The following is a 42,959-nucleotide window of genomic DNA, read 5'->3' on the forward strand; positions in this document are numbered from 1 at the left end:
GAACTCCACGACGCGTTCGTCTCCCTCGCCTGCAGTCTCATCTGCTGGAGACGCCTCAAGAAACACGATTCATGATCGTGTTACGAGCTCTTAGGGTCATGGGCATGATCACGATGCATCAGTTCAGTGACGCGTTCCTCCTGGAGGCGGAACGGCATGCGGCCTGGGGCGCCGCCCAACTGCAGGCGCTGACCGACTACATGCCCGAAGGGCCCTGGACCGCGGACCTCGAGGCCTGTCTCTACCAGCAGGGCGGTCTTGAGCTGCGGGTCGCCGTGCTGGGCACGTACGACGTCCAGGACCGGTCCTGGATGTGGGGCTGGGCCAATCCCGGGCTGCGCGGCACCGAGGTGGTGGCGCTGACCGGTGCGATCGAGCGCTACGGAAGGAAGCAGGGGATCGCTGAGTTCACCGAGGAGACCCTCGACCTGTCCGGTTTCGAGGATCCCCGGCGGGCCGCGGAGACGCTGGCCTTCGCGGGGATGGGTGTGGCCGAGGCGCCCGGGTACCTCGGCCTCCCGGCGGGACCCGACAGCCTCGTCTACTTCCTGCCGGACGACCCGCAGGTTCCGCGGGCCGGCCTCGACACGGTCGCGATGCCGCGCGAACTCCTGACCGGGGCGGGTCTGATCGGCCGTTCGGCCCGACGGGTGGTCACCGGCTACCTGGAGTACCACGGCCTGCCCGCGCGGGAGGACGGCGACCGGATCCTCGCCGATCTGCCCGGTGGCAGTGCGGCGGAGATCGAGTTCGACCACGCGGACCGCATCGCCGCCGTGCGCCTGACCGCCGTCTGACAACAGCCCGGAGCCGGGAGCGGGGAGGGCTTCACGGGTCGTCGCTGATCGGATGAGCGCCTGTGGCGGGCCTAATCGGTGGCCCCGTGGGACGTACGGGGGCGGAGGCGGGCGGCGAGGACGGCGACGTCGTCTTCGGCGTGCTGCGCGTCGAGTCCGCCGCAGACCGCGTCCACCACGTCCGAGACCCCCGCTCCGGCGGTCATGCGGAGTGCGGCGAGCCGGGCCAGAGAGGTGTCGATGTCCTCGCCGCGGCGCTCCACCAGGCCGTCCGTGTAGAGAACGATCGTCTGCTCGGCGGTGATGGGCAGGGCGACGGCCTCGTATCCGCCGACGCCCGTGCCCAGCGGAGGGCCGACGGGAACGTTCAGCAGCTCGCCCGGGCCGTCACCGCTGAAGACGGCGGGCGGCAGATGTCCGGCGCTCGCGTACACGGCGATGCCGCGGGCCGGATCGACGCGGACGAGGAGGCAGGTCGCGGGCCGGCGGCTGTCGTCCGCGGCGGACAGTGCGTCCAGCTGGCGCAGGACGCGGTGCGGGGCGAGATCCGTGGAGGCGACGTCGCGCAGCAGCGAGCGGTAGGCGTTCATGTCGACGGCGGCTTCCAGGCCGTGACCCATGACGTCTCCGACCACCAGCAGCGTCCGGCCGAAGTGCAGCCGCACGGTCTCGAACCAGTCGCCGCCGACGAGGGCGCGGGCTCCGAGCGGCAGGTAGCGGCTGGCGACCTCCAGGTTCGGGTGCGGCCGGCCCGGTTCGGCCACCAGGGCGCGCTGGAGATCGAGCGCGATCCTCTCGGTCGTCGCCTGGCGCCGCGCGTGCCCGATGTGCACGCACGCGAGCCGTGCCGCGATGTGCAGTGTGGCCGTCTCGTCGTCACTGAAACCGCCGTGGGCCCGGGCCGCGAGGAGCCGTCCGTAGAGCTCGCCCCGGCCGATCAGCGGCACGGAGACGAGGTGCACGGGCCCTTCCGCGCCCCGGCCGGTGTACGCGTGTACGGGATGTCCCTCGTCCAGTGCCCGGACCGCGGGGCTGATCTCGGTGGCGGGGCCGTCCAGGAGATCCGTGGCGCCGACCGCGGCCACGCGTTCGTTCCGGGCGCCACGGCCGACCAGTTCCACGGCGGCGGCGTCGCACAGGGTCCGGAACGCGAATCCCGCGAGCTCCCGCCAGGTCTCCCTCTCGACGAAGGACGTCCCGACCTGCTCGAGGGCCTCTTCCATCGCGCGCAGGCGTGCCTCCAAGCCATCCGATTCCGGCACGACGCCTCCATAACCCCTGGTCCGCCCCAGGGAGCCCGACGAGGAAGGCATTCCATCAGCCCCATTCGTTCCGGTGACGAATGCGGGGCCTGGCCTTGACCCGATCGAGGCCACACCAACCTGTCTGGGGGTGCCGACCCGCACCTCGGACGGAAGGAGTCCGCCCGAGGTGCGGCCGGAGTGGCGACGGCAAGCACGGAAAGCACGTCAAGGACGGCGTGGATCCGCGGCACGGTCACACCGCGTCAGGCGCGATCCTCCTCGCGACGACAGGAGCGGCCTGTGCCTGCGAACAGCTCCGGGCGCCGGGCCCGGCCGTCGGGGCGCACCGGTCGACGGTGCCGTCGGTTTCCGCCGCCGCCCGTGCACGCTGCCGCCGCACGTGGCGGGCGCGCAGGACGGCGTACAGAGCGGCGGTGGCGACGGCAGCGGCGCACCAGGCGCCGAGGATCACGGCAATCGTGGTGAGGACGGCCACGGGTACTCCTCGGGTGGGAGACGGCGGGGGCAGCGACAGCCGCTGGCGGAGGCACGGGTGAACTCGACCCGTCGCACCGTGCGTTCCTGCTGTCGCTGTGCGTATGCGCGCCGAGGAATGACGATACATCTGCGAGAGTCACCATGAACCGCCTTCGGGCAACGATCGTGAGCGGCGCCGCCGTTGTCACCGACGATGCCAAGCCCCGGGGAGCATCACCCGGCGGCGGACTGCCGAGCCGGGCCGGGCCGTGTGGTGCTCACCGTGAAGGACAAGTACCCCACGGGCGTGCACTTCACGCTGGCGAACCCCGACGGCCGCGGAGCGAGGGCGGGGCGGCACGGCTGTCACAGCGCCTCGTCGGCGGCCCTGTCCATGAAGGTCTGCAGCGCGGCCAGTTGCCGGTGCACGGCCTCCGCGAAGGCGGCGCCGGTCTTCTTCACGTCGACGTCTTCCGGCCCATGGGCGTACTCGGCGGTCGCCGACTCTCCTACGCGAGCGGAGCTGGTGTTGATCTCTTCCAGGTCGCGCCTGCCCTCCGGCGTCGTCACGAGGCGCACCGTCGTGAGGGCGTCGCGTCGCCTGCCTTGTTTTTCTTCTGGGTCATGCGGTATCGGTACCGCGGCCGGGAGGCCCGGCACCTGCAACCACCTGGCGGCACGCGTCGCGCCCCGCGCCGCCGAGGCGGTCTCAGCAGCACTGCCAGGTGAAGAGGGCCTCCTCGAAACGCCCCGCCGCCAGGTCGGCGGGGCGGATCAGCCAGTACAGGGTGCCCACGTCGCCCCACATCATGTCCGCCGCGTCGTCGGTGTCGATCTGCGCGAGAAGCACCCACTTGGCGGCCTCGTCGTTCAGCCGGGGGTCCTGCCTGGAGGCCCCGGAGCCGACCAGGGCGTGGGCGATCTCCCACTCCACCGCCCCCTGCACGGGCACGGCATGGCCGCCGAGCCGGTGCCGGGAGCCTCTGGGATCGGGATCGAGGGCTCCGAGGGCGTTGTCGAAGGGCCTGGCGTTGACCGGGTGGTGCCTCCAGTCGCGGGAGTCCGCGGCCTCGCCGAAGGCCGCTCGCACGCTCGGGGCGTCCGACGACGGTACGGTCAGCCCCGCCTGAGCGGTGAGCGGCACCTCGGGATACGGGGGCAGCCCGGCCGGGGCCGGGTGCGGGCGGGTGGCGGTGCCGGCGGGGACGTACACGACCCGGGCGCCCGGGCGGCTTTCGGGGTCATCGGGATGGACGAGCGGGTCGTCGCCGTCGAGGCGGTCGTCGAAGAGGAAGAAGAGGAGGGTGCCGGAGGCGGGCAGGGCGAGGCCGGCGTCGCCGGCCGCCGCGAGGGCCGCGCAGTCGAGGGACGCGATGTGCGAGAGCGGGCCGTGGCCCTCCCACACCGGCCACGGCGTGTCGGCGGGAAGCTCCGGCAGCCCGCCGAGACGTCCCGCCGCCGCTCCGTCACCGGCGTGGACCAGGCGCAGGCCGGGGGCGAGCATGCCGATCCAGCGTGCGGCATCTTCGGGGGAGAGGAGGCGGTGGGCGAGGTCGCGCAGGGCCTCGGCGGGAGCGTGCGTCATGGGTCGATCATGCCTGCCGGCACTGACAGCTAAGGCGGCGGCCCGGCGCTGCGCCGGCACCGGGCGCGGTCCCAGCGGAACCGTGTGCCCGTGTACGCCGGCGCAGCGCCCGCCCGGTTCAGCAGGTGCGCCCGGCGTACGAGGCGTTGCTCACCTTGCTGCGCGATCCGAGCCACGTCTTGCCGGGGCCCACGCACTTCTCGTAATTGGGCCCGAACACCTCGACCTCGATGATGACCCGGGAACCGTCGTTCGTGCAGTGGTTGTAGAACGAATCGGAGCCCGTGGCGAAGTACCCGCACGGATCGGCGGTGGCCGGCGTGGCGGTGACCAGCCCGCCCGCGAGCATCAGGCCGGCGGACAGCAGGGCGGTGGCGAGGCGACGAACAGGCACAGGAGCTCCTCGGAATCCGGATACTGACAACATTGCGATCACCCTAGGGACCACCCGCCTGGCCGAATCGATTCTCTGGTACGCCGACACACCGGCCGGGCCGAATCGGGGGAGGAATGGGATTCCGCCTGCGTCCACTCGGCGGTAGGCGCGCCGGTGAATCGGCGCCAAGGGGGCGTCGGCGTGGAACGATCTCCGCATGACAGAGAGCTCGAGCCCGTACATCGCCTCGCCGCGGGTCACGGTGGGGGCGGTGCAGCCCGGCGATCCGCCCTTCCGCATTGTGGAGATCGACGGGGAGATGGTCCGAATGGCGGAGTCCATGACCGATGTGATCCTGGCGGCGGCGGCCGAAGGGATCACCATTCACGACCTCGATGATCCGGACACGGTCCGTTGGGTGGGCGGCGGGAAATTCACCTGGCGCCTGCACTAGGGGTTCCGCCCCTGCCGGATGCCGGTTCAGGTGGCGCGCCCATAGCGGACCTCTGTGCTCCAGATCCGCTCCAGACGCACGAAGGTGCCGGGGCGTGGAGCATGCCAGATCCTGTCCTGGCCCGCGTAGATGCCGACGTGGGCCATGGTCGCGCCGCGGGGGAAGAAGACCAGGTCGCCGGTCTCGCGATCGGACTTGGGGATGTGGCGGGTGTGCTCGTACTGCTGCTCGGCCGTGCGTGGAAGACGTTTGCCGGCCTTCCTGAAGGCGTAGAGGGTCAGCCCTGAGCAGTCGAAGCGTTTGGGGCCGGTGGCGCCGTAGGCATACGGCGAGCCCTGTTTGGAGGCCGCCACCTCGAGGGCTCTGATGCCGTACGGTGCCGCCGCGTTGGCCGGGTCCGCGTGACCGGTGAGGGCGCCGGCCGTGAGGAGCAGTATGAAGAAGACGGAACGTGCTCTGGGGCAACAGCCCGTGAGGGGAAAGCCCTTGGGGGCCTTTCGGAAGTCGGTCCTGGGGCAGGACATCGTGACACCTCCGCAATCGGTTGGCAGTCGACAGTTCAGGTCAGTGGTCTGGTTCCGTTCTCGGTGGCATGTGTCGTGGCGCGGTTCTGACGGCGGACCAGTTTTCTCCGACGCCGCGCGGCCGACGGCATCGGACACGGCGTGATTTGTCTCGAATTTCCATTCGATTCGAGATAATAGTTATGCATGACTTCCTCGTATTCACGCCTGACGGCGGGAGTGGTAATGCGGAGAGGTTGGCGGTGAGCCCGGCCAAATCCGTTGGATATTCGGGGGATTTCGAAATATCCGAACTCCAATTGCTGCCGCCGATGTGCTGAACCGTGCCGCCGCGAGGCATTGCCGCGCCGCGGAGCGGGCACCCAGCACCGGTGACCTCGACCGAACTGATCCCGGCGCCGCCCCGCGCCGCCGCCCGCCGGGCCCTGCTCGCCGGTTCGGCCGGCAACCTCGTCGAGTGGTACGAGTTCGGCGTCTACGGCTGCTTCGCCACCGTCATCGCGGCCAACTTCTTCACCCCGCACACGGGCGCGGGAGCGGAGGCCGCGAGCGGCACCGAGGCGCTGATCGCCACGTACGCCTCGTTCGCGCTCGCCTTCTTCTTCCGTCCCGTCGGCGCCCTCCTCTTCGGGCGCCTCGGCGACCGTCTCGGCCGCCGTCCCACCCTCGTCCTCGTCATCGGCCTCATGACGCTCGCCACCACCCTGATCGGGCTCCTCCCCACCCGGGACGCCATCGGTGCGGCGGCCCCCTGGCTCCTGACGCTCCTGCGCGTACTCCAAGGGCTGTCCGCGGGCGGGGAGTTCGGTGGAGCCGTGTCCCTGATGACGGAGTACGCGCCGCCGGGCCGGCGCGGTCTCTACGGTGCGTGGCAGTCCTTCACCGTCGCCCTCGGCCTGCTGGCCGGCGCCGCAACGGCCGCTGCCCTGGCGGTGGTCCTGCCCGCCCAGGCCCTGTACGCGTGGGGGTGGCGGATCCCGTTCCTGCTGGCCCTGCCGCTCGGGATGGTCGCGCTGTGGCTGCGTACGGCGCTGGAAGAGCCGCCGGGCGCGCCTCCGGCCAAGGCCGGCCCCGGGGTCCGCGGCGGCGAAGGGCCGCCCGGCGGCGGGGTGCGGGCCCGTGCCGTCGTACTCGGCATCGGGCGGATCATGGGCTGGTCGGCGGCCGGGTACACGTTCCTCGTCGTGCTGCCGTCCCACCTCCAGTCCACGCTGGGAGCCTCCTTCCGGGACGCCCTGCTGGCCACCACGCTCGTCACCCTCGGGTTCGCCGCCTCGATCCTGCCCGCAGGGCTCCTCAGCGACCGGTACGGGCGGCGCCCGGTCATGCTCGGCGGCGCGCTCGGGATCGTCGCACTCGCCCACCCCCTCCTGCGCCTCCTCCAGTCCCCTGGAACGCCCCTGCAGGTGCGGGTCGTTGCCGTACTCGCCGCGGGCGCGCTCGTCGGCCTGCTGGCCGGGCCGGGGCCGGCCATGCTCGCCGAGATGTTCCCGCGGCGCGTGCGCTGCACCGGGCTCGGGCTGGCCTACTCCCTGGCCAACGCGGTGTTCTCCGGCTGCGCCGGACTCGTCATCACCGCATGGACCGCCAGGACGGGAGACACCGCCATCCCCGCTCACTACGCCGCCGGCGCCTGCGCCATCAGCTCACTCGCGCTGCTGACCCTGCGCGGGAACGACCACCGGGAGTCCCTGCGATGAGAGTGATCGGCCTGATGTCGGGGACCTCCTACGACGCCGTCGACGCCGCGGCCTGCGACCTCGAAGTCCTGGCCGGGGACGGCGTGTTGCACCTCACCCCGCTGGGCATGGTGAGCGAGCCGTACCCGGAGGGCCTGCGGCGCGCGCTCGCGGCGGCCCTGCCGCCCTCGGCCACCACGCTCGCCGAGGTGTGCCGCCTCGACACGCACATCGGGCAGGCCTTCGGACGGCTCGCCGCCCGGGCCGACCAGGAACTGTGCGACGGGCAGGCGGAGTTGATCGCCTCGCACGGGCAGACCGTCTACCACTGGGCGGCGGACGGCCGGGTCCACGGCACCCTCCAGCTCGGCGAGCCGGCCTGGATCGCCGAGGCCACCGGCCGCCCCGTCGTCTCCGGCTTCCGGCCGCGGGACGTCGCCGCCGGCGGCCAGGGCGCGCCCCTGGTGAGCCTGATCGACCTGATGCTCCTGCGCGGCCGGCCCGGTGTGCCCGCCGCCCTGAACATCGGCGGCATCTCCAACGTCACCGTGGTCCCGCACAGCGGCGACCCCGTCGCGTTCGACACCGGCCCGGGCAACGCGCTGATCGACGCCGCGGTGCGCGAACTGAGCGGCGGGCGGCTCGCGTACGACGAGGACGGCGCGCTCGCGGCGGCCGGACAGGTGCACCCGGCGCTGCTGGAACGGCTGCTCGCGGAGCCGTACTACCGGCTGCCCGCGCCGCGGACCACGGGCAAGGAGCTGTTCCACGAGGGCTATCTGCGCTCCCGGCTGACGGGTTTCGGCCCGCTCCGGCCGCAGGACCTGGTCGCCACGCTCACGCGCCTCACCGCCCGGACCGTCGCCGACGCGCTGCGGCCGCTGGGAGCCACCGAGGTCTTCGCGTCGGGCGGCGGCGTGCGCAACCCGACGCTGACGGGCATGCTCCGCGCCGAACTGGGCGGCGCCGCGGCGCTGCGCACCTCGGAGGAGCTCGGACTGCCGGCCGCGGCCAAGGAGGCGTACGCGTTCGCGGTGCTCGGATACCTCACCCTGCACGGCCTCCCCGGCAACGCTCCCGCGTGCACCGGAGCCGCCGGCCCCCGCGTCCTCGGTTCGATCACCCCGGGCAGCCGCCCGCTCCGGCTGCCCGCGGAGCCGGCCACCGTTCCACGCTCCCTGTCCGTACGGGCCCCGGTGCCGCGCTGACGCCTGCGGCTCGGGCTCAGCCGACGGGGGCGCCGAACCACTCGGGCAGCCGGCCGAGCAGATCCTGCTGGTCGTCGCCGACCCACACCACATGGCCGTCCGGCCGCAGCAGTACCGCGGGCACGTCCAGTTCCTCGTCGGCGCCGACGCCATCGACCACGTGGTCGACCCGGTCCGCCCAGCCCTTGACCGAGAGCCGGCCGGTCTGGTCGAGCAGCAGTCCACGGCCCTCGCGCATCAACGCGTAGAGCCGGCCCTGCTTCAGGCCCACGTCCCGCATCCGCCGGCCGAGCAGGTCGTGGCCCTCGCCGCAGTCGTAGCGGACGTCGACCGCGGTGATCACCCCGGTCACATACCGGTTCACCTCCTCAAAGTCCATCAGCCTCGACAACAGCGTGCGCAGCGCCGTCGCACCCGGATCGGTCCCCAACAGCGTGATCTGCGCGCGGGTGTTGTCCAGGACGGAGGCGCCCACCGGGTGCCGTTCGGCGTGATAGCTGTCCAACAGCCCGTCCGGCGCCCAGCCGTTGACTTCGGCCGCCAGTTTCCAGCCGAGGTTGAACGCGTCCTGCACACCGAGGCCCAGTCCCTGTCCGCCGGTCGGCGGGTGGATGTGCGCCGCGTCGCCGGCCAGCAGCACCCGGCCGGTCCGGTAGCGCTCGGCCTGCCGGGTGGCGTCGCCGAACCGGGACAGCCAGCGAGGCGAGTGGACGCCGAAGTCGGTGCCCGCGAAGGCCCGCAGCTGCTGCTTGAACTCGTCGAGGGTCGGCGCGGTCGTACGGTCCTCGGCCACGCCGTCGGCGGGCACGACGATGCGGAACACCCCCGCGTGCCCGTCCACGTCGGGGATGGCGCCGAACCGCAGTTGGGTCCTGCGGACTTCCTCGACGACAGCGGCGATCGTCGCCGGATCCTCGGTCACCTCCATGTCGCCGAGCAGCGTCTCGACCGTGGCGGGCTCGCCGGGGAAGGCGACGCCGGCCAGCTTGCGCACCACGCTGCGGCCCCCGTCGCACCCCACGAGGTAGCGCGAGCGAAGGCGCGTGCCCCCGGCCAGCTCGACGCTCACCCCGGTCTCGTCCTGGCTCAGCCCGACCACTTCGCAGCCCCGCCGGATCTCCGCACCGAGTTCCAGGGCGCGCTCGTTGAGCAGCCGCTCGGTGACCGGCTGCGGGGTGGTGAGCCCGTACGGGTGGGCCGTGTCCAGACCGGCCGGCCACGGCTTCATGATGCCGCCGAAGAACCCGCCGACCTGGAACTTCTCGCTGACCGCGAGGAACCGGTCCAGCAGACCGCGCTGGTCCATCAGCTCGACGCTGCGCGCGTGCAGGCCGCGCCCGCGGGACTGCCCCGTCGGCTCGGTCAGCTTCTAAGTTGAGAGTGGCAAGGAGTGGCTTACCTCCTTGCCTTTCCTTGTGTCCTCCGCTGTCCGGGCAGGGTGTTACCGTGCGGGCATGCGCGCTCCCATCGGGCCCTTCGACCACGCGGTACCCGCTCCCGACTGCCTCGCGGACCTCGTGGCGCCCGTCGCCGACGCGGTCGTAGGCTGGACCGGGGACGTCCCGGCCGACCAGATCCTGTACGTGGACACCGACCCCGCCATCGCCGACACCGCCGCCTTCGTCGCGCACTACGGGCAGGAGCTGCTCGGCCAGTCGGCGAACTGCGTGGTGGTCGCCGCCAAGCGCGGCGGCGCGACCACCCTCGCGGCCTGCCTCGTGGCCTCCGCCGGCCGGGTCGACGTGAACGGCGCCGTCCGGCGTCATCTGGGCGCGCGCAAGGTGTCCTTCGCGCCCATGGAGACGGCCGTGGAGCTGACGGGCATGGAGTACGGCGGCATCACGCCGCTGGGTCTGCCCGACGGCTGGCCGCTCCTGGTGGACCCGGTGGTCGCCGACATGCCGTACGTGCTCGTCGGCAGCGGACGGCGGCGCGGCAAGCTCATCGCGCCCGGCAAGCTGTTCGCGGAACTCCCCGGCGCCGAGCTCATCGACGGCCTCGCCCTCTGAGGTACCTCGCTCCTACGGCCCGGCACCCCCGGGCGCCGGGCCGTACGCGGTTCAGTGGCTGCGGTCCGGGCGCAGTTCGATGTGGTCCGGGGCCAGGTCGACCGCCAGGCGGTGCTCCATGCCCAGGGCCTCCAGGAACTTCGGGGGGAGCTGGACGCGTCCGGACCGGTCCAGGACGACGTACTCGCGTTCGCTGATCGATTCCTCGCCGTGCTCGTCGGTGACCAGGCGGCGCAGGACCTCGCTGCTGGTGCGGCCGTCGCGGATCGCCACGGTGCGGCGGACCTCGCCCGCCACCATGGGGTCGTGCGTCACGATGACCACCGTCACGCCGAGTTCCTTGTTCACGGTGCGGAAGGTCTCGAAGACCGCGGCGGCCGTCTCCGAGTCCAGTTCGCCCGTGGGTTCGTCGGCCAGCAGCACCCTGGGGTCGTTGGCCATCGCCACGGCTATCGCGACGCGCTGCTGCTGGCCGCCGGACAGTTCCGCCGGACGCCGGTGCGCCAAGTCGCCGATTCCGAGGGCGTCCAGGATCTCCGCGACCCGGGCGGTCCGGCGTGCGCCCGCGCCGCGCCTCGAACCGCCGCCCCTCAACTGCATGGGCAGGGCGACGTTCTGCGCGGCCGTCAGGAACGGCAGCAGGTTGCGGGCCGTCTGCTGGAAGACGAAGCCGACCGCTTCGCGCCGGTAGCGCAGCCGGTCCCGCGCCGACAGTTCCAGCAGGTCGTAGCCGGCGACCGCCGCGCTGCCCGCCGTCGGGACGTCCAGGCCCGCCAGGATGTTCAGGAGGGTGGACTTCCCGCTGCCCGAGGCGCCCACGAGGGCCACCAGGTCGCCCTGGGCGACCGTCAGCTCCAGCCCCTGGAGGGCCTGGACCTCGATGCCGTCCGTGCTGAAGATCCGGACCAGACGGTCGCAGGCGATCGCGGCGTCCGTCGCCGGGGTGCGCGGCTCGGCGGCTGCCGTCGCCCGGCGGCGCAGCTCCTCGTACGTCGGCTGGTCGGTGTTCAACGCTGGTCTCCCGCTCTCAACTCGGTGGTGATCTGCCGTCGCCCGGATGTCGCCGCCTCGACGAGCACGGCCGCGGCGACCAGGGCGGCCAGGCCCAGGGCCTGGATCAGTACGGGACCCGCCGTGAGCCGGACGCCGGTCGGCACGCTCGCCCCGACCAGCGTCGACAGGTCCAACGCCGGGCCCAGCAACGCCACCGCGGAGGCCGCCACCAGGGCCCCGCCCAGCGTCGCGGCCAGCGTCTGCGGCAGGCTCTCGGCGAGGATCAGCGCCACGCCCTGGCGGCGGCGCAGCCCCATGGTGCGCAACCGGGCCAGCAGGGCCGCCCGCTCGGGGACGGTCCGCATCAAGGTGAGCAGGACGGCCAGCAGTGCGAAGCCGGCCGCTCCGGCCACGGAGGCCCAGAACAGGCGCTGGGCCGACCGCTGCAGCGGATCGGCGCCCAGCTCGGCGACGGCCTCCGCGCTGGTGCGCACGGGATACACCTCGTCGACGGGGTGGGTCCCGGAGGCCGGATCCCCGCCCGCGGCGGGTGCCGGAGGCTGGGCCTGGTTCGTCGAGGACGCCGGCGGGAGCGCGGCCCGGACCAGCGCGCGCAGCCGGTCACCGTCGACGGAACCCAGGCCCAGCCACTGGTTCGGGCGGTCGGCGCCGAGGAGGGCCGTCGCCGGGCCCGCCGGGAGGACGATGGTCGCGGCGTCCCGGGCCGGCCGGGCCGGGGTGCAGTCGATCACGCCGGCGACCCGAGCCTTCAGCTCACCGCCGTTGCCGGGCAGCAGCGTGTACGTGCCCGGGCCCGGGCCCGCCAGCCGTGCCAGGCCGGCGCTGAACAGCGCGGGCACGGGCGCGTCGGCGGACTGCCCTGCGCCCGTGGCCAGCAGGGCGGGGTCGAAGGAGCCGCAGCCGAGGGCGCGGGACAGCTCCGCGTACGCGGCGGGCTCGGCGACGATCACGGAGATCTGGGTGGAGCGCTGGGTCGTGCCGAGGACCGAGGAGTCGTGGTCGATCCAGAGCGGCACGGAGGTGCGTACGCCCGGCAGTTCGCCCGCGGCCTTCGCGAGTCCGTCCGGGAGCGAGGCCTTGCCGAACGAGGAGATCGACGTGTCTGCGCCGACCGCCAGCCGGGCGACCCCGAGCCGGCTCGCGTCCACCGAGTCCAGGACGGCTGCCCCGAACCCCCCGGTGGTGATGGCGAGGAGCAGGGCCACCATCGGCAGCACGGAGGGGCCGGTCCGGCCACGGGCGTGGGCCCCGGAAGCCCCCGAGCCACGGGCGGCCCGCGCCAGCCCGAGGAAGCCGACCAGCCCGGAGCTGCGGCCGGCCGCCCGGGCGAGCCACCCGGTCACCACCGGCTGCAGCCGGGCCAGCAGCAGCCCGCCGCACAGCGCGAGCAGCAGGGGAGCCGCGATCAGCAGCGGGTCGGGGTCGCTGCCGGCCGGGGCGACCCCGCGGCGGCGGACCTCCAGTACGGCGGCGGCCGTGGCGATGACGACGAGCAGTTCGGCCACGGGCCGGCGCCACCGGCCGCCCGGGCGCGGCGGGGTCAGCAGTACGGCCGCCCGTACGGGGAAGGCCAGCAGCGCGAGCAGCGCGACCACCGCGGCCGAGAGCAGCGCGGGTGCGAGCCGGGGCGTGGGCAGCAGCAGTACGGCGAGCGCGGTGGCGGCCGCGGCGGCCGGGAGCACCGTGACGGCGCCCTCCCCGAGGAGCCGGCCGACGATGCCGGCGCGCGAGCCGCCCCGGGCCAGCAGCAGCCGCAGCTCGGCGTCGCGGCGGTCCGCGGCGAGCGCGCCGGCCAGGCACAGGACGACGAAGGCGACCCCGCCGACCCCGGCGGGTCCGATCAGGGCCAGCGGTGCCGCGGCCTGCCGGCGCTCGTGGGCCTGCTTGAACAGTTCGGGCAGCCACGAGGTGGTGCGCAGCCGCGGGCGGGCGGTCTCCCGGGCGAGGGCGCCGGCGGTGGGCCCGGCCACGTACGAGGCGATCTCCTTCGTCGTGGCGTCGAGCCGGTCGGCCCGCAGGCTGCCGACGTCCACCGGAAGCCGCCAGAAGTCCTCGGAGGTGTCGCCCCAGGTGTCCATCCGGCCGAGGTCCCCGGCTCCGATCAGGGCGTCGACGTGCCAGGAGAGGTTCTCCCCGTTGTAGTGCGCGCAGGCGCGCGGCAGGCAGTCGAGGCCCACCCAGAAGTCATCGGCCGGGTCGGGGACCGCGTACAGACCGACGACCTCCACGGACGGCGTGCCGCCGACCAGGGGCGAGCTCTTCAGGACGGATCCGAGACGGGCGCCGAGGGTCTCGGCGGCGCGCTGCGAGAGGGCGACGTGCAGCGGCGGGTCGTACGCGGCGGCGCCCTCGGGGGCGCCCGCGGGCGGGCGCGTGTCGCTCGGCCAGCGCCCCTCCACCAGCTTCACGTGGGCCGGGGCCTCTTGGACGTAGAGCAGGGACATGGCGGGCGGGAAGCCGGACGGGCGGGACAGTTCCGGATTGAGCAGCGGCTGCCGCTTGGTGGTCCGCGTGCCGTGGACCACCGCGTCCGGGTCGACGCGGAAGGTGGCTCCGCCATGGGACAGCAGGCTCTTCAGGATCCCGTCCAGGGCTTCGGCGCTCTGACCGGCCACCGGGGCCGGCGAGGTCACCTGCAGGCTGGTGTTGGTCTGCCCGCTGCGTTCCAGGAAGGACCTCAGGGCCTGGTCGGCGCCCCGGTCCTGGGCCCGCGGCAGCGCGGCGGCCAGCAGGACGGCGACGAACGCCAGCGCGGCGGCGAGCAGGGTACCCAGGGGAGCCGCCCGCAACCGGGTCCTGACCCAGGGCGCGGGCCGGGGCGCGGACCGCGGGGCAGCGGCGGACGGCGGCGCGGTTTCCGACGACGGCGCGGCGGACGGCGGCGGGGTGGTCACATCTCCTCCACGGGACGCAGCCGGGCGGCGATGTCGCGGCCCCGGGGGCCGCTGAACACGGCCGACAGCAGGGGAACGGCGGCGATGGCGGCGGCCGTCAGCAGGGTCTGCCAGAACGGCAGGTCCACCCGTACGGGCGGGAACGGCCGTCCGGCGGAGGGTGTCAGCACGACCAGGGGCGCCATGAGGTGGACGAGGGCGACACCCAGCCCGGTCCCGACCGCGGTCCCGATGACGATGAGTACTCCGCCCTCGGCGGCGGACGCCAGGGCCAGCGACCGGCGCGGGGTGCCGAGCGCGAGCAGGACCGAGAACTCCCGGCCGCGCACGCGCCGTTCGGCGGCGGTGGACGTCGCGAAGCCGATGGCAGCCAGGACCGCGCACGCGGCGGCGAGGGCCGCCAGCGCGCTCTGCGGGCCGGCGCTCAGCGGGTCCTCCAGCAGGTGCGCGGTGATCTCCTCGCGCAGCTGGACGCGCTCGGTCCTGGACCCTTCGCGCAGCTTTTCCGCCGCGCGGGCCGGTACCGGATCGGCGGTCGAGGCGGCGGGCAGCCACCACTCGGTGGGCGGGGCCGGCTGCTGTCCGGCGGACTCCACCAGGAACCGGCCGAGCGTGCGCAGGTCGACGGCGATCCCCGACCGTCCGACCACAGGGAGGGAGTCCACGGCGGCGGTGATCCGCATCGGGACCGACGCGCCGTCGAGCGTGACGGGGACGGTCACACCCACGGAGGCGCCTATGGACCGCAGGTAGCCGGTGGTGGCGACCGCCGGGACCGCGGCGGCGGCAGGGGCGGTGGGCGCCGGGAACAGCACGGCGCTGACACCCTTCTCGGTGCCGGCCCCGCCCCAGTACCGCAGCTGCAGGTGATCCGTGGAACCGGCCGGAACGGGGGAGAGCGCGGGGGCCCGCAGGTTGCGGGGTCCCTGAGGGGGCGCGGACTGCCAGCCGCCCGTGGCCGCTGCTCCGGGTGCGGCGACCGCCGTCGTACCGCCGTCCGCGGTGTCGGAGACGCCGATCCGGCGCAGGGTCAGTTCGCTGCCTTCGCCCGCGGGGCCCTCGTCCCCGGCGTACGAGAGGCGTATCCCCGCCAGGGTCAGCGGGGCCGCCGCCGAACCGATCGGCGCACCGGTCAGGGTGTCCAGCGGGAAGGTGAGGGTCGCGTCGCCGCTGGTGGGCAGCGTGACCGAGGGCGTCCCGTGGGTCGCCCCGAACCGGTCGCGCAGCAGCAGGCTGACGGCCGCCCAACTCGTACCGGCGGACCGTACCGTCACGCCGAGTTCGATCCGCCGGGGGGAGCCGGGCAGTGCCACGGCGGGAGCCTGCCCGGGGGCGGCTCCTGCGGCGCCGGCGGCCGCGGACCCGGTCGGGGCGTCCGGGCCGTTCGCGGCGAGCGGGCCGAACAGCTCCCGCATCCCGTGGCCACCGCGCAGGTCCGCGCGCAGCGGTACGGCTTCGCCCACCTTGGCGGCGTCCACCGCGATGAGGTCGGCGGTGCCACCGCCGGGCAGCGGCAGCGCCTGGCGGGCCACCGGAATCAGGCGGTCCGCGCCCGGCAGCGCCCCATAGCGTCCGCCCTGCCCCATCGGGGCCATGCTGCTCCCGGAGATCCGCAGGCCGCCCGCGGTCGCGAAGTCGGCCTGGTCCCGCTGCGATTCGGACCAGGCGGTGTGCTGGCCGAGGGCCAGGATCCCGCTGGAGACGGCGAGGACGAGCAGCAGCACGGGCCCGGTGGCCCGGCCGGGCCGTCGGGCGAGCTGCCAGCCGAACAGGGCGGGGCCCAGACTCCGGCCGCGCGCCGCCAGCCGTCCGCCGGCCCGTGCCGCGAACGGCAGCAGCCGCAGGACCAGCAGGGTGCCCCCGCACAGGGCCAGGGTCGGGGCGGCGACCAGGACCGGGTCGATGCCGAGCCCGCCACCGGCGGAGGAACCGGGCGCGGGGGCGTCCGTACCCCCGTACTGGGACAGCTGCTGGTAGCCGAGGACGGCGAGGACCAGGACGGCCAGGTCCAGCCCGGAGCGGGCGGCGCCCGTCACCAGGGCCTGCCTGCTGCCCGCGCGGCGCAGTACGGCGGCCGAGGCGCCGCGCAGGACGGACGGCAGGGTGGTCAGCAGGACGCAGGCCAAGGCGCAGCCGGCCGCGACCGGCCAGACCAGCCAGGTGTCCGGGATCTTCAGGTGGACCCGCGCGAGCGGTCCGAACCGGCCGAACAGGCGCAGCAGGGGCGGGGTCAGCAGCGGTGCCAGGACGGCCGCGGGCAGGGCGAGCAGCAGCGACTCGGCCGCGCCGAGCGCGCCGAGGCGCCGGCGGGAGGCGCCGCGTGCGGTGAGCAGGACGCGCTCCGGTTCCTGGCGGACCGTCAGGATGTGGGAGACGAGGAGCAGTGCGGCCGTCGAGAGGACGGCGAGCTGGAGCGCGCCCACCAGCAGGGTGGACCGGGCGACGAGCAGGCCGGAGTCCAGCTCGGCCAGGAGCTTCGGGAGTTCGGTGGCGGCCCGGAGCGAGGTGGCGCGCTCCAGGGCGGCCCCCGCCGGGTTCGCCGCGGTCCGGACGGCCCCGGCCTCGGAGGTGCGGATCGTGCTCAGGTCCGGGGTCAGCAGCGTCAGGCGGTAGTTCTGCAGGAGGCCGCCGGTCGTGAACGCGCTGTCGTCCACCAGGAGCGGGCCGTAGGTGGCGAGCGTGTTGGACTGGATCTCCCGGCCGCCGAGCGGGTCGAGCCGCCAGTACCCGGCGTCCGGATCGGTGGCCCGGTACACGCCGGTGACCAGCACGGTCAGCGCGGCCCCGTCGAACCGGTCGTCCAGCCGGACCGGTGCGGGCAGCGCGGACTCGGCCAGGCCGAGCCGGGCCAGCGCCGCGCGCGGCACCGCCACCTGCATCGGCGCCGCCGGGGTGCCGGCCCCGGCGGCGACGGGCCCGGGCCACTCACCCGCGAGCAGTTGTACGCGCTCCCGGGCCAGGGCGGCGAGCAGGGTCAGGTCGGCGTCGCGGCCCGAAGTGGCGGTGCCGGGAAGCCCGTACGAGCGGCTGCGGGCCACGCTCTCGGCGGTGACCGGAAGCCGCCCGAACACCTCGCCGGCGTAGGCCCGGACGGACTCGTCGTCCTTGGCGCGGGAGGAGGCCGGATGGCCGCTGGTGACCACGACGGTGGTCCGGGCCTGTTCCGAGCCGGTCAGGGCCTGCCGCAGTCCCTCTTCCTCCACGCCACGGGTGAATGCCGTCAGCGCGGTCAGAGCGGTCGCGGTGATCAGTACGGTGAGCAGTACGGCGACGGCGAGCGGCCATCGCCCGCGCAGTCGGCGCACGACGAAGCCGAGCACGTGTTGAGTTCCCTCCCCCGTCCGGACCTTCGGTACCGGATAGCGGACGATGCTGTCAGATTCGAGCCAGACAGGGAAGGGGCTTGCGTGAAAGGTGCGGCAGATGCGCAAATGCGATCAGAAAGCTGCAACGGCAGTGGGTGCGGACCGCGGGGCGGGGCGCTCCACGCGGACTACGTGAACGACGTGGACGACGCGAACGACGTCAACGACGTGAACGACGCGGACAACTCGACGGGGGAGTACAGGCGATGAGCGACAACCATCTGGAACCGGTGGCGGCGGCGGTCGCGACGGCGCGGGAGGGTGCCGGCACGCCGATCGTGGCGGTGGAAGACCTGCGCCACAGCTTCGGCAGCGGACCGCAGGCCGTCCACGCCCTGCGCGGCGTGTCCTTCGAGGTCCGCCGCGGCGAACTCACCGCCCTCAGGGGCCGGTCGGGCTCCGGCAAGACCACCCTGCTGAACCTCGTCGGCGGCCTCGACACCCCGACCGGCGGCCGGATCACCCTCGACGGTACCGACCTGGCCGCCCTCGACGAGGCGGACCTGCTCGCCCTGCGCCGCGACCGCATAGGCTTCGTCTTCCAGTCCTTCGGCCTGATCCCCGTCCTCACCGCCGCCGAGAACGTCGGGGTACCGATGCGACTGCGCCGGATGCCCGCCAAGGAGCGCGAGGAGCGCGCCCGTACCCTGCTCGCCCTGGTCGGCCTCGCGGACCATGCCGAGCAGCGCCCCGGGGAGCTCTCCGGCGGCCAGCAGCAGCGCGTCGCGGTGGCCCGTGCCCTGGCCAACGACCCCGACCTGATCATCGCGGACGAACCCACGGGTCAGCTCGACTCCGAGACGGGCCGGTCGATCATGGAGCTGTTGCGTGCGGTCGTGCGCAGCGAGTCGGTCACCATCCTCGTCGCCACCCACGACCCGAACCTGATCGAACTCGCCGACCGGGTCGTGGAGTTGCGCGACGGCCGCATCGTCGGGTCCGGCGCGGACGAGGAGGTCGGCCCGTGAGCGTCACACGGGGCAGGACCACGCCGGCGCCCCCAGGAAGTCCTGATCAGGCCGAGTGGACGTCGACGGTCCTGCCGTCGGGGTCCGTGAGGAGATGGCGGCCGGGCGCGAGCGGTGGGGTCGCGGCGGCGCCGGTCAGGGTGAGGCCCAGGCGAAGGGCGCCGGTCTCGCGGTCGGGGCGGGCGGGGTAGATCTCGAAGACCGCGCCGTCCGCCAGCGTGGCCGCGTAGTGGAGGGGGCCCTGTCCGTGCTGCTCGCTCGCGAAGTGCAGGCCCAGGTCCTCGTAGAACCGCCGGCACTCTTCGAGGCGGGGCGAGTACAGGACCAGCAGGGTCGCGCGGATGCCGATCGGGTCGCTCATGAAACTCCTGGGGATCCTGGGGCTCCTGGGGCTCCTGGCCGAGGGGCTGCGGGTTCGGGCGGCGTGCGGCAAGAGCCGTACAGGTGGGGCACGTTGCCGGTTCCGACGGCGCTGCGGTGGGCCGATGTCCGGGCCTCGCCAGCATAGTTACCCGCGCGAGGCGACGGCGCTGCGGCCTCGCCCCTGCGGCGCACGCCGGCCCGGCGCCGGGGCCGCGGCCGGTTCAACTGCCGTTCACGCCGTGCTCGCCGGGCCTCTCTACCCTCCTCCTGTCCTTCACCCGACCGAGGGGAACCCCGGTGTCCTTCGCCCTTTCCGTCCGCGCGGCCGCACTGCCCGCCGCCGTTCTGGCCACACTGGCCCTGCCGGCCGCCCCGGCCCAGGCGGCGGCCATATCCGTCACCGCCACCGTGGAGACCGCACCGGTCTCGCACAGCGGCGACGCCGCCGACGACCCCGCCATCTGGGTCCACCCGACCGACCCCGCCAAGTCGGTGGTCGTCGCCACGGACAAGAAGGGCGCGCTGGAGGTCTACGACATGACCGGCGCCCGCATCCAGCGGATCGCCGGCGACTACGGCAACAACGTCGACCTGCGCGGCAACATAGTGGTCTCGGCGGACGACGAGGCCGCCGGCGGCGACGGTGCCATGCACATCTACCGCATCGACCCGGCCACCCGGCAGCTCAAGCGGCTGAAGGACGTGCCCACCGAGGTCACCGCGCACGGCATCTGCCTCTACACCTCGCCGGTCTCGGGCAAGCTGTACGCCTTCCCCAACTCCACCTCCGGCCGCGTCGAGCAGTGGGAGCTCGCCGTCAACGGCGACGCGGTGACCGCGACGTCCGTCCGCCTGTGGGACGCGGGCTCGGCGGTCGAGGGATGCTACGCCGACGAGACCACCGGCAAGCTCTACCTCGGCGAAGAGGACGTCGGCGTCTGGGTGTACGGGGCCGAGCCCACCGCCGGCACCAGCCGCACCAGGCTCGACTCCACCGGTTCCGGCGGCCACATCACCGCCGACACCGAGGGCATCACCGCCGCCGGGAACCGGATCTACGTCTCCTCCCAGGGCAGCAACGACTTCACCGTGTACGACCGCACCACCCGCGCCTACCTCGGCCGTTTCTCCGTTTCCAACGGCACGGCGGCCGACGACTGCGAGGACACCGACGGCATCGACGCCACCTCGGCCAACCTCGGACCCGCCTTCCCGCAGGGCGTGTTCATCTGCCAGGACGGCTCCAACGGCGCCCCCGGCACCAGCGGCAACCAGAACTTCAAGTTCGTCCCGCTGCAGCGGATCACCGCACAGTTCGGCTGATGGTCCCGGGCGCCGGCGGTCCCGCCGGCGCCCGTCCGGAGCTGCGCCCGCACGTGACGTCAGCGGCGGAGCACCTTGCGGGACACCACATTGCCGAGCAGTTGCGCCGACTGGACCAGTGCGATCAGGACGAGCACCGTCACCACCATCACCGAGGTGTCGAAGCGCAGGTAGCCGTAGGTCATCGCCAGGTTGCCGACGCCTCCGCCGCCGACCGTCCCCGCCACCGCCGAGAAGTCGATCAGTGCGACGAGCATGAAGGTCAGGCCGAGCACCAGCGGTCCGAGCGCCTCGGGAACGAGGACCGTGAGCAGGATCCGCAGCGGGCTCGCGCCCATCGAGCGCGCCGCCTCGATCACGCCGGGCTCGACGGAGAGCAGGTTCGACTCCACGATGCGGGCGACCCCGAACGTCGCGACGACCGTCATCGGGAAGATCGCGGCGTTCGTGCCGATCATCGTGCCGACCACCTCGCGCGTGACCGGGGCGAGCGCGACGATCGCGATGATGAAGGGGACGGGCCGGACGATGTTGATGAGCAGGCCCAGGACCGCGTGCACGATCCGGTTCGGCAGGACGCCGCCCTTGCGGGTGGCGTACAGGGTGAGTCCCACCGCCAGTCCGCCGACGGTCGACAGGGCCAGGGTGATCAGCACCATGTAGACGGTCTCGCCGGTCGCGTCGAGGACCTTGGGCCAGAACGTGCTCCAGTCCGCCTTCACCGGGCACCCGCTTCCGCGAGGTCCGGTACGGAGAGCGCGGTGACGACGGCATCGACCGCGCGGGCTTCGCCGCGCAGTTCCAGGGTCACGCTGCCCAGGGGACGTCCCCGTACTTCGCCGATGCCTCCGTGGACGAACGTGAACTCGACGCCGTGGACGTGCAGGAGCTCCGAGAGGCCGTCCAGGGAGGGGCTGCCGTCGGTGACGGGCAGCGTGACCAGGGGGCCCGGGTGGCGGGCGCGCAGCCGTTCCAGGAGCGCGGCGTCCGGCTCGCTGTGGCGGGCGGAGCGGACGAAGGCGGCCGTGGTCGCGTGGCGGGGCCGCGCGAAGACCTCGTACACCTCGCCGCTCTCGACCACCTTGCCGTCCTCCATCACCGCGACGCGGTCGCACAGGGTCCGTACGACCTCCATCTCGTGGGTGATGAGGAGGATCGTGACGCCCAGCTCGCGGTTGACGCGGCCCAGCAGGGACAAGACCTCGCCGGTGGTCTGCGGGTCGAGGGCGGAGGTCGCCTCGTCGCACAGGAGGACCTTCGGGCGGGTGGCGAGCGCGCGGGCGATGCCGACGCGCTGGCGCTGGCCGCCCGATAGCTGCTCGGGGTAGCGCTTTCCGTGCCCGGCCAGGCCCACGAAGTCCAGCGTCTCCTCGGCGCGGGCCCGGGCCGCCGCGCGGTCCATGCCGGCGAGGCGCAGCGGATAGAGCACGTTGCCGATGACGGTGCGCGAGCGGAAGAGGTTGAACTGCTGGAAGATCATGCCGATGTCGCGGCGGATGGGACGCAGCCGGCGCTCGCCGAGGGCGGAGAGGTCCTGGCCGTCGAGCAGGACGCTGCCCGAGGTCGGCTCCTCCAGGCCGTTGACGAGGCGCAGGAGGGTGGACTTGCCCGCACCGCTGTGGCCCACGACCCCGAAGACGGTGCCCGCTTCGACGGAGAGGGAGACGCCGTCGACGGCGCGCGCTCCGCCCGGGAACTCCTTGCGGACGTCGCGCAGTTCCACGGCCGCGGTCATCGCTTCAGCTGCTTCTGGATGCGGGCGACCTCGGCCTGGAGGTCGGCGGCGGGCAGCTCGACGTGGTGCGCGGTGCCGTTGCTGGTGCGGCGGACCTCGTCCTGTACGGCCTGGGAGGCGTACAGCTCGACGATCTTCCGGTAGTCCGCGTTGTCCTTCTGGTTCGCGCGGGCGGCGATGACGTTGAGGTACGGGACGGACTGCGGGGCGGCGGGATCGTCCTTGAACAGCGCGGTGTCGGCGGCTATGCCGGCGAGTTCGGCGACGCCGTCGTTGATGATCGCGGCATCCGTGTCCTTGAGGGTACGCGGGGTCTGCTGGGCGTTCACCGGCGTGAGCTTGACGTGCTTGGGGTTGGCGGTGATGTCGTCCGGGGTGGCGAAGAGCCCGGCGTCCGCGCGCAGTTCGATGAGCTTCGCCTGCTCCAGCACGCGCAGTCCGCGGCCCTGGTTGGCGGGGTCGTTGGGCAGGGCGATCTCGGCCCGGTCGGGGAGGTCCGCGAGCTGCTTGTGCTTGCTGGAGTAGAGGCCGAGGGGGACCACGGTGGTCGCGGCGATGGGGGCGATGTCGGTCTTGTTCTCGGTGTTCGACTGTGCGAGGAAGACCAGGTGCTGGAACGCGTTGAGCTCGATGTCGCCCGCGCTGAGGGCCTTGTTGGGCAGCGAGTAGTCGTCGAACACGACCGTCTCCACGGTGAGGCCCTGCTTCGCGGCCTCCTTGGCGAGGACCTCCCATTCCGGGGAGTCGCCGGAGACGCCGACCCGGATGCGGTGGCCGTCCCCGCCTCCGCCTCCGAGGCCGCAGCCGGACACGAGGAGCGCGAGGACGGTGGCGGTGGAGGCGGCGAGCAGGGTACGCCGACGCGGGAGTGCAGAAATCATTGTGTGATCCATGTGCAGAGGAAGAGTCGAACGAGCGATGAATGGATCGTAGATCGAACTCGCCTTGCAGCCTTCGAATGTGAGGTTCTCTTCATGAATCTGAAATGAATGAAAGGGTGAGTGAGTGTTGCGGTCGAGAGCCTCCGCGGCGCGCGTGCCGGTCAGGGCCGGATGGAGCACCGCCGGCCGGCGCGCGGCCGCGTCACCGCCGGCACCGCCGCGGCTCCTGCCATCGTGGGGCCACCGCGCTCCGCCGCCCCTGGAGGTACCTCCGTGTCCCCACGCCCGTACGGCCACGTCCGCCGGATCCGCCCCTCGCTGCGCCTGGCCGCAGCCACGGCCGTGTGCGGCGCCCTGCTCGGCGCCTCCGTGCAGCCCGCGCAGGCCGGAGCGGACCGTGCCCCGGCACCCACGGCCGCCCTCCAACGGGAACTGCGGGAGCTAGTGGAGCGGCCCGACGGGCCCCCCGGCGTCATCGCCGTCCTGCGCGACGGCGACCGTACGCAGGTCTACCGTGCGGGCGTGGCCGACGTGGAGACCGGGCGGCCGCCGAGGCCGGCCGACCACATGCGGATCGCCAGTGTCGCCAAGGCCTTCAGCGGAGCGGTGGCCCTCGGACTCGTCGACCGCGGCCGGCTGCACCTGAACGACACGATCGGCGAGGTGCTGCCCACTCAGCCGGTCGCGTGGCACCAGGTGACGTTGCGTCAACTGCTCAACCACACCAGCGGGTTGCCCGACTACTCGGCGTCCGACGGGTTCATCGACATCATCTCCGCCGATCCCCGCCACCGCTTCGACTCCCGGCGCCTGCTGGAGTTCGTCGCCGACGAGGACCTCGAATTCCGTCCGGGCAGCCGCTACCAGTACTCCAACTCCGACAACATCGCCATCGCCCTGATGGCCGAGGCCGCCACCGGACGCCGGTACGAGACACTGCTGCGCGAGCTCGTCTACGAGCCGCTGGGCCTGGACGCCACGAGCCTGCCCCAGGGATACCGGCTGCCCGTGCCCTTCCTCCACGGCTACCAGATCGACCCGCAGACCGGGCCCGTCGACGTCAGCGAGGCCGTGAGCGCCTCGGGGGCCTGGGCGGCCGGGGGCATCGTCTCGACGCCGAAGGACCTGACCGCGTTCATCCGGGGCTACGCGGGCGGCGCGCTCGTCTCGGACCGCACCCGCCGGAAGCAGTTCACCTTCATCCCCGACGCCCTGTCCCAGCCCCCCGGCCCCGGCCGCACCGAGGCGGGCCTGGCCATCTACCGCTACACCACGCGCTGCGGAGCGGTCTACGGCCACACCGGCAACACGGCCGGCTATACACAGCTGGTCGCGGCCACGGCGGACGGCCGCCGCTCCCTGACCTTCTCCATCAGCACGCAGACGTCCCTCGACGTAAACCCCGACCTCCTCGCACAGGTCCGGGACGTCCAGGAGGACTTCGTCTGCGCCCTGCTGCACAGGTGACCCGGGCGGCCGCGGCGACGCGGCGGGGCCCCTCCCGGGTTCAGGGCTCGCCGGGCAGCCAGCAGCCGTGCAGGCCGAGCGGGACCCGGACGGGGATGCGGGCGCGGGCGACCGGCCCGGAGGCGGGGTCCTCGGCGGGGATGACCAGGAACCAGCTCGACCCGTCGGTCCGGTCGGTGGCGAACGTCAGCCAGTGGCCGCGCTCGTCGGAGTCCCGGCCTGGCTCGGGGGCGAAGACCGGCTCGCCGACGGAGAGGTCCCCGGCCGACCAGACACGGGCGGTGCCGGTCTCGGTGTCGTACCAGCGCACGGCGTCGTACTCGCCCGGCAGCAGGTCCGCCCGCCCCGTCCCGGTGGCCAGCGCGGCGATGCGGTGGCGCCGGCCGATACGCCGGTCGTCGACCCGCGGGAATTCCACCCGGCAGTCGTCCAGCGGGGTGCGCGCCATGCTGCCGGCGGCCGGATCGATGCGCGCGCGTACCAGGCCGCCGCTCACGGGCTCCGCGGCGGCCCCGGGGCCGTCTCCGACGGTCAGCCTGCTCCACTGCACGTAGTCGAGGACCACGGGGGCGTCCGCGCCGGGGCCGTCGTCGTAGGCGTTCACCGTGTGCCACATCCAGAACGCCTCGTCCGCCGCCCAGCGCGGCGGTCCGCCGTCGCGCGGGATCAGGGCCACGCGGGTGCCGCGCTCGGGCCGCCAGGCCAGGAACGAGCCGCCCGCCATGGCGGAGCCCAGGTCGAAGAAGGCCGGGGCGAGGACGAGGACGGCGTAGCGGTCGGTCAGGGCCATGTCGTGGATCATCATCGGCTCGTCCACCCCGTCGACGGTCGTCGGCCCGCGGGTGACGGCACCGTCCCGGCCGATGACCGACCAGGTCAGGTAGGGCGGCTCCAGTCCGTAGCAGAAGACGACCATCTCGCCGGTGACCGGGTCGATCTTGGGATGGGCGGTGATGCCCGCAGGCAGGGACCCACCGAAGTCCTCACGGCCGAGGGTCTCCAGGCCCGCACCGATCCGGTACGGGCAGGCCGACTCGGCGAGGGCCAGCAGGCGGCCGGCGTGTCGGACGACATTGATGTCGGGCAGGTCCCTGAAGGTTCCGGCGAGCTCCGGTCCGACCTGGTCGGCGTCTGGCACGATCATCGATGCGAGGCCGCCCCAGAGGGCGTGCCCGGCGCGCTCCTCGGCCTCCACCGCGGGGGTGCGTACGAAGCGGTTGCGATAGCGGGCGCGGCCCCCGGAAAGCCAGACCCCGTGCAGCATGCCGTCGCCGTCGATCGGGTACAGGTACGAGCCGATCGGCGTGAAACGGGGATTGGGGCCGTTGCGCAGGTACAGGCCGTCCAAGGACGCCGGCAGCTCGCCCGTCACCTCCAGATCGGCGACATCGACCTCTTCCGTCACCGGCGCGAACGATCCCAGCAGGTGGGGGACGCGGGTGGGGTCGAAACGGGGTGGCGTGTGCGTGTTCACGGGACCTCCCGGCATGCACCCGGCGGGGTCCGCGGTGGACGGAGCGATTCCGCTGCGGGCGCGCGGTTGCGGCACTCTCCAGTGAATCGCGGTACGCGTGAGCGTGCCAGAGCACGCAGCCGCCCCTGGCGCCCCGCGGTACCGACCGCCGGCCCAGGCGATCAGTCGGAATCGGACGTGAAGACCTCCACGTCTGCATCGTCGAGGACGAAACCGTTGTCGAGGCGTACGCGGACCGTCACGTGGAGCCGCTGCTCCTGGTAGGCGATCCACTCGGGTTCCAGGGAGCCGACCTGCTCTTCGAGCTGCTTCCTGGTCCCCGAGGGCATCTGGTGGCCGAAGTCGTCGAGGAGCGACTTGAGCCGTACGTACTCGCGGGCGTCCGGGCCCGGTTCCTGCTGCAGGGGTTCGTTCACCCGCTCGACGGTGCCCCTGGTGCCCGATGCCAGGGACAGCGAGCCGGCGACGGCCTCCGTGGCCGCCGCCGGGGAGTCCCCGGCCGGCACGACCGCCCCGGCCAGCCTCAGGTCTGCTGCCAACTTCACCCGCTGGCCCGCTTCGAGCATCATCGATCCTTCGTCTCCCCGGTAAGTCCGTCAGGCCGCGACCGAGCACGCGCACGGTGGCCGTCGGGGTCGGTGCCATTATCCGGGTGCGGTGAGGGCTCTGAACCGTCGACGTCGATCTGCACGGCGGCCCCCGCACGGTGGACGGGGTCGTCAGTGCTCCCGGGCGGGCAGGCCGGCCAGGCCCGTGTCGCGCAGGATGCGACCGACGGTGTCGTCGAGGGAGCTCGCGGCGCCGATGACGGTCTCCACGCCGCCGGGCAGCAGGTCGAGCGGCCGGTACCAGGAGCCGAGGTCCGCCGCGGAGACCTCGTCCGCGATCGGCTTCGTCGCATGGCGGGCGAGCGTCATCTCGAAGGGCACGTCCAGGTAGTAGCCGTGGGTCGGGCCGCAGTGGTCGGCGCGCAGCCGCGCGAGCATGTCCCCGTAGTGGTCGGCGTAGAGGATGCCCTCGACGACGACGTGGTAGCCGGCGTCGAGGGCGTACCGCGCGACGGTGTCGATCAGGCCGATGTTCGCGCCGTCCGGCCGGTCGCGTTCGCGCAGGACGACGCGGCGCACCAGGTCCTGACCGACCAGGGCCAGGCCCCGGCCGAACCGGTCGCGGAGGCCGGCCGCCACCGACGACTTGCCCGAGGCGCTGTTCCCGCGCAGTACGACGAGCCGGGTGTCCGGGGTGCCCACCATCATCCGCGCCACGCTACCCGCCCGCGCCGCCGGTCACCGGCCGGTCGTCACCTTTTGCGCCCGGCCGGTCACCGGGGCCTCCTGCCCGGTCACATCGGAGCGAAGGCGGCGTAACCTGGTCGGACCGCCGCAGAACGCGCGTACGGGGAGCAGGGGGCGTCGCTCCGTGCACCCCGTCGCGAACGATCCAGGGAGGCGGCATGTGACCGATCCGTTCGGCTTCCTCCGGATCCCCCGGGAGGCAGTCCCGGCCCGGCCCGTAGCGGCGAGGCTGGGCGACTGGCACGAGGTGTACGCGGGCCAGGCGGTGCTGCCGCTCGTCTCCCGGCAGGCCGACCGCTGCATGGACTGCGGAATTCCGTTCTGCCACACCGGCTGTCCCCTGGGAAACCTCATACCCGAGTGGAACGCGTACGCCGCCCACGGCGACTGGCGCGCGGCGTACGAGCGGCTGCACGCGACCAACAACTTCCCGGAGTTCACGGGCCGGCTCTGCCCGGCCCCCTGCGAGGACGCCTGTGTCCTCACGATCAACGCGGACCCGGTGACCATCAAGAACGTCGAGCAGACCATCGCGGACGAGGGCCTGCGGCGCGGCTACCTGACCCCGAGGCCACCGGAGAAGCGCAGCGGCAGGACGGTGGCCGTCATCGGCTCCGGTCCGGCCGGACTGGCCGCGGCACAGCAGCTGACGCGGGCCGGGCACTGCGTCACGGTCCACGAGCGGGCCGACCGGATCGGCGGACTGCTGCGCTACGGCATCCCCGAGTTCAAGATGGAGAAGGCCCACCTGGAGCGCCGGATCGAGCAGATGCGCGCCGAGGGCACGGAGTTCGTCACGGGTGCGGACGTCGGCGGCGCGGCCGGCGCCGCGGCGGGCACCGGTGGGGCGGCCTGCACCAGCGCGGCCGAACTGCGCAGCCGGTGCGACGCGGTCGTCGTCGCGACCGGGGCCGGCGAGCGCCGGGAACTACCGGTACCCGGCCGCGGGTTGCAGGGCATCCACCAGGCCATGGAGTACCTGACCTGCGCCAACCGGGTGCAGGAGGGGGACTACGCAGTGTCGCCCGTCACCGCCGAGGGCAGACACGTGGTCATCGTGGGCGGCGGCGACACCGGCTCCGACTGCCTCGGGACGGCCCTGCGGCAGGGCGCGATCTCCGTCGTCCAGCTCGACATCAACCCCGAGCCCGGCGCGGGCCGGACCGACGGCGAACCCTGGCCGGTGTACCCGAAGACGTACCGGATCTCCCACGCCCACGAGGAGGCCCGCGGGCACGCGGGCCGCGACCCCCGGCTGTTCTCCAGCGCCACCCTGCGCTTCGAGGGGGACGACTCGGGCCGGGTACGGGCGCTGCACCTGACCGCCGTCGAGCCGGTGGGCCGCAGCCCCCTGGCCGGCACCGAGCACGTCATACCGACAGGCCTGGTGCTGCTGGCCCTCGGCTTCTCGGGCCCCGAGCGGGCCGGCGGCCTGCGCGAGCAACTGGGGCTGGAGCTCGACGGGCGCGGCAACTTCGCGCGGGACGCCGGCTTCGCCGCGGGCGGAGGGCGGGCGCCGGGAGTGTTCGTCGCGGGCGACGCGGGCCGCGGACAGTCACTGGTGGTGTGGGCCATCGCCGAGGGCCGCGCGGCGGCGGCCGCCGTGGACCGCTACCTGACCGGCTCCACATGCCTCCCGGCTCCGGTCGCCGCGCACGACATGCCGATGACGGCCCTGGGGCGCATGCGCTACGGGGACCTCTAGCCACGCGTACACGGCGAAGGGCCGCCACCGGACGGGGTGGCGGCCCCTCGCCGCGGCGAACCGTCGTGACGGCGTCAGCCGTTGGGGGCGGTCAAGTCACCGGTGGTGACCTCGTCGTCCGGGATGGGCAGGTCCGGAACGGGCAGGTCCGGAACGGGCAGGTCCGGAATGGGCAGGCCATCGGGGACGGGGAAGCCGTCGGGGACGGGCACGTCCTTGGGGACGGGCTTGGCCAACGGGTCGTCGCACGGCGCGGCGACACAGAACCAGGTACGGCTCCTGGGCGGAACGATGCGGATGCCCGTATCGGTGCCGGCGTCGCCCTGGCGGGACCCGAAGAGGGACTCCTCGGCGCGCCCGATGAGCAGGTGCTTGCCACTGTTGTCGCTGCCGCCCAGATCATCGGGGGCCACGACGCGGTCATCTGCCACGACGGCGTGCGGCGCCGCCGCCGGGACGGACGCGAACGCGCTGGTCGGGACCAGCACGGCTCCCGTGATCACGGCGGTCGAGGCGGCCAGCATGAGGAAGCGCGGGGTGCGGAAGAGGGGGGTCATGGAAGCTCCTGGGGTCGAGGTGGTGCGGGGAACCTCCAGTAGGCCCCGCCCACTCCGCACCGTCACGTCCCTGAATCCCGTGGCTTGACGTACCCCGGGCCTCCCGCTAACCCCTTGCGCTCCTCCGGTCGGCCCGTGCGGCCGACCGGAGCTCCACCGGTGTGCTGTCGGCTCAGCGGGTGGCGAGGAGGGTGAGGGTGTCGATCACGCGGTTCGAGAAGCCCCACTCGTTGTCGTACCAGGCGACCACCTTGACGTGGCGGCCGTCGACGCGGGTCAGCTCCGAGTCGAAGATCGACGAGGCGGGGTTGCCCGTGATGTCGGAGGACACCAGCGGGTCGTCCGAGTACTCGAGCACGCCGGCCAGCGGTCCCTCCGCGGCGGCGCGGTACGCCGCCAGGATCTCGTCGCGCGTCACCTCGCGGGCCACGGTCGTGTTGAGCTCGACGATCGACCCCACCGGGACCGGTACGCGGATCGAGTCGCCCGACAGCTTGCCGTCGAGCTGCGGCAGCACCAGGCCGATCGCCTTCGCGGCTCCGGTCGAGGTCGGCACGATGTTGACGCCGGCGGCGCGGGCACGGCGCGGGTCGCGGTGCGGGCCGTCCTGCAGGTTCTGCTCCTGCGTGTAGGCGTGCACCGTCGTCATGAAGCCGTGCTCGATGCCGGCGAGGTCGTCGAGGACCGCGGCCAGCGGCGCGAGCGCGTTGGTCGTGCACGAGGCGTTCGAGACGATGGTGTGCAGGGCCGGGTCGTACGTGTCGGAGTTGACCCCGAACGCGAGCGTGACGTCGGCGCCGTCGGACGGCGCGCTCACGAGCACCTTGCGCGCGCCCGCCTTGACGTGGGCACGGGCGGCCTCGGCGGAGGTGAAGCGGCCGGTGGCCTCCAGCACGATGTCGACACCGAGATCGGCCCACGGCAGCTGCGCCGGCTCCCGCTCGGCGAGCACCTTGATGCGGTGGCCGTCGACGACGAGGACGTCCCCGTCGACGGTCACCGGGCGGCCGAGCCGGCCGGAGGTGGTGTCGTACGCGAGCAGTCGCGCGAGGGTGGCGGGCTCCGTGAGGTCGTTGACGGCGACGACCTCCAGGTCCGTGTCGCGTTCGAGGAGCGCGCGCAGCACGTTGCGCCCGATGCGGCCGAATCCGTTGATGGCAATGCGAGTCATGAGCGATGTCCCTTTCGTTCGCCATCAGGTTCGCGTCCGGCGCCCGCCCGCGACAGCGGCGTGATCGCCATGGTTCAAAAGGATCCCGCCACGGCGGCACGGCACGACCGCATGGCGGGGTGGCGCGGCGGCGGGCCGATGGCGGGCTATTCGCCCTGGGTGAAGGTGCGCCGGTACTCGGTCGGGGTGGTGCCGAGGATGCGCTGGAAGTGCAAGCGCAGGTTCGCGCCGGTGCCGAGCCCCACGTCGGCGGCGATCTGCTCGATGCCGCGCTGCGAGCGTTCAAGCAGTTCCCGGGCCACGTCGATGCGGGCCCGCATGACCCACTGCATCGGGGTGTACCCGGTGTCCTCCGCGAAGCGCCGCGAGAACGTGCGGGGCGAGACCCCGGCGTGCCGGGCGAGCGACTCCAGGGTGAGCGGCTCGCCGAGCCGGTGCAGCGCCCACTCGCGCGTGGCGGCGAACCGCTCGCCGAGCGGCTCGGGCACGCTGCGCGGCACGTACTGCGCCTGGCCGCCGCTGCGGTAGGGAGCCGCGACCAGGCGCCGGGCCGCGTGGTTGGAGGCGGACACGCCGATGTCACCCCGCAGGATGTGCAGGCACAGGTCGATGCCGGAGGCGGCGCCGGCCGAGGTCAGGACGCTGCCCTCGTCGACGAAGAGGACGTTCTCGTCGAGCCGGACGAGCGGATGCCGCTCCGCGAGCGCCCGCGCGTAGTGCCAGTGCGTCGTGGCGCGCTTGCCGTCGAGCAGGCCCGTGGCGGCGAGCGCGAACGCACCCGTCGAGATGGCGGCGAGCCGCGCGCCCCGGTCGTGTGCGGCGATCAGCGCGTCGATGACCGCACGCGGCGGGTCCTCGCGGTCCGGGAAGCGGTAGCCGGGGACGAACACGATGTCGGCCCACGCGAGGGCCTCCAGCCCGTGGGTCACGTGGTACGACAGGCCGTCTCCGCCGGCCACGAGACCGGGCGCCGCGCCGCACACCCGCACCTCGTACGGCATGCTCGCCCGGGTCGTGAAGACCTGTGCGGGGATGCCGACGTCGAGCGGCTTCGCGCCTTCGAGGACGAGGACGGCGACGCGGTGGAGGCGGGAGGCTGGCACGGGGTCGAGGGTACGCGGGGCCGGGTCCCGGCGGGCGGCGCGCAGGTCGGCGCCCGGTCCGTGGCCGGGGGGTCTTTCGGTTCCCCGGTCAGCCGGCGGAGCTCTCGTCGAGGAGCGGGGCGAGGCCGTCGAGGAGCCGCTGGAGGCCGAACTCGAAGAGGGCGTCGAGGTCGAAGTCGTAGCCGGCCGTGGCCAGGCGGGAGAGCGCGGGGAACCGGCCGGTGCGCAGGACCGCCAGCAGCGCGGGCTCCTGGGTGTCCATCCACTCCTCGCTGTCGAGGCCGCTGTGCGCCTCGGCCTCCCGCTCCGTCTCCAGGTTGACGGCGATGCCACGGGCGTAGTTGAGGAGCATGAGGTGCGCGGTGAAGGCGGACTGCAGGTCGAGTCCGTGCGCGTGCAGGGTGGCGAGGATCCACTCGCTGTACGGCAGTGCCGAGACGATGATCTGAGGGCGCGTCACCGACAGGGCCGGTGCGAGCCACGCGTGGCGGCGGAACAGGTCCCAGAGCTGCCGGGCCGCCAGTTCGACCGCCTCCCGCCAGCCCTCCGGCGGGTCGGCGGGCAGCGGGTGCTCCGCCATGACGCCGTCCATCATCCGCGTCAGCAGGTCGTCCTTGTCGGCCACGTGCCGGTACAGGGACATGGTCGCCACGTCGAGCTCGGCCGCCACCCGGCGCATGGAGACCGCGGCCAGCCCCTCCGTGTCGGCGACGGCGACGGCCGCGCCGACGATCCGTCCGAGCGTGAGCGACGCCTGCACCAAGGGCGCGGCGGACGGCCCGCCGGGGTGTGCGGGGGCAGGGGGCCGGGTGGCCCGCACCGGGCGGCTCGGTGCGGCCACGACCGTCCCGACGCCCGGGACGGCGAGGACCATGCCCTCGCGGCGGAGTTCGGAGAGCACCTTGGTCGCGGTCGCCATGGCGACGCCCCACTGCCGGGTGATCTCACGGGTCGAGGGCACGCGATCGCCCGGTGCCAGTTCGCCCGTCTCGATCCGCCGCCGTAGTTCGGCCACGATCTGGCTGTAGCGCGGTACCGCCTGTCCGCCCACCGATACTCCTCTGCACTAGTGCACCTGGATGGGCGTCATCCTAGCCTCCGACGCCGTGCGATCCCCGTGGACCGGCATCCGTCCCACCCTTCCGCACTAGTGCGGTCAGGGCCAATACTCCATGCCCACAGGGTATTTCATGCTTGCGCACTAGTTTGCGTACGGCGTACATTCGCGGCATGGCGAACAACGAGATACTCATCTGCGGCGCGGGCATCGCAGGGCCCGCGCTGGCGTACTGGCTACGCAAGGGAGGCTTCACGGTCACGGTCGTGGAGCGTGCGCCGGAACCCCGCCCGGGCGGTCAGACCGTGGACCTGCGCGGCGCCGGCCGCACCGTGATCGAACGGATGGGCCTGATGGACCGGGCCAGGGCGGAGAGCGTGGACCAGCGCGGCCTCGCGCTCGTCGACACCGCCGGCCGGACCACCGCCCGACTGCCCGCCGACAGCTTCGGCGGCGAGGGGATCGTCTCCGAGATCGAGATCCTCCGCGGGGACCTCGCCCGGCTGCTGTACGAGGCGACCCTGCCGGACACGGAGTACCTCTTCGACGACACCATCACCGGGATCGACCAGCACGCCGACGGGGTCACCGTCACCTTCGAGAAGGCCGCACCCCGCCGGTTCGCGCTCGTCGTCGGCGCGGACGGGCCGCACTCCGTGGTGCGCGGGCTGGCCTTCGGGCCGGAGCGGGACTTCGTCCACCCGATCGACCTCTACACGAGCTGGTTCACCGCCCACGACGGCCTGGACCTCGACGGCTGGTTCGTGATGCACAACGCGCCCGGCGGCCTGGTCGTCTCCGCACGCCCCGGCCGCCTCCCCGGCGAGATCAAGGCCGGCTTCAGCTTCCGCTCGCCACCCCTCTCCTACGACCGCCGCGACCTCGCCGCCCAGCAGGAGATCGTGGCCCGGCGCTTCGCCCACGTCGGCTGGGAGGCCCCCCGCCTGCTGCGGGCGATGCGCACCGCCCCGGACTTCTTCCTCGACTCCATGGGCCAGGTCCGCCTCGACAGCTGGTCGCGCGGCCGCGTGGCGCTGCTCGGCGACGCCGGATACTGCGCGACCCCGCTGACCGGCCTCGGGACCAGCCTCGCCCTGGTCGGCGCCTACGTCCTGGCCGGTGAACTCGCCGCCGCCGGGGGCGACCACGCCGTCGCCCTCCGCCGCTACGACTGCGTGCTGCGCCCGTACGTGAGCCAGGCGCAGCAGCTGCCGCCCGGCGGGGCCGCCGGGTTCGCGCCGTCGGGGCGGCTGGGGATCCGGCTGCGCGACCTCTCGATGAGGTCGATGACCCGCTGGCCGATGCGGAACCTGTTCGCCGCCCAGTTCGCCAAGGCCGGGGACATCGCACTGCCGGAGTACGGACTCGCGAGCGCAGGGGCGCAGGGATGAGCGGGCAGCGCGCCGCGGTCCGAGCGTGACCGTGCGCGGAGGTGGCCGACCGTCGCTCCGGACGCGGCGTGCGGCGGGCCGGCGGGCGGCGCGGGGGCGTCCGCCGTTTCCGCCTCCCCCCGCCGGCCGGCAGGGACAGGCGGACCGGAGTGGCGGCCACGCGTCCGGGCAGGGCAGGCTGTACTCATGAGAGCGCCCGTGCGCTCGCCCCCGGGACCGGGAGCCGGCGGCCACCACCAGGTCCTTTTCGCGCTCGCGGAGTGCGTGCCCTTCGCGATCGCCCTGCTGGTGCTCCTCATCGAGCTCACGCCCCTGCACGTCGTGTACACCGGCCCCATGCTGGTCGCGACACCCGCTCTGGCGGCGGTGACCATGGGTCCCAAGGGCACCCTCGCTGCCGCGGCGGTGGCCGTCGGCGTCAGCGTGACCACCGCGACCCACAACCACGCCTGGGGCGGCCAGCAGGTCTACACGAACTTCCTCGCCCTCTTCCTGGTCACGGCGGCGAGCGTCATGACCAGCGGGGCCGCGCGCACGCGCCGCGAGACCGAGCTCAACCAGGTCCGCCGGATCGCCGTGGCGGCCCAGGAGGCCCTGCTGCGGCCGGTACCGGACCGGCTGGGCCCCGTACGGGCGGCCAGCATGTACCTGGCGGCCGAGGAGGGCGCGCAGATCGGCGGCGACCTGTACGACGTCGTCCAGACCCGGTTCGGGGTCCGGATGATCGTCGGGGACGTCCGGGGCAAGGGGTTGCCCGCCGTACGAGCCGCCGCGGTCGTGCTGGGGGCGTTCCGGGAGTCCGTGCACTACGAGGACGACCTGGTGGAGGTCGTCAACCACTGCGGAGCCGCCCTGCGGCGGGACGCCGCCGTCGCGGGCGCGAGCGAGCACGCGTCCGACGGCGAGGACACGGGCCTGGAGGGATTCGTCACCGCGATCGTGGCCCAGATCCCGGACGGCCCCCACGTCGAGGTGATCAACCGGGGCCACCCGCCGGCGCTGCTCCTGCGCAACGGCACGGTCCGGCCCTTGATGCCCAGCCTTCCCCTGCCGCCGCTCGGCCTGGAGGAATTCATCAGCGGACCTCCCGGGCGGACGGACCGCTACACGTTCGCGCCGGGGGACCGGCTGCTGTTGTGTACCGACGGCGTCATCGAGGCCCGCGACCGGGACAACACCTTCTTCGACCTTCCCGAGGCCATGGTGACCATGCGCGACCACACGCGGCCGGCGTTCCTGGAGGGCCTGCACCAGGCCCTGCTCCGCCACACGCAGAGCCGCCTGGCGGACGACGTGGCGGTCATCCTCGTCGACCGCCGCGAGGACGACGAGGGCCGACGGCCGGCCACCGGCCCAGAGGACCCGACGTAGGGTCCGCGCGGGCCCACCGGGACCCGACGGCCCGTCCCCCTCCGTGCCGCCGTCAAGGCGGAAAATTCGGGTGCGCCGCTGGTCAGGGCGCGTTATGGTCGGCCGCATGAACGTCACCGGCCCCACCATCACCGCGACCGCGCGAGCGACCAGCTCGCCGGTTGCCGCCGCCTGACCTTCCCCCTTTCCCCGGCGACCGGACAACGGTCCGTCGGCAGCGCCGTGGCCTCCCCGCCCCGGCCGGACGAGCGAACGGTCCGTTCTCCGGTGCCTTCCCCGCCATGACGCGAAGGACGCACCCCATGCACACGGAACACCTCGTCAAGACGTTCGTCGAGTACTTCGAAGAGCGCGACCACCGCCGCATCGTCGGCTCGACCCTGCTCCCGCCACCCGGCGACCCCGTGCTCTTCACCACCTCCGGCATGCACCCGCTCACCCCGTACCTGGAGGGCCGCCCCCATCCGCTGGGCAAGCGGCTGGTCAACCTGCAGCGCTGTCTGCGCACCACGGACCTGGAGGAGGTCGGCGACGCCACTCACCTGACCGTCTTCGAGATGCTCGGCACCTGGTCGCTGGGCGACTACGAAGGCCCGCTCAGCCTCGACTGGGGATACGGGCTGCTCACCGAGGGCCTGGGCGTCGATCCCGGGCTGCTGCACGCCACCGTCTTCGCCGGCGACGGCCGGACCGGGCCGGACACCGCCTCCCTCCAGCTGTGGCAGGACCGCGGCGTTCCCGTCGAGCTCACCATGGAGGACAACTGGTGGTCCAACGGACCCGTCGGACCGTGCGGTCCCGACTCCGAGATCTTCCTGTGGAGCGGTGACGGCCCGCCCGAGTCGACCCCCACCCGCGACGACCGCTGGGTGGAGGTGTGGAACCACGTCTCGATGAGCCACCACCGGCTCGACGACGGCTCCCTCGTCCCCCTTCCCCAGCGCAACGTCGACACCGGACTGGGCCTGGAGCGGCTGGCCTCACTGCTCCAGGGCAAGTCGTCCGTGTTCGAGTGCGACGTCTTCGACCCCTGGCGCCGCCTCGTACCGGACCTCTGGCCCCTGGACCGGTCCTCGCTGCGCCTGGTCTGCGACCACCTGCGCTCGGCCATCGTCGTACTCGGCGACGGAGTGCGCCCGGCCAACACCGGACGCGGCTACGTCCTGCGACGCCTGCTGCGGCGGGTGCTCACCGTGCTGTGGCGGGAGGACTCCTCGCGCAGCGTCGGCGACCTGCCGGACGAAGTGGTCCGGCACACCCTGGACCACTTCCGGCTGGACCTGAGCCCGGGAGACGTGCTGCGGATGCTCCTGGAGGAGGAACGCCGGTTCCGCCGGCTCCTGGAGCGCGGCCGGAACGTGCTCGCCCGGCCCCGGTTCCGAGGCCCGCTGAGCGGGGAGGACTTCCACTACCTCCACGACACCCACGGCCTGCCGCGCGAGCTGGTCACGAGCCTGCGGCAAGAGTGAGGCAGCGGGGTGGGTGGGTCCGGTGTCCGGTGTCCGGTCACAGGCTCGCGAGGAGGTCGTCGAGGGGAGCCGGCACCTCGTCGAGGTCCAGGGCCTCGACGAGGAGGCGCCCGTAGCGGATCTTGCGGCCCTTCTTCGTCCCGAGGAAGCGCCGCAACTGCTGCTGCCGCGACCGGCCGTGCTGTGCGGGCTGGCGGACGAAGGTCTGCCAGGCGCGCAGATCGCCCTCGGTCTCGACGACCTCCTCGACCCTCGGCGTGCCCAGCGCGCGGATGAGCTCGTCCTCGAGGTCCGCCACGCACACGAAGATGCCCCGGTGCGGCGCCCGTGCCCTGGTCAGGCCGCGCTCGAAGAAGCCCTGCTCGCCCGCGTCGCACAGGCCTGCCAGGCGCAGGCCGAGGCCCGTGGGGCCGAGCAGGCCGGCGTAGCGGGCGACGCTCATCGCCCCGCCCATCTGTACGACGCACACCCCCTCGGCGGCGAGGTCGCGGCCACGCCGCTCGGCCAGGGTCTCGACGGCCGCGAGGTCGCTCGGCCCTTCCAGCAGCACCGCGGTGCGCACCCCCAGCCGTACGGCCAGATCACCCGCCGGCCCGCCGGAGCCGCCCCCCGCCCAGCCGCTGACCTCGTCCCGGAACATGCGCATGTCCACCATGAAGCGAGTCTCCTCCCTCGGCCGACGGCACGGTACGGAATATGTGCCGCCGGGAGCGCGGGAGCGCGCGAAACGATTGGATGGCCGGATGACTGCACCCGAGATCGACGAAGAACCCCCCGAGCACGGGCGCTACGCCCGCTACCTGCAGGTCCTGGACGACGTCCCGCAGAGCATCCTGGAGGCGGACGAGGCCGGCCTGGTGGCCGGGATCCTCCGCGACGACTGCGTGTCGATGGCGGAGTCCGCGGTGAACCACCACCTGGAGCGCCGGGCGGCTCACCTGCTGACCGACGCCGGATTCCCCGCCTGGGCCCGGATGATGGCCGAGGTCCTCGGGGACCGGCCCTTCCTGACCCGCCGCCTGCGCGAGTGGACCCTCCTGCGGACGATCGCCCTCGACGAGCCGTGGACGGCCGAGGAGCTCACCGGCGCCTCCGACTGGTTCCAGCGCACGGCATCGGCCGCGCAGGCCGTCACCTCGCCCGATGCCCTAGCCCTGCTCGCCGAACACGGACGCACCCGCCGGGTCCGGAACGCGGCGAGCCGCCGAATCCAGCAACCGGGGCAACGTACGCGCTGACACGAACCCCCGGTCCGGCCGGGGGAGGGAGGTCACAGACCTGGACCCTTATGGACCTCTTGCTCCGTATGTCACTCTGGCCGCTGAACCGGGTCGCACACCTGCCGCAGGGCCCGGACGACCGACCGACACGGAAAACGCCCATGCCCTTGCCGTTCCCGTCCCGTGCCGTGCCCGCCGTACTCGCCGGAGCCGTGGCCGCCCTGGTGGCTGCGTGCGGCCCCTCGGCCGCCGCCGGTGCCGCGGCTCGTCCGCAGACGACCGCAGCCGTCCCCGCCTCGGCGCCCGCTGCCGCCCCGCCCGCCGCCTCGGCGACGTACACGTCCGCCGCTGAACCGTCCCCGGCCGCCTCGTACGCCGGCGTCCGAACCCAGGCCTCGGTCCTGTCCATACCTTCGGTGGGCATCTCCGGACTGCGCGTGACGCCGTACGAGGGCACCACCGACGACGTACCGGGTACCCGCATCCAGGATCTCGGCCACGCGGCCAGCCCCTACGGGAAGCAGGGCGGGGTCGGCCCCGGCCAGGTGGGCAATTTCCTGATCACCGCGCACCGCTTGTCGGCAGGCGGTCCGCTGCGCGACCTGCCGGCCGTGGACAAGGGCGACACGGTCCTCGTGACCGTCGGTGGGGTGGAGTACACCTACGAGATCGTCGCGACCCGCAAGACGTCCTTCCGGTCGGAGCGCTCGCTCGGCGAACAGCGCGCGGCCGTGCCCGGGGCGCCAGGGGCGACCCCCACCCAGGCCATGATCACGATCTCGACCTGTGCCACGCCGGAGGACCACGCCGAGGGCAACTTCTGGAGCGACGCCCAGGGCAACCCCGAGCACCGCATCGACAAGATAGGCGTGCTGCGCAAGACCTCCGCGGCCCGCTGACCCACTCGGCCACTGATGCGCCCGGCCCGGACGGGGCCGGGCCCGTGCCGGACCGGGAGCGAGATCTCGTACCGATGGGTAATTCCAGCCAAATCTCGGCACGGCGATGACATGCTCCTGACAGTTCGCGGTGGCTGTGGGACTCTCCGGGCACGCACTCCGCACCCTCTGAGAGGCCCAGCGCCTCGCCCACCCCCACCAGTACGTGGCATGGAGGAGCGAACCATGAGGCACATCACGCCCACCAGGCACAGCACCCGCATCGCCCGCGCCGCCGGGATCGCGACGCTGGTCGTCGCGGCAGCCTTCACCAGTACCGGAACCGCCCTCGCGCACGGCACCGGAACCGCGGCGGCCGACCAGAAGGTCGACGGCGTGATCGTGGTCGCCGGCAACAGCTGCAGCTGGACCAACGCGAGCACGAGCGCCGCTGCCCCGGCCGCGCTCACCGTCGACCGCACCACGATCAACACGCCCGGAGGCAATCTGGCCTGCGGCGGCGGCATCGTCGCCAGCCTCAACAACAACCCCGCCTTCACCTTCGACGACGCCGCCGGAACGGCGCGCACCGATCTGATCGACATCACCGGCAGGCAGAGCTTCATCTCCTGCCGCTACAAGGCGACGAACATCGTGTGGGACCGCGACGGGGCGAGCCGGAAGTACGTCAACCGGGCCTTCACCGCCGCCAAGACCTCGGGCAGCTTCCTGTGTCCGGGATCGGTCGCCACCCCGGCCGGGGACGCGTCCATGCTCTTCCGCTGAGCCGGCCGATCGTCAGGGCGGCTACTCACGCGGATCTGAGTAGCCGCCCCGATGTCCGGCGGATGCCCCGCGCCTACGCTCGGACCATGAGCTCCGTTCAGCCCGCAACCGGCCAGGTCCCACCCCGCTCCCGTGCGCGCCGCGTCGTCCGTACGGCGCTGGTACTCGGCGGCGTCACCCTCCTCACGGCGGTGACCTGGGCCGGCTACCGCTTGTGGAACGGCGCACCGTACCCGGAGGTCGACCCGCACGTGGTCGGCATGCGACTCCGCGAGGAGGCCCAGCGCGTACACGAAGACCTGGCTCTGCCCGGTTCGGCCGCCGAGGAGCCGTACCAAGTGGACACGGGTGCCTGCTACTACCGCGGACTGCGGGGGTTCGCCCACATCGACCGGTCCCGCCGGGACGTGTACTACTTCGATCTCGACACGAGGACCACCGGCGTTCCGCAGGCCGTCGCACGCACCGGTGAGGAGCGCGTCCGCAGCCGGCTGTCACAGCAGGGCTGGAAGCTCGTCAGCGAGAACATCACCAGCATGGGATTCCGGTTCGAGAACCCGGACACCGGTGACACGGTCGACGTCGGTTGGTACGAGCCCACGGGGACGCTCGCCGTCAGCGTTTTCTCGCAGTGCGGGAAGGTCCCCGCGGGATTCGCCGGGTGAGCGTCGGCCCCACGTGCCGGCAGGCGACCGCGACGTGATGCGTCAGCGAAACGCGTCGATGTTCTCGCTCAGCCAGTCGTCGTAGGTGCGCGGCGGACGGCCGGTGACGTCCTGTACGGACGGCCGCTGGTCGAGCGTCCACTGGAGGAGTTCGGCGTATCGGGAGCCGTACTCCTCAAGGGCGTACAGCGTCACCTCGATCGCACCCTCGGGCCAGCCGAGACGCCGCCAGACCGCCCGGCTCTCGTCCGGCGTGAGAGTGACCGCATCGATGTCGCGACCGAGGGTGGCGGCGATGCCGCGTATCCGTGAACGGGTGCTCAGCGGCGGGCCCACCGCCTCGATGACCGTTCCGGTGTAGTCGTCGCCGGTCAGGGCTGCGGCCGCCACGGCGGCGAGGTCCTCCTCGTGGATGAAGGGGTAGTGGCCCCCGTCGGCGAAGGCCTCCCGGACCACCCCTTCGGCGCGGACGGTGTCGGGCCAGTCCGCCCCCGTCGCCGGGTACGTTCCCTCGACGGCGGCGCCCATCACCGCCGACGGCCGGATGTGCGTCCAGGCGATGCCCGAGTGCTCGACCGCCTTCTCGATGGCCAGCCAGAACCAGGTCTCCGGCGGATTCGCCTCCTCGTACTCCGGGCCGTGGGACGACAGCAGGGCGATCCTCCTGGCGGAGGCCTTCCGCGCCAGGAGCAGGGCGTCCTGGATCGTGGAGGGATGTGCGCCGGCGAGGAACACGGCCTCGACACCGTCGAAGGCCCGGCTGCAATCCAGCGGCCGGGTGATGGAGCCTTCGACGACTTCGACCGCCTCGGGCCAGCCGCCGCACTGGTCCGGTTCGGCGATCACGCGCACACGCCTGCCCTGGGAGAGCAGTTGTCGCGCCAGGCGCCGGCCGACGATCCCGGTCGGGCTGTTGCCTTCGTCCTTGCGCGGGCTGACGACGGTCAGGAGGTAGACGCCTTCGGTTGCCGGCGCCGCCTCGCCTTGCTCGATGGCTTCCACACCACGTCCTTTCCACGGAGTGACCACTGGCCTGCGGCTGGGGATTGCGCCTTCGCCTCCTTTGTCAAGTCCCGAAAGGTCGCGGCATGACGTGGCCGGGAGGAGGGGGGCTTACTCAGGAGACGGATTCCAGGTTTCACCTCCGGGATGTGGAGGCGTTGACGGTTCGGAAGGAGCGAGCGCATGCGAGTCACCATTGTTCACCCGCTGCCTTGTGTCGGGGGGCGAGTCTCGTGAGTTCCCCGCCGCCTTCTTCCGAGCGTCCCACCGGCCCTCCGCCGGGTCCCTTGTCGGGCCGGGGCGAGCATGCACCGCCTCCGCCCCCTCCGCCTCCGCCGCCATCAGTGCCTCCGCCGTCGGTGGGGGCTTCGCCGGCAGGGCCGCCTTCGGGGCCGCCGTCGGGCCCTCTGCCCGTGTCGTCCGCCGGGTCGTCGCCTTCGCCGGCGGGCGGCGGCGGGCGGGTTCGCCGGTGGCGATCGCGCAGGGCCGTGCTGAGTGTGGGTACGGCAGCGGCCGTGGTCTCGGCGGTGGTCCTCAGCTTCACCCTGCTGGGCGGGAACACCGCGGTGGGCGGCGAGGTCTTCCTCCAGGCCGCTCCCGAGGCCGGGCCGGATCCGTTCACTCCTTCGACGGCCACCCAGGCCGAGAGCGTCGCCCAGGTCACGCCGATGCCCGCCGGCGGGAAGGCGACGGGCGCTGCGCGCACGCTCGAGGTCGACGGCGGGTATCCGGGGCTGTACGGGGGCACGCGGAACGTCGTGAGCTGTGACGTGGAGAAGCAGATCGGCTTCCTCGCGCAGCACCCGGACAAGGGCAGGGCGTTCGCCGACTCGCTGGGGATCCGGCAGCCCGAGATCCCCTCGTACCTGCGGTCGCTGACGTCCGTACGGCTGGGCTGGGACACCCGGGTCACCAACCACGGGTACCGGAACAACGCGCCCACCAGCTATCAGGCTGTCCTGCAGGCCGGCACGCCCGTTCTGGTCGACGGCCGCGGCGTGCCCAGGGTCCGCTGCGTGTGCGGCAACCCCTTGAGCCCGCCGGTCGCGGTCCGGGGCAGGCAGACGTACAGCGGCGAGAAGTGGTCCTCGTTCCGGTCCTCCGGTCTCGTCGCGGTCAAGCCCGCTCCGAAGCCGGTGAAGACCGTCACGGTCTTCGACCAGGGCCGCAAGGGCTGGTACGAGCGTCCGAGCGGAGCGGCGGAGGGCAGGCACGACCGCGAGGTCCCGCCCCCGCAGGGCCAGACACCCGGCTCGTCCTACCCGGTCCTGCCGGCGGCCCACACGGGATCAGGGCACACGCCCCGCGACAAGGGCACGGACAGGAACACGAACCCGGGGACTACGCCGGGGACCGCCCCCGGCAACGTCCCGGGCCAGGCCCCGGGAACCGCCCCGGGCCAGAACCCGGGCAATGTCCCGGGCCAGGCTCCTGGCAAAGCACCGCTCCAGG

General features: G+C 73.2%; 40 protein-coding genes and 1 pseudogene. 18 read left to right on the top strand and 23 right to left on the bottom strand.

Annotated features, from left to right (window positions below; translation table 11 throughout):
• Positions 1-104: 104 nt before the first annotated feature.
• Positions 105-797 (top strand): DUF6882 domain-containing protein, encoded by a 693-nt coding sequence (locus ACIPYQ_RS35590; RefSeq protein ID WP_401258304.1) that lies wholly within the window; start codon positions 105-107, stop codon positions 795-797.
• Positions 798-868: 71 nt separating this feature from the next.
• Here ACIPYQ_RS35590 and ACIPYQ_RS35595 read toward each other — a convergent pair whose 3' ends face one another.
• The 5 genes from ACIPYQ_RS35595 to ACIPYQ_RS35615 all read right to left on the bottom strand — a co-directional run bounded on the left by ACIPYQ_RS35595 (position 869) and on the right by ACIPYQ_RS35615 (position 4,497).
• Positions 869-2,059, bottom strand: a complete 1,191-nt coding sequence (locus tag ACIPYQ_RS35595) for a PP2C family protein-serine/threonine phosphatase (protein ID WP_401258306.1) — start codon at positions 2,057-2,059, stop codon at positions 869-871.
• 235 nt (positions 2,060-2,294) lie between these two features.
• Entirely contained in the window at positions 2,295-2,537 is a 243-nt protein-coding gene (locus ACIPYQ_RS35600; protein ID WP_401258308.1) for a hypothetical protein, read from the bottom strand.
• Positions 2,538-2,884: 347 nt separating this feature from the next.
• Positions 2,885-3,088: a hypothetical protein gene (locus tag ACIPYQ_RS35605; RefSeq protein WP_401258309.1), complete on the bottom strand. Its 204-nt coding sequence runs from the start codon at positions 3,086-3,088 to the stop codon at positions 2,885-2,887.
• Between the two features lie 139 nt (positions 3,089-3,227).
• Entirely contained in the window at positions 3,228-4,103 is an 876-nt protein-coding gene (locus ACIPYQ_RS35610) for a YwqG family protein (protein ID WP_401258311.1), read from the bottom strand.
• A gap of 118 nt (positions 4,104-4,221) precedes the next feature.
• Positions 4,222-4,497 (bottom strand): DUF6355 family natural product biosynthesis protein, encoded by a 276-nt coding sequence (locus ACIPYQ_RS35615; RefSeq protein WP_361763394.1) that lies wholly within the window; start codon positions 4,495-4,497, stop codon positions 4,222-4,224.
• 199 nt (positions 4,498-4,696) lie between these two features.
• Between ACIPYQ_RS35615 and ACIPYQ_RS35620 the strand changes: the two genes are divergently transcribed.
• A complete protein-coding gene (locus tag ACIPYQ_RS35620; protein ID WP_361763391.1) occupies positions 4,697-4,933 on the top strand; it encodes a hypothetical protein in 237 nt (78 codons plus the stop codon).
• 26 nt (positions 4,934-4,959) lie between these two features.
• Here ACIPYQ_RS35620 and ACIPYQ_RS35625 read toward each other — a convergent pair whose 3' ends face one another.
• Positions 4,960-5,457 (bottom strand): C40 family peptidase, encoded by a 498-nt coding sequence (locus tag ACIPYQ_RS35625; protein WP_401258314.1) that lies wholly within the window; start codon positions 5,455-5,457, stop codon positions 4,960-4,962.
• A 371-nt stretch (positions 5,458-5,828) separates the two neighbouring features.
• Between ACIPYQ_RS35625 and ACIPYQ_RS35630 the strand changes: the two genes are divergently transcribed.
• Together ACIPYQ_RS35630 and ACIPYQ_RS35635 are read left to right on the top strand one after the other, a co-directional pair.
• On the top strand, positions 5,829-7,157 hold the full coding sequence (locus ACIPYQ_RS35630) for an MFS transporter (RefSeq protein ID WP_401258316.1): 1,329 nt from the start codon (positions 5,829-5,831) through the stop codon (positions 7,155-7,157).
• Positions 7,154-8,344, top strand: a complete 1,191-nt coding sequence (locus ACIPYQ_RS35635; RefSeq protein ID WP_401258318.1) for an anhydro-N-acetylmuramic acid kinase — start codon at positions 7,154-7,156, stop codon at positions 8,342-8,344. Before ACIPYQ_RS35630 ends, ACIPYQ_RS35635 begins: the two co-directional genes overlap by 4 nt.
• Positions 8,345-8,360: 16 nt before the next feature.
• Here ACIPYQ_RS35635 and ACIPYQ_RS35640 read toward each other — a convergent pair.
• Positions 8,361-9,713, bottom strand: a pseudogene (locus ACIPYQ_RS35640) (FAD-dependent monooxygenase); the annotation flags it as partial.
• Between the two features lie 85 nt (positions 9,714-9,798).
• Here ACIPYQ_RS35640 and ACIPYQ_RS35645 point away from each other — a divergent pair.
• Positions 9,799-10,353 (top strand): YbaK/EbsC family protein, encoded by a 555-nt coding sequence (locus ACIPYQ_RS35645; protein ID WP_401258319.1) that lies wholly within the window; start codon positions 9,799-9,801, stop codon positions 10,351-10,353.
• Positions 10,354-10,404: 51 nt separating this feature from the next.
• Here the strand turns inward: ACIPYQ_RS35645 and ACIPYQ_RS35650 are convergent, their stop codons facing one another.
• From ACIPYQ_RS35650 to ACIPYQ_RS35660, 3 genes are read right to left on the bottom strand one after another with little or no spacing between them, the layout of a single operon-like run.
• A complete protein-coding gene (locus ACIPYQ_RS35650) occupies positions 10,405-11,364 on the bottom strand; it encodes an ABC transporter ATP-binding protein (RefSeq protein WP_401258320.1) in 960 nt (319 codons plus the stop codon).
• Positions 11,361-14,261, bottom strand: coding sequence for a hypothetical protein (locus ACIPYQ_RS35655; RefSeq protein WP_401258321.1), 2,901 nt, complete (start codon positions 14,259-14,261; stop codon positions 11,361-11,363). Before ACIPYQ_RS35655 ends, ACIPYQ_RS35650 begins: the two co-directional genes overlap by 4 nt.
• Positions 14,258-17,581 carry an FtsX-like permease family protein gene (locus ACIPYQ_RS35660; protein WP_401258322.1) on the bottom strand — a complete coding sequence of 1,108 codons (3,324 nt, stop codon included), beginning with the start codon at positions 17,579-17,581 and terminating at the stop codon, positions 14,258-14,260. Before ACIPYQ_RS35660 ends, ACIPYQ_RS35655 begins: the two co-directional genes overlap by 4 nt.
• Positions 17,582-17,692: 111 nt before the next feature.
• Here ACIPYQ_RS35660 and ACIPYQ_RS35665 point away from each other — a divergent pair, with 111 nt between their 5' ends.
• Positions 17,693-17,836, top strand: coding sequence for a hypothetical protein (locus ACIPYQ_RS35665; protein ID WP_401258323.1), 144 nt, complete (start codon positions 17,693-17,695; stop codon positions 17,834-17,836).
• Complete coding sequence (locus ACIPYQ_RS35670) at positions 17,833-18,594, top strand: ABC transporter ATP-binding protein (protein WP_401258325.1); 762 nt, start codon at positions 17,833-17,835, stop codon at positions 18,592-18,594. The genes ACIPYQ_RS35665 and ACIPYQ_RS35670 overlap by 4 nt, the downstream gene beginning before the upstream one ends.
• A gap of 46 nt (positions 18,595-18,640) precedes the next feature.
• On the opposite strand, the gene ACIPYQ_RS35675 is transcribed toward ACIPYQ_RS35670, so the two are convergent.
• A complete protein-coding gene (locus ACIPYQ_RS35675) occupies positions 18,641-18,955 on the bottom strand; it encodes a glyoxalase/bleomycin resistance/dioxygenase family protein (protein WP_401258326.1) in 315 nt (104 codons plus the stop codon).
• A 299-nt stretch (positions 18,956-19,254) separates the two neighbouring features.
• Here ACIPYQ_RS35675 and ACIPYQ_RS35680 point away from each other — a divergent pair, with 299 nt between their 5' ends.
• Positions 19,255-20,280, top strand: a complete 1,026-nt coding sequence (locus tag ACIPYQ_RS35680) for a phytase (protein WP_401258327.1) — start codon at positions 19,255-19,257, stop codon at positions 20,278-20,280.
• A gap of 59 nt (positions 20,281-20,339) precedes the next feature.
• Here the strand turns inward: ACIPYQ_RS35680 and ACIPYQ_RS35685 are convergent, their stop codons facing one another.
• Genes ACIPYQ_RS35685 through ACIPYQ_RS35695 form a run of 3 tightly spaced genes read right to left on the bottom strand, consistent with a single transcriptional unit; the run spans position 20,340 to position 22,896 of the window.
• On the bottom strand, positions 20,340-21,002 hold the full coding sequence (locus ACIPYQ_RS35685) for a methionine ABC transporter permease (protein WP_401258328.1): 663 nt from the start codon (positions 21,000-21,002) through the stop codon (positions 20,340-20,342).
• A complete protein-coding gene (locus ACIPYQ_RS35690) occupies positions 20,999-22,015 on the bottom strand; it encodes a methionine ABC transporter ATP-binding protein (RefSeq protein ID WP_401258329.1) in 1,017 nt (338 codons plus the stop codon). The genes ACIPYQ_RS35685 and ACIPYQ_RS35690 overlap by 4 nt, the downstream gene beginning before the upstream one ends.
• Entirely contained in the window at positions 22,012-22,896 is an 885-nt protein-coding gene (locus tag ACIPYQ_RS35695) for a MetQ/NlpA family ABC transporter substrate-binding protein (RefSeq protein ID WP_401258330.1), read from the bottom strand. Before ACIPYQ_RS35695 ends, ACIPYQ_RS35690 begins: the two co-directional genes overlap by 4 nt.
• 273 nt (positions 22,897-23,169) lie before the next feature.
• On the opposite strand from ACIPYQ_RS35695, the gene ACIPYQ_RS35700 reads away from it, so the two are divergent.
• On the top strand, positions 23,170-24,363 hold the full coding sequence (locus tag ACIPYQ_RS35700; RefSeq protein WP_401258331.1) for a serine hydrolase domain-containing protein: 1,194 nt from the start codon (positions 23,170-23,172) through the stop codon (positions 24,361-24,363).
• A gap of 40 nt (positions 24,364-24,403) precedes the next feature.
• On the opposite strand, the gene ACIPYQ_RS35705 is transcribed toward ACIPYQ_RS35700, so the two are convergent.
• The 3 genes from ACIPYQ_RS35705 to ACIPYQ_RS35715 all read right to left on the bottom strand — a co-directional run bounded on the left by ACIPYQ_RS35705 (position 24,404) and on the right by ACIPYQ_RS35715 (position 27,090).
• Positions 24,404-25,837, bottom strand: coding sequence for a carotenoid oxygenase family protein (locus ACIPYQ_RS35705; protein ID WP_401258332.1), 1,434 nt, complete (start codon positions 25,835-25,837; stop codon positions 24,404-24,406).
• Between the two features lie 161 nt (positions 25,838-25,998).
• Entirely contained in the window at positions 25,999-26,406 is a 408-nt protein-coding gene (locus ACIPYQ_RS35710; RefSeq protein WP_401258333.1) for a hypothetical protein, read from the bottom strand.
• A gap of 150 nt (positions 26,407-26,556) precedes the next feature.
• Positions 26,557-27,090 carry a kinase gene (locus tag ACIPYQ_RS35715; RefSeq protein ID WP_401258487.1) on the bottom strand — a complete coding sequence of 178 codons (534 nt, stop codon included), beginning with the start codon at positions 27,088-27,090 and terminating at the stop codon, positions 26,557-26,559.
• A 202-nt stretch (positions 27,091-27,292) separates the two neighbouring features.
• On the opposite strand from ACIPYQ_RS35715, the gene ACIPYQ_RS35720 reads away from it, so the two are divergent.
• The gene (locus ACIPYQ_RS35720) at positions 27,293-28,837 is read left to right on the top strand and encodes a glutamate synthase subunit beta (protein WP_401258334.1); all 1,545 of its coding nucleotides are present in this window, start codon (positions 27,293-27,295) and stop codon (positions 28,835-28,837) included.
• A 74-nt stretch (positions 28,838-28,911) separates the two neighbouring features.
• Here the strand turns inward: ACIPYQ_RS35720 and ACIPYQ_RS35725 are convergent, their stop codons facing one another.
• The 4 genes from ACIPYQ_RS35725 to ACIPYQ_RS35740 form a co-directional block, all read right to left on the bottom strand.
• The gene (locus tag ACIPYQ_RS35725) at positions 28,912-29,394 is read right to left on the bottom strand and encodes a hypothetical protein (protein WP_401258335.1); all 483 of its coding nucleotides are present in this window, start codon (positions 29,392-29,394) and stop codon (positions 28,912-28,914) included.
• A gap of 172 nt (positions 29,395-29,566) precedes the next feature.
• Positions 29,567-30,565, bottom strand: a complete 999-nt coding sequence (gene gap / locus ACIPYQ_RS35730) for a type I glyceraldehyde-3-phosphate dehydrogenase (protein WP_361763341.1) — start codon at positions 30,563-30,565, stop codon at positions 29,567-29,569.
• A 146-nt stretch (positions 30,566-30,711) separates the two neighbouring features.
• Positions 30,712-31,668: a helix-turn-helix domain-containing protein gene (locus ACIPYQ_RS35735; protein ID WP_361763338.1), complete on the bottom strand. Its 957-nt coding sequence runs from the start codon at positions 31,666-31,668 to the stop codon at positions 30,712-30,714.
• 88 nt (positions 31,669-31,756) lie between these two features.
• Positions 31,757-32,719 carry a TetR/AcrR family transcriptional regulator C-terminal domain-containing protein gene (locus ACIPYQ_RS35740; protein WP_401258337.1) on the bottom strand — a complete coding sequence of 321 codons (963 nt, stop codon included), beginning with the start codon at positions 32,717-32,719 and terminating at the stop codon, positions 31,757-31,759.
• A gap of 179 nt (positions 32,720-32,898) precedes the next feature.
• Between ACIPYQ_RS35740 and ACIPYQ_RS35745 the strand changes: the two genes are divergently transcribed.
• The 3 genes from ACIPYQ_RS35745 to ACIPYQ_RS35755 all read left to right on the top strand — a co-directional run bounded on the left by ACIPYQ_RS35745 (position 32,899) and on the right by ACIPYQ_RS35755 (position 36,956).
• The gene (locus ACIPYQ_RS35745; RefSeq protein ID WP_401258338.1) at positions 32,899-34,116 is read left to right on the top strand and encodes an FAD-dependent monooxygenase; all 1,218 of its coding nucleotides are present in this window, start codon (positions 32,899-32,901) and stop codon (positions 34,114-34,116) included.
• A gap of 186 nt (positions 34,117-34,302) precedes the next feature.
• Entirely contained in the window at positions 34,303-35,487 is a 1,185-nt protein-coding gene (locus tag ACIPYQ_RS35750; protein WP_401258339.1) for a PP2C family protein-serine/threonine phosphatase, read from the top strand.
• A gap of 302 nt (positions 35,488-35,789) precedes the next feature.
• Complete coding sequence (locus tag ACIPYQ_RS35755; protein ID WP_401258340.1) at positions 35,790-36,956, top strand: alanine--tRNA ligase-related protein; 1,167 nt, start codon at positions 35,790-35,792, stop codon at positions 36,954-36,956.
• Between the two features lie 37 nt (positions 36,957-36,993).
• On the opposite strand, the gene ACIPYQ_RS35760 is transcribed toward ACIPYQ_RS35755, so the two are convergent.
• Positions 36,994-37,611 (bottom strand): TOPRIM nucleotidyl transferase/hydrolase domain-containing protein, encoded by a 618-nt coding sequence (locus ACIPYQ_RS35760; protein ID WP_401258341.1) that lies wholly within the window; start codon positions 37,609-37,611, stop codon positions 36,994-36,996.
• An 88-nt stretch (positions 37,612-37,699) separates the two neighbouring features.
• Between ACIPYQ_RS35760 and ACIPYQ_RS35765 the strand changes: the two genes are divergently transcribed.
• The 4 genes from ACIPYQ_RS35765 (at position 37,700) to ACIPYQ_RS35780 (ending at position 40,505) form a co-directional block, all read left to right on the top strand.
• Positions 37,700-38,194: a hypothetical protein gene (locus tag ACIPYQ_RS35765; RefSeq protein ID WP_401258342.1), complete on the top strand. Its 495-nt coding sequence runs from the start codon at positions 37,700-37,702 to the stop codon at positions 38,192-38,194.
• A gap of 143 nt (positions 38,195-38,337) precedes the next feature.
• A complete protein-coding gene (locus tag ACIPYQ_RS35770; RefSeq protein ID WP_401258343.1) occupies positions 38,338-39,075 on the top strand; it encodes a sortase domain-bontaining protein in 738 nt (245 codons plus the stop codon).
• Positions 39,076-39,300: 225 nt separating this feature from the next.
• A complete protein-coding gene (locus tag ACIPYQ_RS35775; RefSeq protein WP_401258344.1) occupies positions 39,301-39,840 on the top strand; it encodes a hypothetical protein in 540 nt (179 codons plus the stop codon).
• 86 nt (positions 39,841-39,926) lie between these two features.
• Complete coding sequence (locus tag ACIPYQ_RS35780; protein WP_401258346.1) at positions 39,927-40,505, top strand: hypothetical protein; 579 nt, start codon at positions 39,927-39,929, stop codon at positions 40,503-40,505.
• Positions 40,506-40,547: 42 nt separating this feature from the next.
• Here ACIPYQ_RS35780 and ACIPYQ_RS35785 read toward each other — a convergent pair whose 3' ends face one another.
• Positions 40,548-41,507 (bottom strand): SDR family oxidoreductase, encoded by a 960-nt coding sequence (locus ACIPYQ_RS35785; RefSeq protein ID WP_401258347.1) that lies wholly within the window; start codon positions 41,505-41,507, stop codon positions 40,548-40,550.
• A 497-nt stretch (positions 41,508-42,004) separates the two neighbouring features.
• On the opposite strand from ACIPYQ_RS35785, the gene ACIPYQ_RS35790 reads away from it, so the two are divergent.
• Positions 42,005-42,959, top strand: a 955-nt coding sequence (locus ACIPYQ_RS35790) for a DUF6777 domain-containing protein (RefSeq protein WP_401258348.1), incomplete at its 3' end; no start/stop codon positions are given.

Source organism: Streptomyces sp. NPDC090045 (assembly GCF_044747975.1).
Lineage (GTDB): Bacteria > Actinomycetota > Actinomycetes > Streptomycetales > Streptomycetaceae > Streptomyces.

Coding starts and splice junctions, on each gene's coding strand:
- ACIPYQ_RS35695 (WP_401258330.1), bottom strand. CDS start 22,896: ATGATTTCTGCACTCCCGCGTCGGCGTACCCTGCTCGCCGCCTCCACC.
- ACIPYQ_RS35755 (WP_401258340.1), top strand. CDS start 35,790: ATGCACACGGAACACCTCGTCAAGACGTTCGTCGAGTACTTCGAAGAG.
- gap (WP_361763341.1), bottom strand. CDS start 30,565: ATGACTCGCATTGCCATCAACGGATTCGGCCGCATCGGGCGCAACGTG.
- ACIPYQ_RS35760 (WP_401258341.1), bottom strand. CDS start 37,611: ATGGTGGACATGCGCATGTTCCGGGACGAGGTCAGCGGCTGGGCGGGG.
- ACIPYQ_RS35625 (WP_401258314.1), bottom strand. CDS start 5,457: ATGTCCTGCCCCAGGACCGACTTCCGAAAGGCCCCCAAGGGCTTTCCC.
- ACIPYQ_RS35710 (WP_401258333.1), bottom strand. CDS start 26,406: ATGATGCTCGAAGCGGGCCAGCGGGTGAAGTTGGCAGCAGACCTGAGG.
- ACIPYQ_RS35590 (WP_401258304.1), top strand. CDS start 105: ATGATCACGATGCATCAGTTCAGTGACGCGTTCCTCCTGGAGGCGGAA.
- ACIPYQ_RS35690 (WP_401258329.1), bottom strand. CDS start 22,015: ATGACCGCGGCCGTGGAACTGCGCGACGTCCGCAAGGAGTTCCCGGGC.
- ACIPYQ_RS35675 (WP_401258326.1), bottom strand. CDS start 18,955: ATGAGCGACCCGATCGGCATCCGCGCGACCCTGCTGGTCCTGTACTCG.
- ACIPYQ_RS35750 (WP_401258339.1), top strand. CDS start 34,303: ATGAGAGCGCCCGTGCGCTCGCCCCCGGGACCGGGAGCCGGCGGCCAC.
- ACIPYQ_RS35745 (WP_401258338.1), top strand. CDS start 32,899: ATGGCGAACAACGAGATACTCATCTGCGGCGCGGGCATCGCAGGGCCC.
- ACIPYQ_RS35635 (WP_401258318.1), top strand. CDS start 7,154: ATGAGAGTGATCGGCCTGATGTCGGGGACCTCCTACGACGCCGTCGAC.
- ACIPYQ_RS35670 (WP_401258325.1), top strand. CDS start 17,833: ATGAGCGACAACCATCTGGAACCGGTGGCGGCGGCGGTCGCGACGGCG.
- ACIPYQ_RS35775 (WP_401258344.1), top strand. CDS start 39,301: ATGAGGCACATCACGCCCACCAGGCACAGCACCCGCATCGCCCGCGCC.
- ACIPYQ_RS35610 (WP_401258311.1), bottom strand. CDS start 4,103: ATGACGCACGCTCCCGCCGAGGCCCTGCGCGACCTCGCCCACCGCCTC.
- ACIPYQ_RS35770 (WP_401258343.1), top strand. CDS start 38,338: ATGCCCTTGCCGTTCCCGTCCCGTGCCGTGCCCGCCGTACTCGCCGGA.
- ACIPYQ_RS35780 (WP_401258346.1), top strand. CDS start 39,927: ATGAGCTCCGTTCAGCCCGCAACCGGCCAGGTCCCACCCCGCTCCCGT.
- ACIPYQ_RS35645 (WP_401258319.1), top strand. CDS start 9,799: ATGCGCGCTCCCATCGGGCCCTTCGACCACGCGGTACCCGCTCCCGAC.
- ACIPYQ_RS35725 (WP_401258335.1), bottom strand. CDS start 29,394: ATGACCCCCCTCTTCCGCACCCCGCGCTTCCTCATGCTGGCCGCCTCG.
- ACIPYQ_RS35665 (WP_401258323.1), top strand. CDS start 17,693: ATGCGATCAGAAAGCTGCAACGGCAGTGGGTGCGGACCGCGGGGCGGG.
- ACIPYQ_RS35620 (WP_361763391.1), top strand. CDS start 4,697: ATGACAGAGAGCTCGAGCCCGTACATCGCCTCGCCGCGGGTCACGGTG.
- ACIPYQ_RS35715 (WP_401258487.1), bottom strand. CDS start 27,090: ATGGTGGGCACCCCGGACACCCGGCTCGTCGTACTGCGCGGGAACAGC.
- ACIPYQ_RS35765 (WP_401258342.1), top strand. CDS start 37,700: ATGACTGCACCCGAGATCGACGAAGAACCCCCCGAGCACGGGCGCTAC.